50 protein-coding genes, 1 tRNA gene and 1 pseudogene are annotated in these 57135 nt (G+C 66.5%); 34 read left to right on the top strand and 18 right to left on the bottom strand.

Annotated elements, in window-relative coordinates; translation table 11 throughout:
- The first annotated feature begins 555 nt into the window (after positions 1 to 555).
- From J2T23_RS16940 to J2T23_RS16990, 11 genes and pseudogenes are all read left to right on the top strand, one after another.
- Positions 556 to 1245: a hypothetical protein gene (locus J2T23_RS16940; RefSeq protein ID WP_307361880.1), complete on the top strand. Its 690-nt coding sequence runs from the start codon at positions 556 to 558 to the stop codon at positions 1243 to 1245.
- Positions 1245 to 2123 (top strand): hypothetical protein, encoded by an 879-nt coding sequence (locus J2T23_RS16945; RefSeq protein WP_307362016.1) that lies wholly within the window; start codon positions 1245 to 1247, stop codon positions 2121 to 2123. The genes J2T23_RS16940 and J2T23_RS16945 overlap by 1 nt, the downstream gene beginning before the upstream one ends.
- A gap of 6 nt (positions 2124 to 2129) precedes the next feature.
- A complete protein-coding gene (locus J2T23_RS16950; RefSeq protein ID WP_141160922.1) occupies positions 2130 to 3119 on the top strand; it encodes an HAD-IIA family hydrolase in 990 nt (329 codons plus the stop codon).
- Positions 3120 to 3128: 9 nt separating this feature from the next.
- Positions 3129 to 3380 carry a hypothetical protein gene (locus J2T23_RS16955; protein ID WP_307361884.1) on the top strand — a complete coding sequence of 84 codons (252 nt, stop codon included), beginning with the start codon at positions 3129 to 3131 and terminating at the stop codon, positions 3378 to 3380.
- A complete protein-coding gene (locus J2T23_RS16960; RefSeq protein WP_307361886.1) occupies positions 3380 to 4195 on the top strand; it encodes a TlyA family RNA methyltransferase in 816 nt (271 codons plus the stop codon). The genes J2T23_RS16955 and J2T23_RS16960 overlap by 1 nt, the downstream gene beginning before the upstream one ends.
- Before the next feature lie 13 nt (positions 4196 to 4208).
- The gene (locus tag J2T23_RS16965; protein ID WP_141160919.1) at positions 4209 to 5234 is read left to right on the top strand and encodes an NAD kinase; all 1026 of its coding nucleotides are present in this window, start codon (positions 4209 to 4211) and stop codon (positions 5232 to 5234) included.
- A gap of 4 nt (positions 5235 to 5238) precedes the next feature.
- Positions 5239 to 6978 carry a DNA repair protein RecN gene (gene recN, locus J2T23_RS16970; protein WP_141181210.1) on the top strand — a complete coding sequence of 580 codons (1740 nt, stop codon included), beginning with the start codon at positions 5239 to 5241 and terminating at the stop codon, positions 6976 to 6978.
- Between the two features lie 28 nt (positions 6979 to 7006).
- A complete protein-coding gene (pyrG, locus tag J2T23_RS16975) occupies positions 7007 to 8782 on the top strand; it encodes a CTP synthase (RefSeq protein ID WP_307361891.1) in 1776 nt (591 codons plus the stop codon).
- 25 nt (positions 8783 to 8807) lie between these two features.
- Positions 8808 to 9467, top strand: coding sequence for an NUDIX domain-containing protein (locus J2T23_RS16980; RefSeq protein WP_141160917.1), 660 nt, complete (start codon positions 8808 to 8810; stop codon positions 9465 to 9467).
- Positions 9467 to 10504: a site-specific tyrosine recombinase XerD gene (gene xerD, locus J2T23_RS16985; RefSeq protein ID WP_307361896.1), complete on the top strand. Its 1038-nt coding sequence runs from the start codon at positions 9467 to 9469 to the stop codon at positions 10502 to 10504. The genes J2T23_RS16980 and xerD overlap by 1 nt, the downstream gene beginning before the upstream one ends.
- 62 nt (positions 10505 to 10566) lie before the next feature.
- Positions 10567 to 11043 (top strand): annotated as a pseudogene (locus J2T23_RS16990) (8-oxo-dGTP diphosphatase); the annotation flags it as partial.
- A gap of 92 nt (positions 11044 to 11135) precedes the next feature.
- Here the strand turns inward: J2T23_RS16990 and J2T23_RS16995 are convergent.
- From J2T23_RS16995 to J2T23_RS17010, 4 genes are all read right to left on the bottom strand, one after another.
- The gene (locus J2T23_RS16995) at positions 11136 to 12275 is read right to left on the bottom strand and encodes a bifunctional 2-methylcitrate synthase/citrate synthase (RefSeq protein ID WP_141160915.1); all 1140 of its coding nucleotides are present in this window, start codon (positions 12273 to 12275) and stop codon (positions 11136 to 11138) included.
- Between the two features lie 74 nt (positions 12276 to 12349).
- Positions 12350 to 13252 carry a methylisocitrate lyase gene (prpB, locus tag J2T23_RS17000; protein WP_141160914.1) on the bottom strand — a complete coding sequence of 301 codons (903 nt, stop codon included), beginning with the start codon at positions 13250 to 13252 and terminating at the stop codon, positions 12350 to 12352.
- Positions 13252 to 14772 carry an MmgE/PrpD family protein gene (locus tag J2T23_RS17005; RefSeq protein ID WP_307361901.1) on the bottom strand — a complete coding sequence of 507 codons (1521 nt, stop codon included), beginning with the start codon at positions 14770 to 14772 and terminating at the stop codon, positions 13252 to 13254. Before J2T23_RS17005 ends, prpB begins: the two co-directional genes overlap by 1 nt.
- Entirely contained in the window at positions 14765 to 15421 is a 657-nt protein-coding gene (locus J2T23_RS17010; RefSeq protein ID WP_141181213.1) for a GntR family transcriptional regulator, read from the bottom strand. The genes J2T23_RS17005 and J2T23_RS17010 overlap by 8 nt, the downstream gene beginning before the upstream one ends.
- A 172-nt stretch (positions 15422 to 15593) precedes the next feature.
- Between J2T23_RS17010 and J2T23_RS17015 the strand changes: the two genes are divergently transcribed.
- On the top strand, positions 15594 to 17495 hold the full coding sequence (locus tag J2T23_RS17015) for a propionyl-CoA synthetase (protein WP_307361904.1): 1902 nt from the start codon (positions 15594 to 15596) through the stop codon (positions 17493 to 17495).
- Positions 17496 to 17528: 33 nt separating this feature from the next.
- On the opposite strand, the gene J2T23_RS17020 is transcribed toward J2T23_RS17015, so the two are convergent.
- Together J2T23_RS17020 and J2T23_RS17025 are read right to left on the bottom strand one after the other, a co-directional pair.
- Positions 17529 to 18242, bottom strand: a complete 714-nt coding sequence (locus J2T23_RS17020) for a response regulator (protein ID WP_307361907.1) — start codon at positions 18240 to 18242, stop codon at positions 17529 to 17531.
- The gene (locus tag J2T23_RS17025) at positions 18239 to 19873 is read right to left on the bottom strand and encodes a sensor histidine kinase (RefSeq protein ID WP_307361910.1); all 1635 of its coding nucleotides are present in this window, start codon (positions 19871 to 19873) and stop codon (positions 18239 to 18241) included. Before J2T23_RS17025 ends, J2T23_RS17020 begins: the two co-directional genes overlap by 4 nt.
- 158 nt (positions 19874 to 20031) lie before the next feature.
- Between J2T23_RS17025 and J2T23_RS17030 the strand changes: the two genes are divergently transcribed.
- The 10 genes from J2T23_RS17030 (at position 20032) to J2T23_RS17075 (ending at position 29638) form a co-directional block, all read left to right on the top strand.
- Entirely contained in the window at positions 20032 to 21375 is a 1344-nt protein-coding gene (locus tag J2T23_RS17030) for a cation:dicarboxylate symporter family transporter (protein WP_141160908.1), read from the top strand.
- 230 nt (positions 21376 to 21605) lie between these two features.
- A complete protein-coding gene (locus J2T23_RS17035) occupies positions 21606 to 22505 on the top strand; it encodes a ParA family protein (RefSeq protein ID WP_307361914.1) in 900 nt (299 codons plus the stop codon).
- A gap of 7 nt (positions 22506 to 22512) precedes the next feature.
- On the top strand, positions 22513 to 23328 hold the full coding sequence (locus J2T23_RS17040) for a segregation and condensation protein A (protein WP_307361917.1): 816 nt from the start codon (positions 22513 to 22515) through the stop codon (positions 23326 to 23328).
- Complete coding sequence (scpB, locus tag J2T23_RS17045) at positions 23325 to 23996, top strand: SMC-Scp complex subunit ScpB (RefSeq protein ID WP_141181216.1); 672 nt, start codon at positions 23325 to 23327, stop codon at positions 23994 to 23996. The genes J2T23_RS17040 and scpB overlap by 4 nt, the downstream gene beginning before the upstream one ends.
- Before the next feature lie 126 nt (positions 23997 to 24122).
- Positions 24123 to 25331 carry a pseudouridine synthase gene (locus tag J2T23_RS17050; protein WP_307361921.1) on the top strand — a complete coding sequence of 403 codons (1209 nt, stop codon included), beginning with the start codon at positions 24123 to 24125 and terminating at the stop codon, positions 25329 to 25331.
- Between the two features lie 3 nt (positions 25332 to 25334).
- The gene (locus tag J2T23_RS17055) at positions 25335 to 26444 is read left to right on the top strand and encodes a prephenate dehydrogenase (RefSeq protein WP_141181218.1); all 1110 of its coding nucleotides are present in this window, start codon (positions 25335 to 25337) and stop codon (positions 26442 to 26444) included.
- Positions 26444 to 27157: a (d)CMP kinase gene (gene cmk, locus J2T23_RS17060; RefSeq protein WP_141160903.1), complete on the top strand. Its 714-nt coding sequence runs from the start codon at positions 26444 to 26446 to the stop codon at positions 27155 to 27157. Before J2T23_RS17055 ends, cmk begins: the two co-directional genes overlap by 1 nt.
- A gap of 49 nt (positions 27158 to 27206) precedes the next feature.
- Positions 27207 to 27860 (top strand): lysophospholipid acyltransferase family protein, encoded by a 654-nt coding sequence (locus J2T23_RS17065; RefSeq protein WP_141183328.1) that lies wholly within the window; start codon positions 27207 to 27209, stop codon positions 27858 to 27860.
- 17 nt (positions 27861 to 27877) lie between these two features.
- Positions 27878 to 29425 (top strand): ribosome biogenesis GTPase Der, encoded by a 1548-nt coding sequence (der, locus tag J2T23_RS17070; protein ID WP_141160902.1) that lies wholly within the window; start codon positions 27878 to 27880, stop codon positions 29423 to 29425.
- Positions 29426 to 29561: 136 nt separating this feature from the next.
- Positions 29562 to 29638 (top strand) — tRNA-Pro (locus J2T23_RS17075).
- Positions 29639 to 29687: 49 nt separating this feature from the next.
- Here the strand turns inward: J2T23_RS17075 and J2T23_RS17080 are convergent.
- Both J2T23_RS17080 and J2T23_RS17085 read right to left on the bottom strand, forming a co-directional pair.
- Entirely contained in the window at positions 29688 to 31295 is a 1608-nt protein-coding gene (locus J2T23_RS17080) for a polysaccharide deacetylase family protein (protein WP_307361926.1), read from the bottom strand.
- A 95-nt stretch (positions 31296 to 31390) separates the two neighbouring features.
- Positions 31391 to 32260: an Fpg/Nei family DNA glycosylase gene (locus J2T23_RS17085; protein WP_141160877.1), complete on the bottom strand. Its 870-nt coding sequence runs from the start codon at positions 32258 to 32260 to the stop codon at positions 31391 to 31393.
- Positions 32261 to 32427: 167 nt separating this feature from the next.
- Here J2T23_RS17085 and gcvH point away from each other — a divergent pair, with 167 nt between their 5' ends.
- From gcvH to J2T23_RS17110, 5 genes are all read left to right on the top strand, one after another.
- On the top strand, positions 32428 to 32814 hold the full coding sequence (gene gcvH / locus J2T23_RS17090; RefSeq protein ID WP_141160876.1) for a glycine cleavage system protein GcvH: 387 nt from the start codon (positions 32428 to 32430) through the stop codon (positions 32812 to 32814).
- 157 nt (positions 32815 to 32971) lie between these two features.
- Positions 32972 to 33448, top strand: a complete 477-nt coding sequence (locus J2T23_RS17095; protein WP_141181219.1) for an FHA domain-containing protein — start codon at positions 32972 to 32974, stop codon at positions 33446 to 33448.
- Between the two features lie 23 nt (positions 33449 to 33471).
- Positions 33472 to 34188 (top strand): transcriptional regulator FtsR, encoded by a 717-nt coding sequence (ftsR, locus tag J2T23_RS17100; protein ID WP_141160874.1) that lies wholly within the window; start codon positions 33472 to 33474, stop codon positions 34186 to 34188.
- On the top strand, positions 34188 to 34691 hold the full coding sequence (locus J2T23_RS17105) for a bifunctional nuclease family protein (RefSeq protein WP_056331728.1): 504 nt from the start codon (positions 34188 to 34190) through the stop codon (positions 34689 to 34691). Before ftsR ends, J2T23_RS17105 begins: the two co-directional genes overlap by 1 nt.
- A gap of 232 nt (positions 34692 to 34923) precedes the next feature.
- Positions 34924 to 35517, top strand: coding sequence for a MerR family transcriptional regulator (locus J2T23_RS17110; protein ID WP_018763528.1), 594 nt, complete (start codon positions 34924 to 34926; stop codon positions 35515 to 35517).
- A 66-nt stretch (positions 35518 to 35583) separates the two neighbouring features.
- Here the strand turns inward: J2T23_RS17110 and J2T23_RS17115 are convergent, their stop codons facing one another.
- A complete protein-coding gene (locus tag J2T23_RS17115; protein ID WP_307361931.1) occupies positions 35584 to 36402 on the bottom strand; it encodes a ParA family protein in 819 nt (272 codons plus the stop codon).
- Between the two features lie 301 nt (positions 36403 to 36703).
- Between J2T23_RS17115 and J2T23_RS17120 the strand changes: the two genes are divergently transcribed.
- Entirely contained in the window at positions 36704 to 40102 is a 3399-nt protein-coding gene (locus J2T23_RS17120) for a pyruvate carboxylase (RefSeq protein WP_307361933.1), read from the top strand.
- 150 nt (positions 40103 to 40252) lie between these two features.
- Here the strand turns inward: J2T23_RS17120 and J2T23_RS17125 are convergent, their stop codons facing one another.
- A complete protein-coding gene (locus J2T23_RS17125; protein WP_307361935.1) occupies positions 40253 to 41293 on the bottom strand; it encodes an AAA family ATPase in 1041 nt (346 codons plus the stop codon).
- Positions 41294 to 41387: 94 nt separating this feature from the next.
- Positions 41388 to 43196: an AMP-dependent synthetase/ligase gene (locus J2T23_RS17130; RefSeq protein WP_307361937.1), complete on the bottom strand. Its 1809-nt coding sequence runs from the start codon at positions 43194 to 43196 to the stop codon at positions 41388 to 41390.
- A gap of 171 nt (positions 43197 to 43367) precedes the next feature.
- Between J2T23_RS17130 and J2T23_RS17135 the strand changes: the two genes are divergently transcribed.
- A complete protein-coding gene (locus J2T23_RS17135; RefSeq protein WP_307361939.1) occupies positions 43368 to 44456 on the top strand; it encodes an ROK family glucokinase in 1089 nt (362 codons plus the stop codon).
- Positions 44457 to 44484: 28 nt separating this feature from the next.
- On the opposite strand, the gene J2T23_RS17140 is transcribed toward J2T23_RS17135, so the two are convergent.
- From J2T23_RS17140 to J2T23_RS17150, 3 genes are read right to left on the bottom strand one after another with little or no spacing between them, the layout of a single operon-like run.
- Positions 44485 to 45045, bottom strand: coding sequence for a hypothetical protein (locus tag J2T23_RS17140; protein ID WP_141181223.1), 561 nt, complete (start codon positions 45043 to 45045; stop codon positions 44485 to 44487).
- Positions 45032 to 45838, bottom strand: a complete 807-nt coding sequence (locus J2T23_RS17145; RefSeq protein ID WP_307361944.1) for an alpha/beta hydrolase — start codon at positions 45836 to 45838, stop codon at positions 45032 to 45034. The genes J2T23_RS17140 and J2T23_RS17145 overlap by 14 nt, the downstream gene beginning before the upstream one ends.
- The gene (locus J2T23_RS17150; protein ID WP_307361947.1) at positions 45835 to 46623 is read right to left on the bottom strand and encodes an alpha/beta hydrolase; all 789 of its coding nucleotides are present in this window, start codon (positions 46621 to 46623) and stop codon (positions 45835 to 45837) included. Before J2T23_RS17150 ends, J2T23_RS17145 begins: the two co-directional genes overlap by 4 nt.
- Positions 46624 to 46733: 110 nt before the next feature.
- Between J2T23_RS17150 and J2T23_RS17155 the strand changes: the two genes are divergently transcribed.
- Complete coding sequence (locus J2T23_RS17155; protein WP_307361951.1) at positions 46734 to 47552, top strand: lysophospholipid acyltransferase family protein; 819 nt, start codon at positions 46734 to 46736, stop codon at positions 47550 to 47552.
- A 102-nt stretch (positions 47553 to 47654) separates the two neighbouring features.
- Positions 47655 to 49046 (top strand): class II 3-deoxy-7-phosphoheptulonate synthase, encoded by a 1392-nt coding sequence (locus J2T23_RS17160; protein WP_141160864.1) that lies wholly within the window; start codon positions 47655 to 47657, stop codon positions 49044 to 49046.
- A 48-nt stretch (positions 49047 to 49094) separates the two neighbouring features.
- Here the strand turns inward: J2T23_RS17160 and pknB are convergent, their stop codons facing one another.
- Positions 49095 to 51173 carry a Stk1 family PASTA domain-containing Ser/Thr kinase gene (gene pknB / locus J2T23_RS17165; protein WP_307361954.1) on the bottom strand — a complete coding sequence of 693 codons (2079 nt, stop codon included), beginning with the start codon at positions 51171 to 51173 and terminating at the stop codon, positions 49095 to 49097.
- A gap of 101 nt (positions 51174 to 51274) precedes the next feature.
- Positions 51275 to 52663 carry a lytic transglycosylase domain-containing protein gene (locus tag J2T23_RS17170; protein ID WP_307361956.1) on the bottom strand — a complete coding sequence of 463 codons (1389 nt, stop codon included), beginning with the start codon at positions 52661 to 52663 and terminating at the stop codon, positions 51275 to 51277.
- A gap of 249 nt (positions 52664 to 52912) precedes the next feature.
- On the opposite strand from J2T23_RS17170, the gene J2T23_RS17175 reads away from it, so the two are divergent.
- Entirely contained in the window at positions 52913 to 53266 is a 354-nt protein-coding gene (locus J2T23_RS17175) for an Rv2175c family DNA-binding protein (RefSeq protein ID WP_168223113.1), read from the top strand.
- A 9-nt stretch (positions 53267 to 53275) separates the two neighbouring features.
- Here the strand turns inward: J2T23_RS17175 and J2T23_RS17180 are convergent, their stop codons facing one another.
- Both J2T23_RS17180 and J2T23_RS17185 read right to left on the bottom strand, forming a co-directional pair.
- Entirely contained in the window at positions 53276 to 54370 is a 1095-nt protein-coding gene (locus J2T23_RS17180) for a polyprenyl synthetase family protein (RefSeq protein ID WP_141160862.1), read from the bottom strand.
- Positions 54367 to 54885, bottom strand: coding sequence for a RodZ family helix-turn-helix domain-containing protein (locus J2T23_RS17185; protein WP_307361959.1), 519 nt, complete (start codon positions 54883 to 54885; stop codon positions 54367 to 54369). The genes J2T23_RS17180 and J2T23_RS17185 overlap by 4 nt, the downstream gene beginning before the upstream one ends.
- Before the next feature lie 124 nt (positions 54886 to 55009).
- Between J2T23_RS17185 and dinB the strand changes: the two genes are divergently transcribed.
- Both dinB and J2T23_RS17195 read left to right on the top strand, forming a co-directional pair.
- Positions 55010 to 56242: a DNA polymerase IV gene (dinB, locus tag J2T23_RS17190; protein ID WP_307361961.1), complete on the top strand. Its 1233-nt coding sequence runs from the start codon at positions 55010 to 55012 to the stop codon at positions 56240 to 56242.
- A gap of 252 nt (positions 56243 to 56494) precedes the next feature.
- Positions 56495 to 56866 carry an SCO2097 family morphological protein gene (locus tag J2T23_RS17195; RefSeq protein ID WP_141160860.1) on the top strand — a complete coding sequence of 124 codons (372 nt, stop codon included), beginning with the start codon at positions 56495 to 56497 and terminating at the stop codon, positions 56864 to 56866.
- Positions 56867 to 57135 lie beyond the last annotated feature (269 nt).

Below are 57135 nucleotides of genomic sequence, written 5' to 3' on the forward strand. Positions count from 1 at the left end.
GCTAAGACCCACAGCGCCGATGGTACTGCACCCGGGAGGGTGTGGGAGAGTAGGTCACCGCCGGAACAACTATTCATGGTCGAGGCCCCAACCACGCGGTTGGGGCCTCCCACATTTAACCCGAAAAACACCGCGGGAGCTGCCAGCGGCGTCCGGCGGGCGGAGTTCATGCCGGCGGCTCGGTTGCAGCGGGCAACGGCCACCGCAAGGTGTCGCCGTTGTGAAGATGGCCACGATACCGCTCCCAGGGCCCGCGCTGTCCGGGGGGATTTGGTGGCTCCACTAGAATTGATGAAGATGTACGGACTTCGAAGCGCTTCATTTCGGGTTGCGTAGGAAACGAAAAGAGCGGCTGCAGTTGCGCCAGTGGTCGGCTCACAACAGGAGGAATCCAAATGGCCGAGCATAACGGTGGCAACCGAGGCAACGACCGGGGCGCGTTCCGCGGCAACAACAACTCCGGCGGCGATCCCCGCGGATTCCGGTCCCGCTCCGACCGCGATGGCAACAATTTCTCGCGCGGCGGCTCTTCCGGTGGTGGCGAGCGTAAGTCCTTTGGTGATCGTGATCGTAAGCCGTTTGGTGATCGTCCGCGCCGTGATGGTGAGGGTGACCGTCGCGGTTTTGGTGGCGGTGCCGGTGGTGGCGAGCGTAAGCCGTTCGGTGACCGTGACCGTAAGCCGTTTGGTGATCGTGATCGTAAGCCGTTTGGTGACCGTCCGCGTCGCGAGGGTGAGGGTGACCGTCGCGGTTTTGGTGGCGGTGCCGGTGGTGGCGAGCGTAAGCCGTTCGGTGATCGTGACCGTAAGCCGTTTGGTGATCGTCCGCGTCGCGATGGTGAGGGTGATCGTCGTGGTTTTGGTGGCGGTGATCGTGACCGTAAGCCGTTTGGTGACCGTCCGCGTCGCGATGGTGAGGGTGATCGTCGTGGTTTTGGTGGCGGTGATAACCGCAAGCCGTTCGGGGACCGGCAGGACCGCGCGCCCCGCAGCTTCGACCGTGGTGATTCCCGCTCCGAGTCAGGCCGTGGCTCCGGACCCCGCAGCTTTGGCCGCGACCGGCAGGAAGACCGTCCTGTCCGCGTGCCCAACGCTGCCGACCTCCGCAGCGCCAACCGTCCGGACCGGGAACGTTCCCCCGAAATTGATGAAGACGTCACGGGCAAGGAACTGGACCGCGCCACGCAGCACCAGATCAAGACCCTTGAAGCCAAAAGCTCAGAGTGGGTGGCACGCCACCTGGTGATGGCGGGCCGCCTCATTGACGACGAGCCGGAGCTGGCATTCCAGCACGCACTCGCCGCCAGCCGTCGTGGGGGCAGGCTCGCCGCTGTCCGCGAAGCCGTGGGCCTCACGGCCTACGCAGCCGGCCACTATGGTGAGGCGCTGCGCGAGTTCCGCACCTTCCGCCGTATCAGCGGCTCCAACGTTCACCTGCCCGTCATGGCCGACTGCGAACGTGGCCTGGGCCGCCCGGACCGCGCCCTCGACGTAGCCCGCTCGGAGGAAGCCCAGGACCTGGATGCTCCCGGCAAGGTAGAGCTGGCAATTGTCGCTGCCGGGGCACGCACCGACCTGGGCCAGCTTGACGCGGCAGTAGCCGAACTTGAAATCCCGCAGCTGGACATGAACCGCGCGTTCTCCTACAGCCCGCGCCTCTTCCGCGCCTATGCCGATGCGCTGGCTGCGGTGGGACGCGAAGACGAGTCGCAGAAGTGGAGCCGGCAGGCCGTCGTGGCAGAAAATGCCCTGGGCCTGGGCGCTGACGAAGAACCCGAAATCATCGACCTCGGCTGGGACGAGGAAGAGGAAGCCCGGGAAGAGGCAGAACGCCGGCGGTTGCTGGACCGGGCCTCCAAGGGCGCTGGGGCCGAAACGCCCGCAGCAGGTTCCACGGAAGCAGCTGCCAGGAGCGCCCGCGCAGCCGAGGCGAAGTCCTCGCAAGACAGCAGCATCGACGACCAGGATGCCGACTACTTCGTTTCCGACGACGCAGAATCGGACCAGGACTCGGTAGAACACGACGAGTTCCACTCCGTGCCCGCCGACGACGCCGGTGCTGACGATGCCCATGCGGAGGACAACGCAGGCGTAGGACATGACGAAGAGCGCCAGGAAGACTGAACACAGATGAGCGATGTTTCCCTGGTTTCCCGCTTCGACGCACTCCTCGCCGACCTGGACGGCGTGGTCTACGCCGGTCCCCACGCCATTCCCGGAGCTGTTGAGTCGCTGAAGCAGCTTTCGGGGCTGGGCATCGGACTGGGCTATGTCACCAACAACGCATCCCGGTCACCTGCGGACGTGGCAGCGCATCTCCGTGAGCTTGGTGCACCCGCAGAGGACAACCAGGTGGTGAGTTCGTCCCAGGCGGCGGCCGAGCTGCTTGCCTCGATGCTCGCGCCTGGGTCCAGGATCCTTATCACAGGCAGCCCGGCCCTGGCCCGGGAAATTGAGCTGGTGGGCCTGGTACCGGTAGCCGGGCAGGATGAGGACCCGGTCGCCGTGGTCCAGGGGTTCAGCCCCGCCATCGGATGGAAGGACCTGGCCGAAGCCACCTATGTGGTCAATGCCGGTGCCCTATGGGTGGCCACCAACACGGACATGTCCATCCCGCAGGCGCGGGGCATAGCGCCGGGAAACGGCACCCTGGTCGCCGCAGTCGCCGCAGCCACCGGCCAGCAGCCCCGGGTTGCGGGCAAGCCGGAGGCGCCGCTGTTCCATTCGGCAGCCAAGCGCCTCGGGGCCGAGCGTCCCCTGGTGGTGGGCGACCGGCTGGACACGGACATCCTGGGCGGCAATAACGCCGGTTTCGCCACGGTGGCGGTCCTTACCGGGGTCGACACGCGCGAGACCATCCTGGCGGCCAGGGCGGCGGAACGCCCCGAATACATCATTGCGAACCTTGCCGACCTGCACCGTCCATATCCGGACGTGACGCACGACGACGGCACCTACACCTGCGGGCAGTCAACGGCGCGCGTGGCCAACGGAGCCGTGGGCATCATTGGCGGCCAGGACAACCTGGACTCGTGGCGGGCGGCGTGTGCCGCCTGGTGGGCCGCGACGCCTGACGCCGCAGCCCCGCAGGCGCCCAAGCTGGTGTGGCTGGATCACTAGACTGGTTCCATGACCGAGCTGACTGAACCGGAAGACCCGACAATCCAGCCGGCACCGGAATGGCCGCAGGCCGACCGGCAGGACCTAACGGATCCGCAGGTGGCGCAGTCCGTCGCCCGGCTCCTGGACCTGCCCGGGCTTCCCGCAGCGGACCACGAGTCCGTCTACAACCTGCTTCACGATGACCTGCTCGCCGCGCTCAACAGCGATCCCGCAGACGTTGCTTTCCCAGGCACTGGGCCGGATGGCGGGGCTGCCTGATGCCGGTACGCCTCGACCAGGCCCTGGTGGCCCGCGGGCTGGCCAGGTCGCGAACGCATGCAGCCTCGTTGATCGCCGAAGGCAAAGTGAGTTCCGGTGGCCAGGTCCTTGGCAAGGCATCCCTGCAGGTCGACGAGAGCAGGGACCTGGCCGTCGAGCACGATGACCAGGACACCTACGCCAGCCGTGCCGGGCACAAGCTGGCCGGCGCCCTGGACGCATTCCCGGACGTTTCGGCCCAAGGCAAAAGGTGCCTCGACGCCGGTGCCTCCACCGGCGGCTTCACGGACGTCCTGCTGAGGCGCGGGGCCGCACACGTGGTGGCGGTCGACGTCGGGCACGGCCAGCTGGTGCCGCACCTGCGCGACGATCCCCGCGTGGAGGTCCACGAGGGCATGAACGTGCGCTACATGGCGACCGAAGACATCGGCGGCCCGGCCGCACTGACCGTCGCCGACCTGTCCTTCATCTCCCTGACCCTCGTGGTGCGGCCGCTGGCGGACTGCACGGAGCCCGGCGGCGACCTGGTCCTCATGGTCAAGCCGCAGTTCGAAATCGGCAAGGACCGCCTGGGACGCACCGGCGTGGTCACGTCGGAACGCGAGCGGCGGCTGGCCGTGGAGAAGGTGGCCAGGGCAGCGCTCGACGCCGGACTGGACCTGTGCGGGCTGGCGGCCAGTCCGCTGCCCGGCCAGGACGGAAACGTCGAATACTTCCTGTGGATAAAACGCAGGATCACCCAAGACTTGCCTAAGATCGAAGAGCGTGAGGCAGCAGCTGCTGCTTTGCTCCGACAAATCTGGCCGAACCACTAGAGAGCGGAACCTGATGAGCAGGCGTGTACTGGTCCTTGCCCACACCGGCCGCGAGGAGTCACTGAAAGCCGCCTGGGAGGCCTGCGCCCTGCTGCATGCTTCAGGCATGGTCCCCGTGATGCAGGAGTCCGAACTGGGCGACATGGAACGGTTCTTCGGGCACTTGGCCCAGCCGGTGGAGGTGCTCCACGACCACGTCCAGCTGCCCGATGTGGAACTGGTCATGGTCCTTGGCGGCGATGGAACCATCCTCCGGGCCGCGGAGCTGGTGCGCGAGGTGGATGTGCCGTTGCTGGGCGTGAACCTGGGCCACGTGGGCTTCCTGGCGGAAAGTGAGCGGGCGGACCTTGCCCAGACCGTCGAATGGATTGCCAGCCGGGAGTACACCGTCGAAGAGCGCATGACCATCGATGTCCAGGTCTGGGTCCGCGGCCAGAAGATTTGGCACACCTGGGCTTTAAACGAAGCCGCCATCGAAAAAGCCAACCGGGAACGCATGCTGGAAGTCGTCACGGAAGTGGACGAGCGCCCGCTGACGTCCTTTGGCTCCGACGGCATTGTGCTGGCCACCCCCACGGGCTCCACGGCTTACGCGTTCTCCGCCGGTGGACCCGTGGTCTGGCCGGAGGTGGAGGCTCTGGTGATCGTGCCGATCAGTGCCCACGCGCTCTTCGCCAAGCCCCTTGTCGTGTCGCCCAGGTCCAGGCTCGCCGTCGAGGTGCTGGGCCGCACCGACGCCCAGGGGGTGCTGTGGTGCGACGGCCGGCGCTCCGTGGACCTGCCGCCGGGCGCGCGGGTGGAAGTGACCAAGTCGGCCACCCCGGTCCGCCTGGCCCGCACCCACCAGACGCCCTTTTCGGCACGGCTGGTCCGCAAGTTCGAGCTGCCCATCCACGGCTGGCGCGGCCCGGTCCCCAAGTCCGATGCCGTGCACACCGGCCCTATCCCCATTGTGCGGACGCCCCGGCCCATGCCGCCGCTGCCGGTCCCGAATGCGGAGAACCCCGGCAGCGATCCCGATCCGTCGACTGCGAAGTGAATCCATGCTTGAAGAACTGAGAATCCGCGACCTCGGCGTCATCACCGATGCAACGCTCCCGCTCGGCCCGGGACTGAGCGTGGTGACCGGTGAAACCGGCGCGGGCAAGACGATGGTGGTCACCGCCGTCGGACTGTTGCTGGGGGCGCGCTCTGACGCCGGAGCCGTTCGGAGCGGCGCGAAAAGTGCCACCGCGGAAGCGGTGCTCAAGCTCGACGCCGGGCACCCGGCCATTGCCCGGGCCCTTGACGCCGGCGCCGACACGGAAGAGTTCGACGGCGGCGCCGAGCTGATCCTGGCCCGCCGCCTGGGTGCCGACGGGCGCAGCCGCGCCTTCCTCGGTGGGCGGGCTGCCCCGGTGGGCGTCCTGGCCGAAATCGGCGAATCATTGGTGGTGGTGCACGGCCAGTCGGACCAGATCCGGCTCAAAAGCGCCACAGCCCAGCGGGAAGCCCTGGACAAGTTCGCCGGCGACCACCTCGCCGGCCCCCTGGCCGCGTACCAGGAGCTGTACAGCCGGTGGAAGGCCAACCAGGCAGAACTGGACAGCCTGCGGAGCGCCGCGCGGGACAGGCTGCGCGAGGCAGAATCCCTGGAGGCAGCCCTCGCCGAAATAGACGAGGTGGATCCGCAGCCGGGGGAGGACGAGCTCCTGAAGGCGGAGGCCGTCAAGCTGGCCAACGTGGAGGAGCTCCGGATCGCGGCCAGCACGGCCCACCAGGCCCTCATCGCCGAGGACTTCGGCGAAACCGGTGACGCCACCACCCTGGTGGACTCCGCCAAACGCACCCTGGAGCATGTGGCCGAGCACGACGCCGAACTCGGCTCGGCGGCAGCCCGGCTGGCGGAAGTTGGCTTCCTGCTCAACGACATCGCCACCGAACTGGCCAGTTACCAGGCCGGCCTGGACACCGAGGGGCCGGAACGGCTCGCCGAAATCGAGGACCGCCGGGCAGCATTGGCCAAGCTGGTCCGCAAGTATGCCCCCACCATCGATGAGGTGCTGGCGTGGGCCGAAACCGCGCGCGTCCGGTACGACGAACTGCAGGACGACTCCTCCCGCATCGAGGCCCTGGACGCGGACGTGGTCCGCGCCGAAGCGGAACTGACCAAGCAGTCCGCAGCCATCAGCAAGATCCGCACCAAGGCGGCCAAGGACCTTTCTTCCCGGGTCAGCGCCGAGCTGAAGGCGCTGGCCATGGCAGACGCCACCCTGGTGATCAACCTCGAGCCCGCCGGGCAGCTGGGTCCGCACGGTGCGGACGACATCAGCTTCCTGCTGCAGCCGCACTCCGGTGCCCCGGCCCGTCCGCTGGGCAAGGGCGCGTCCGGCGGTGAGTTGTCCCGCGTGATGCTGGCCATCGAAGTGGTGCTGGCGGCCGTCGACCCCGTTCCCACGTTTGTGTTCGACGAGGTGGATGCCGGTGTGGGCGGACGCGCCGCCGTCGAGATCGGGCGCCGCCTGGCCATGCTGGCGCAGCACGTGCAGGTTCTGGTGGTCACCCACCTTCCCCAGGTTGCTGCCTTTGCGGACCAGCACATCACCGTGACCAAGACGTCCACCAGGGGAGCCGACGGGGGCACCGCCACCGGATTCACCTCCAGTGACGTCCGCCTCCTTGACGGCCCGGAACGCGTGCGTGAACTCGCCCGCATGCTGGCCGGCCAGGAGGACTCCGAGTCCGCCCGGGCGCACGCCCAGGAATTGCTGGACGACGCCAAGCTCCTGCCGCAGCGGGCCTGACGGGAACAGCCACGGGACGGCGCAATTGATGATAGGCTCGAATTCCGTGGTGCAGCGATCAAATTCCCGTGTAAATTCCCGGTTCCCGGGCTCCTCCAAGATGACTAAGCACATCTTCGTCACCGGCGGTGTGGCGTCCTCCCTCGGCAAGGGACTGACGGCATCCAGCCTCGGTCACCTGCTCCGGGCCCGCGGCCTGTCCGTCACGATGCAGAAGCTCGATCCCTACCTGAACGTGGATCCGGGCACGATGAACCCCTTCCAGCACGGTGAGGTCTTCGTCACGGACGACGGCGCCGAGACGGACCTGGACATCGGGCACTACGAGCGCTTCCTTGACGAAAACCTCGAAGGTTCGGCCAACGTGACCACCGGGCAGGTCTACTCCACTGTGATCGCCAAGGAACGGCGCGGCGAATACCTCGGCGACACCGTCCAGGTCATTCCGCACATCACGGACGAGATCAAGCGCCGCATGCGGCTGCCCGCCGAGGGCAAGAACGCCCCGGACGTGATCATTACCGAAATCGGCGGCACCGTTGGCGACATCGAGTCCCAGCCGTTCCTCGAGTCGGCCCGCCAGGTCCGCCAGGATGTTGGCCGCGGCAACGTCTTCTTCGTGCACGTCTCGCTGGTCCCGTACATCGGACCGTCGCAGGAACTGAAGACCAAGCCCACGCAGCACTCGGTGGCAGCGCTGCGCTCCATCGGCATCCAGCCCGAAGCCATCGTGATCCGGTCCGACCGCGAGATCCCCGAGGCCATGCGCGCCAAGATCGGCCGCATGTGCGACGTCGACCTCGAAGCAGTCATCGGCTGCCCGGACGCTCCCAGCATCTACGACATCCCCAAGACGCTGCACTCCCAGGGCCTGGACTCCTACATCGTCCGTGCCCTGGACCTGCCGTTCAAGGACGTGGACTGGACCAGCTGGGACCGCCTCCTGGAGGCCGTCCACAACCCCAAGCACCAGGTGGAAATCGCGCTGGTGGGCAAGTACATCGACCTTCCGGATGCCTATCTCTCGGTCACGGAGGCCCTCCGCGCCGGCGGCTTCGCCAACGAGGCCAAGGTCAAGATCCGGTGGGTTCCCTCAGACGAGTGCGAAACCCGGGAGGGTGCCATCAAGGCGCTCGACGGCGTGGACGCCATCTGCGTGCCGGGCGGCTTCGGCATCCGCGGCCTCGAAGGCAAGCTCGGTGCCCTGAAGTTCGCCCGCGAAACCAAGCTGCCTGTGCTGGGCCTGTGCCTTGGCCTGCAGTGCATGGTCATCGAGTATGCCCGCAACGTGGTGGGCCTGGAAGGTGCCTCCTCAAGCGAGTTCGAGCCGGATTCCAAGTACCCGGTCATCGCCACCATGGAAGAGCAGCTGGAGTTCGTCGAAGGCCGCGGCGACCTCGGCGGCACCATGCGCCTCGGACTCTACGAAGCCAAGCTGGCCGAGGGCTCGGTCATCGCCGGCACCTACGGCAAGACCACGGTCAGCGAACGCCACCGGCACCGCTACGAGGTCAACAACAAGTACCGCGAGCAGATTGCCGGGAAGGGCCTGGTCTTCTCCGGCACCTCCCCGGACGGCAAGCTCGTCGAATTCGTTGAGCTGCCTGCCGACGTCCACCCGTACTACGTCGCAACGCAGGCGCACCCCGAGCTGAGCTCGCGGCCTACCCGCCCGCACCCGCTGTTCACCGGCCTGATCAAGGCTGCCCTGGACCATCAGGGCGCGGGCCAGCAGGCCACTGCCGACACGGCTGCCCCCGCGGCGGAGGAGCCTGCAGTATCGGGTAGCGTTACCGCTAAGTAGTCAACAGAGCAAAAAGGACGGCGCGATGCCTGGTACACCTGAAGCCACCCCTGCCAAACAGGTTTCGGATGCACCAAGCCCGCGCCGTCTTTTGTCCACGGAGAAGGTCTACCAGGGCAGGATCTGGGACGTCGTCAGTGACACCTTCCAGCTCTCCGAGTCCGGCGACGCCCTCACCCGCGACTACATCGACCACCCGGGCGCCGTCGCTGTCCTGCCCATGAATGACGAAGGCCAGGTCCTGCTGCTGAAGCAGTACCGGCATCCCGTTGGCATGGACCTTTGGGAAGTCCCCGCGGGCCTGCTGGACGTCGAAGGCGAGGACTTCGTGGTGGGGGCGGCGCGGGAACTCGCCGAAGAAGCGGACCTGGCGGCGGGCACCTGGAACGTCCTGGCCGACGTCTTCAATTCCCCCGGATCGTCCAGCGAGGCCATCCGCATCTACCTGGCCCGCGACCTCACCGAGGTGCCGCACCACGAGCGCCACGAGCGGACGGACGAGGAAGCGGAGATCGAATTCCACTGGATCAGCCTGGACGATGCCGTGGCCTCCGTCCTGGCCGGCCGCCTGCATAACCCTTCCGCCGTCGTCGGGATCCTTGCCGCTGCCGCTGCCCGTTCTTCCAGCTATGAGGGACTCCGCCCCGCCGACGCCCCCTGGCCCGCCCACCCCAGCCAGCGCTGATGGTGCCTGGTCCATCGGCTGAAGCGGTCCCGGAGGCCGAGCGGGCCCCGGACGCCGCCTCAGCGGACGGGGCAACAGCAGGCGGCGCCCCGGAACCCGTCCCGGCCGCGATCGACCGTGGAATCACCGACTATCTCCAGCACCTCGGCGTCGAACGCGGGCTGGCCGCGAACACGCTCGCAGCCTACCGGCGGGACCTGGCCAGGTACGCCCGCTACCTCGCCGGAGCCGGCTGCACACGCCCCGGTGACATCACCCGGCACCATGTGACGGGGTACGTCCGTGCCCTCTCGGACGGGTCCGACGGCGGCTCGGCCCTGGGCGTGCGTTCCGCCGCCCGGACCGTCGTGGCCGTCCGGGGCCTGCACAAGTTCTGGGCCCTGGAGGGCCACACCACGGCGGATCCAGCCAGCGAGGTACACCCGCCCATGGCCGGCAAGCGGCTCCCCAAAGCCATCAGCGTCGCTGAAGTGACCCGCATCCTCGAAGCGGCAGGAACTGACACCGCCACCGGGCTGAGGGACCGCGCCCTGCTCGAATTCCTATACTCCACCGGGGCCAGGATCAGCGAAGCGGTGGGACTGGACGTTGACGACATCTCCCTCGCCGAACCGGGATCCGGGCCCGCGATCGTCCGCCTGTTCGGCAAGGGGTCAAAGGAACGCCTGGTGCCGCTGGGCTCCTACGGGGCCCGGGCACTCGATGCCTACCTGGTCCGCGGGCGTCCGCTGCTTGCCGCCAAAGGCAAAGGCACGCCCGCGCTGTTCCTCAATGCCCGCGGCGGGCGGATCAGCCGCCAGAGTGCCTGGACCATCCTGAAGGCGGCGGCGGAGAAAGCCAACATCACCCGCGACGTGTCACCGCACACGCTGCGCCACTCCTTCGCCACCCACCTTCTGGAAGGCGGCGCGGACGTCCGCGTGGTGCAGGAACTGCTGGGCCACGCATCCGTGACCACTACCCAGGTGTACACCCTGGTCACCGCCGATACGCTGCGCGAGATTTACGCCGCGGCCCACCCACGGGCACTGGGCTAGGACCCGCGGACGCGAACGGCCGGAGCGCTCACGGGCGCACGCCCTGACATTAAGCTGGAGCCATGACCGCAGCCGCTGTGACCCTATGCTTCCTTCTCCGTGATGGGGAGAACGGTTCCGAGGTCCTTCTGGGGCTCAAGCAGACAGGGTTTGGCAAAGGCAAAATCGTGGGCATTGGCGGCCATGTGGAACCGGGGGAGTCGCACGCGCAGGCCGTGGTGCGGGAAGTCCTGGAAGAAACCGGTGTGGTCCTGCGGCAGGAAGACCTCCGTGATGCCGGCAGCGTGCACTTTGTCTTCCCGTCCCGGCCTGAGTGGGACATGGAAACCAGCCTGTTCACTGCCCGCACCTGGGAGGGCGAACCGGAACCCAGCGACGAAATCCTCCCCGGCTGGTTCCGCGTGGACACCCTTCCCGTGGACCGGATGTGGCAGGACGCGGACCACTGGCTTCCGGTGGTGCTGGAAGGCCGGAAGGTCAACGTGGTGGTCACCATGGCCACAGACAATGAGTCGGTCGCCTCATCGCGCAGCCTCCTGGGCCAGGCGGGCCGCCCACTGGACAGCGAAACCGCCGACGGCGGGGCAGGCACCAAAGTGCCCGCCCCGCCGTCGGGCGTTCCACGCCAGCGCTAGGGAAGGTGCCGTTCCTCCACGCCGTTGTATTCGCTCAGCGGCCGGATCAGGGAGTTGGCGTCCAGCTGCTCCATGATGTGCGCGGTCCAGCCGGTGATCCGGCTGGCCACGAACAGGGGAGTGAAGGTTGGGGTGTCGAAGCCCATCAGGTGGTAGGTGGGCCCGGCCGGGTAGTCCAGGTTCGGCTTGATGGCCTTGGCCTCGTCCATCGCAGTTTCCAGGCCGTTGTACAGGCCCAGCAGTTCGGGGCGGCCGTAGTGGGCAATCATCTTGTCCAGGGCGGCCTTCATGGTGGGAACCCGGGAATCGCCGTGCTTGTAGACGCGGTGGCCGAAGCCCATGACCTTCTTCTTTTGCGCCAGGGCGTCCTCCATCCAGGCCTTCGCCCGCGCCGCAGCCTCCTCGAGGGACTCCTCCTGCCGGATGCCGATCTCGTCGAACGTGTGCATCACAGCTTCGTTCGCTCCGCCGTGCAGCGGTCCCTTGAGTGCACCAATGGCTCCGGTCACTGCCGAATGCAGGTCCGAAAGCGTCGAGGTGATGACGCGGGCGGTGAACGTGGATGCGTTGAAGGAGTGCTCGGCGTAGAGGATCATCGAGACGTTGAAGGCCTCCACCACCTCCGGAACCTGCTCCTCGCCGAAGGCCATCCACAGGAAGTTGGCCGAATAGCCCAGGTCATCGCGCGGCTCCACGAGCTCCTGGCCGTGGCGGCGGCGCTGGTCATAGGCCACCACGGCCGGCATGGCGGCGAACAGGTCAACGGCCTTGGCCATGTTGGCCTCGCGCGAGGAGTCCTCTGCCTGCGGATGCCTGGCACCCATCACGGAGGCCGCGGTCCGGCAGACGTCCATCGGGTGCGAGGTCACCGGCAAGGCGTCGATAACCTGCTTGACCACCGGGTCAAGGGCGCGGCCCGCGCGTTCCCTCGCGGTGAACTCCGCCAACTGCTCCGTGGTGGGCAATTCGCCGTTCCAGAGCAGGTAGGCCACTTCCTCGAAGCTGCACCGGGCGGCCAGCTCCTGGACCGGGTACCCGCGGTAGAGCAGGGAGTTGGTGTCAGGGTTGACCTTGGAGACGGCGGTGTAATCCACCACGACGCCGGCGAGGCCCTTTTTGATCTCATTTTCAGCCATTGCTGAAACTCCTTTGTTCCTAAAGCCAGGTGTCCGGCAGGTGCCGGCGTTCCGGTGTGGTGCCAGGGCGGATGTCAGGTTCCGGGGATCCGGAAGTTGAAGACCCCGGTGTCAAAGTGGTTGTAGGCCTCGTAGTCAACAAGGTCGTAGAGCCGGGCACGGGTCAGCATGCTTGGAACCTGTGCCTCCTGGGTGCCGTCGGATTTGATCGATTCCAGAGTACGCTCAGCAGCGCCCATGGCACTACGGAGCAGGGTGACCGGATAAATGACCATGTTGACGCCCACGCCGGCCAATTCGTCCACGGTAAACAGTGCGCTCTTGCCGAACTCGGTCATGTTGGCCAGGATCGGCACATCCACCGCGTCCCTGATGGCCTTGAACTCGCTGAGGTCCTTCATGGCCTCGGGAAAGATCGCGTCTGCGCCGGCTTCAACCAGGGCTTTGGCCCGCTGCTGCGCCGCCTCCAGCCCATCGGTGGCGCGGATGTCGGTGCGGGCCATGATGAGGAAGTTCGGATCGCGGCGGGCATCCGCTGCGGCCCGGATCCGCTTGGTGGCGGTATCCAGGTCCACCACGTTCTTGCCGTCCAGGTGGCCGCAGCGCTTCGGGTTGAACTGGTCCTCGATGTGCAGGCCGGCCAGGCCGGCGTTTTCCAGCTCCTGCACCGTGCGGGCCACGTTCATCGGCTCACCGAAGCCGGTGTCGGCGTCGACGATCGAAGGCAGGTCGGTCATGCGGGCGATCTGCCCGGCCCGGGTGGCTACCTCGGTCAGGGTGGTCAGGCCGATGTCCGGCAGGCCAAGGTCGTTGGCAAGTACCGCGCCGGAAATGTAGACCCCGGCGAAGCCCTTTTCCTCGATGAGCCGGGCGGAGAGTGGGTTGAACGCGCCCGGAAACTGCTGGATGGTGCCGGAGGACAGCAGTTCCCGGAACCGGATCCGCTTCTGCTCGGGGGTGGTCTTCGAATACAGCATCAGAAGAGTCCCTTCGGTGCCGCCGCCAGGTCGATGACCCCGGGCGCTGCAGTGATGTTCAGCTGGTCCAGCTCGCCGGCGGCCAGTTCGGGGAGGCGTTCGACGGCGGCGAGGAACCTTTCGATTTCAGCCTCCTCCACCAGCCCGGCGGCGAGGGTGCGGAACTTGTTGACGTACTGTTCGCGGGCGAACGGCCGGGCGCCCAGCGGGTGGGCGTCGGCGACGGCGATCTGGTCGGTGATGACCGTACCGTCCTTCAGCGTGATCTCCACGGAACCACCGAAGGCCTTCTCTGCGATGTCCAGGGAGTGGTAGCGCCGGGTCCACTCCGCGTCCTCCTCCGTGGTCACCTTGTGCCACAGTTCCACGGTGTCCGGCCGTGCGGCGCGTTCCGGTGCGTAGGAGTCCACGTGGTGCCACGCGCCGTCCTGCAGGGCAACGGTGAAGATGTACGGGATGGAGTGGTCCAAGGTTTCCCGGCTGGCGGTGGGGCTGTACTTCTGGGGGTCGTTGGCGCCGGAGCCGATCACGTAGTGGGTGTGGTGGCTGGTCTTGATCAGGACTGATTCGACGTTGGCCGGGTCAGTCACCTCAGGATGTTCACGGTGCAGCTTGCGTGCCAGGTCGATCCAGGCCTGCGCCTGGTACTCGGCGGAGTGTTCCTTGGTGTAGGTGTCCAGGATGGCACGCTTGGCTTCGCCCGGGGTGGGGAGCGGGACCATGTAGGACGCGTCCGGACCGTCGAGCATCCAGGCGATGACGCCGTCTTCGCCTTCGTAGATCGGCACCGGTGAAGTCTGGCCGCGCATGGCCCGGTCGGCTGATTCGATGGCCATCTTGCCGGCGAACGCCGGGGCGTGGGCCTTCCAGGTGGAGATCTCGCCCTTGCGTGACTGCCGGGTCGCCGTGGTGGTGTGCAGTGCCTGGCCCACCGACTGGAAGATGGTTTCCACGTCGAGGCCCAGCAGTGTGCCGATACCTGCGGCAGCCGAGGGGCCGAGGTGCGCGACGTGGTCGATCTTGTGCTTGTGCAGGCAGATCGCCTTGACCAGGTTGACCTGGATCTCGTAGCCGGTGGTGATGCCGCGGACCAGGTCGTGGCCGCTGGCGCCAACGTGCTGGGCAACGGCAAGGATCGGGGGAATGTTGTCACCGGGGTGGGAGTACTCGGCTGCCAGGAAAGTGTCGTGGTAGTCGAGTTCGCGGACGGCCACCCCGTTTGCCCAGGCAGCCCATTCCGGTGCAACCCGTTCCTCGATGCCGAAGACCTTGGAGCCCTTGCCGCCGGTGCTGGGACCGTGGGTAAGGGCCTGGGCCCGGGCCGCGACGATCGGAGCACGGTTCAGTGAGGCGATGGCCACCGAGGCGTTGTCGATGATGCGGTTGATCACCATGTCCGTCACTTCGTCCGTGACGGCGACGGGATCTGCCGCCACCTGGGCGATCTTGTAGGCAAGCTGGTCCTCGCGGGGGAGGTTTTCTTCGCTCTTGTAGACGCGGACGTGGTGTTCCTTAACCATGGTGCTCCTTCGGGTGGGATGCGTGGGTCGCTTTGACGTGGGAGAGGCTGCGGTGCAGGTGGACGATCGTTGCCGCCTCGGCGAGTGCCGGGTTGCCGGCGGCGATGGCCTCCGCGATGGCGGCGTGCTCGGCTGCCGCGGCGGTCAGGCGGTTGGCGTCGTCGGCGGCCAGCCGGCGGATCCGGACCAGGTGCACGCGCAGGCTGCGCATGGCCTGGGCCAGGTAGGAGTTTGAGATGGCGGCGTCGATGGCTGTGTCCAGCCTGCCCACCAGTTCGTAGTAATCATGCAGGGCGGGGTCCCCGCCGTTGATCAGCGCGGGGGCATTGAGCAGTTCGCACTGCAGGCGCTCAAAGGTGGCGGTATCCCCGCGCCGGGCAGCCAGTGCCGCGGCCTTGCCCTCCAGGGTTTGGCGCAGTTCGAACAGTTCGTCGATGTCCTCCAGGGAGATGTCGGTGACGACGACGCCGCGGCCGCCCGCCGTCGTGAGCCCTTCCGCCGTGAGGCGGCCCAGCGCCTCCCGCAGCGGTGTGCGCGAGACGCCAAGGCGTTCGGACTGTTCCACCTCGGCCAGGACGGTGCCGGGCGCAAGGCGCCATTCGATGATGTCGTCCCGCAGCGCCGCGTAGGCCTTGTCGCTGGCTCGCATGGTGTCCTCCTTCCTCGGTGACACCATCAGTGTATACACAGCCGAAGAAAAGAGACCAGCATTTTTCAGAAATAGCGGAGTTAGGCACAACTCTGTATACAAAACTCTTGTCGGCTGCCCCTGCCGGCGTCTACCATGGGCAGCATCACAACGTCGTGGACGGGATAACCTCATGGTCACCAACAGCTACCGGGACAGCTACCGCCGCAGTGTCGAACAGCCGGAAGAATTTTGGCTGGAGGCAGCGCAAAAAATCTCCTGGACGTCTCCGCCGGGCAGGGCCCTGGACGCCAGCCGGGCGCCGCTGTACAGCTGGTTCCCTGACGGGGCCCTGAATACCTGCTATAACGCCCTGGACCGGCACGTGGCAGAAGGCCGCGGAGGGCAGGACGCCCTGATCCATGACTCCGCCATGCTGGGAACGCAGCAGCGCTACACGTATGCGGAACTGACGGACCTCGTGGCACGCTTTGCCGGCGTGCTGCGGAGCCACGGGGTCGGCAAGGGAGACCGTGTGGTGATTTACATGCCCATGATCCCGGAAGCTGCCATCGCCATGCTGGCCACCGCCCGGCTTGGTGCGGTGCACTCAGTGGTTTTTGGCGGCTTCGCACCGAAGGAGCTTGCCGCGCGCATCCGCGATGCCGCGCCCGCTGCGGTGGTCACCGCGTCCGGCGGCATCGAACCGTCCCGGCGCATCGAGTACCTCCCGGCGGTCGCCGAGGCCCTTGGGCTGGCCGGCGCGCCGGACATCCCAGTCCTGGTCAAGGCACGCGCCGGCTTCGTGTCGGCCGCTGCGGACCACGCCGGCTGGCTGGACTGGGACACGGCCATGGACTCGGCCGAGCCTGTGGCCCCTGTCGCCGTGCAGGCCACGGACCCGCTCTACATCCTGTACACCTCCGGGACCACCGGCGCGCCCAAGGGGGTGGTTCGCGACAACGGCGGCCACGCCGTCGCCCTGCGCTGGACCATGGAAAATATCTACGACATCGGCCCCGGTGACGTCATGTGGACTGCGTCGGACGTCGGCTGGGTGGTGGGGCATTCCTACATCGTCTATGGGCCGCTGCTGGCCGGGGCCACCACCGTGATGTACGAAGGAAAGCCGGTTGGCACGCCCGACGCCGGGGCGTTCTGGCGCGTGGTGCAGGACCACCGGGTCAACGTGCTGTTCACCGCACCAACGGCACTGCGGGCCATCCGCAAGGCCGATCCTGAAGCATCGCTGCTGCGAAACTACGATGTCTCCAGCCTGCGGACGCTGTTCGCCGCCGGCGAGCGGCTGGACACGGACACGTTCCACTGGGCCTCCCGGGTCCTGGGCGTGCCCGTGGTGGACCATTGGTGGCAAACCGAGACCGGCTGGGCCATTTGCGCCAACCCGCGTGGACTGGAGCCGCTGCCCATCAAGGCTGGTTCCCCGACCGTTCCGATGCCAGGGTTCCGGCTGCAGGTCCTTGACGGCGGGGGCGGGGAAGTCGAACCGGGGATCGAAGGCAACATCGTGCTGGGGCTGCCCCTTCCGCCGGGCACCCTGACCACCCTGTGGGGAAACGACGAACGTTTCATCTCGTCCTACCTCCAGGCTTTCGACGGCTGCTACGCCACAGGCGATTCCGGCTACCGCGATGAGGACGGGTACCTGTTCGTCATGGGCCGCACCGACGACATCATCAACGTTGCCGGCCACCGGCTGTCCACCGGCGCCATGGAACAGGTGATCGGCCAGCACCCTGCCGTCGCCGAGTGCGCCGTGATCGGGCTCGCCGACCCCCTCAAGGGCCAGCGCCCCAGCGGCTACGTGGTGCTCAAATCCGGGGTCGACATCCCCGAAGACGTCCTGGCCAAGGACCTGGTGGCACTGGTTCGGCGGGACATCGGTGCCGTGGCGGACTTCAAGCATGTGACGGTGGTGGACGCGCTGCCTAAGACCCGGTCCGGAAAGATCCTGCGCAAGACCATGCGCCAGATCGCCGACGGCGACGAATATACGGTGCCCTCCACCATCGAGGATCCGGGCGTCATTGACCAGCTGATCGGCGCCCTCCGGGGCGGGACGGACGCCGGCTGACGGCACCGCCGGGAAATCCAGCCCTGCAATTCGTCAGCGGGCGTTCCAGCGGTACTCGTTTTCCGGCCGTCCCGGGGTTCCGTAGCGGGCGGTCCGGGAAACCGTGCCGGCGTCGGCCAGATACTCCAGGTAGCGCCGCGCCGTCACCCGGGACATGCCCAGCGAATCCATGACCTCGGTGGCGGACACTGCGTCGGGCTGGCCCCGGAGGAACTCCTGGACCGAGCCGAGGGTCGAGGTGGAAAGGCCCTTCGGGAGCGGAAGTTCCGACGGCGCCCGCAGGCTGGCGAACGCCTGGTCCACTTCGCTTTGCGAGGCGCCGCCCTTGCCGGGACCGCTGCCCGGATCCGCCAGTTGCTGCCGGAACTGGCGGTAGTTCTCCAGCTTGTCGGAGAACGTGGCGAACGTGAACGGCTTGATCAGGTACTGGACCACACCGATGGCAACGGCGCTGCGGACAATTGCCAGCTCACGCACGGCGGTGATGGCGATGATGTCCGCCAGGATCCCCGCCGACCGCATCCGCCGGGCGATGTCCAGGCCATGCAGGTCGGGCAGGTTCATGTCCAGCAGGACCAGTTCCACCGGCTTGCCCGCCGCGACGAATTCGTTCAGGAGCCGCAGTGCGGACTGGCCGTCCGGGGCGGTGCCCGCCAGCTCAAAACCGTCCAGCCGGCCCACGTAGGCGGCGTGGGCCGCCGAAGCGATGGCCTCGTCTTCGACGACGAGGACCCGGATGCTGCTCACTGTTTGTGCTCCTTCTCCGCGGACACCGCTGCAGGCAGGAATACTTCGAACTTGGCGCCGCGCCGGCCGTTAGTGGCCAGCGTACCGCCCAAACGCTGTACCGCCTGCCGGACCAGTGCCAGGCCAATGCCGCGGCCGCCAGCCCCTGCAGGCTTGGTGCTGAATCCGTGCCGGAAGATCTTTTCCGAATCCCCGGGGTCGATGGGAGCCCCGGAATCGTTCACGGCGATGTCCAGCCCCTCGTCGTCCGCCTCCAGCGTCAGCACCACGCGCCGCGGCGGCGGCGCATCCGCGGCCGCATCGATGGCGTTGTCCAGCAGGTTTCCCAGGATCGTCACCAGGTCCTGCACTGCAATCCCGGGTGCCGCGCCGGAGCCGAGGGTGGAGACATCCAGCTGGACGCCCCGCTCGTGGGCCTCGGCCACCTTGCCCATGACCAGTGCGCCCACCACCGGTTCATCAATCGAGCTCACCATGTCGTCCGTCAGCTGCTGGCTCAAGGCCAGGTCCCGGGTGGCAAAATCGAGGGCTTCCCCGGTCCGGCCAAGTTCCAGGAGCGAGACCATGGTGTGAAGCCGGTTGGCGTGTTCGTGGGTCTGGGCCCGCAGCGCGTCGGACAGCGTGCGCATGGTCTGCAGTTCGTTCCCGAGGGCTTCGATCTCCGTCCGGTCCCTGAGGGTGGCCACCGTCCCGTAGACCGGAACCTTCCCGCGCGCAACGGGGGATTCGGGGCCGCGGGCAGGCCCCTGGTTCACCACCAGCACGCGCGAACCGGTCAGCACCATCTCGTCCTTGGTGGTGCGCCCGGAATCAAACAGGGCGCGCAGTTCGCTGTCCAGCGGGAGGTCCGCCAGCGACGGGGGCCGGGTGGGATCGTTACTGCCGGTGTCGGCCAGGCCAAGGAGTTCGGCAGCCTGGTCGTTGTACATCACCACGCGCTTCCTGGCATCGATAAGGATCAGCCCTTCGCGGACCGAGTGCAGGACCGATTCGTAATAGGTGAAAAGCTGCGCCAGCTGCTCCGGCCCCCAGCCGCGCGTCACCCGGCGGAGGTACCTGCCCAGCAGCCAGGACGCAAGGGATCCGCCCACCAGCAAGGCAATGCCGACGGCGAGCAGGACCGGCAGGCGGCCGGTGAACGCAACATCGACGCTGCGGACGGTCACCCCGGCCGCCACCAGGGCCTTAACCGTTCCCGCCGCGTCCTTGACCGGAACAATGGTCCGGACCGAAGGGCCAAGGGTGCCGGCGGTGACTTCGGTGTAGGTGTGGCCGCGCAGTGCTTCATCAATGGAGCCGATGTAGGGCCGGCCCAGCTCCTCGTCCCGGGGGTGCGTCCAGCGGGTCCGGTCCGGAGCCATGATGGTGATGAAATCTATGTGGGCAGCGCTGGTGACGTCCTTGGCGTAAGGCTGCAGCAGGGCGGACGGGTCCGGCGTGGCAGCGGCCTGGAGCACCAGGGGATTGGCTGCGATCGAGGCAGCCACTCCTTCCATGCGGCGCCCCGCTTCGTCATACGTACGGTCCCGTGCATCCACGTAGGCCGCAGTCCCCACAATGGCAATGAAGGATACGACGATCAGCAGGTTCGCCAGGAAGAGCCGGCGGGCGATACTCCAGCGGTGGATCATGCTGCCTCCATCTGAATCCCTGGACTACTGCGACCAATATGAACGCAACGGTGAGCTGGATCACGGGGTGCCCAATGATGGATATCACATTGTACGGACGTGTTGAGCCCAGAGACTGCGCCGCAGCGTCTATCAGAATATCCACAAGGAGACACATCATGGCTTCTCAACGAGGAGAGTCGCTCGAGACCGCGACGCCGCGGCGCAAGGGACTGGACAAGTCCCACTACCTCTACATTGCCGTCATCGCCGCCGTCGTCCTTGGCGCGGTGGTGGGCCTGCTCTTCCCGGAGGTTGGCAAGTCGCTCAAGCCCCTGGGTGACGGCTTCGTCAAGCTCATCAAGATGATGATCGCGCCGGTCATCTTCTGCACCATCGTCCTGGGCATCGGCTCCATCGCCAAGGCGGCCACCGTCGGCAAGGTGGGCGGCCTCGCCCTGGGCTACTTCATCATCATGTCCACCTTCGCGCTGGCCATCGGCCTGGTGGTGGGCAACCTGATCCATCCGGGTGAAGGCCTGAAGCTGACGCCCTACGATCCCAACAAGAAGGCCGCCACGGACAGCACCGTGGACTTCCTGATGGGCATCATTCCCAGCGACATTCCGGTGCTGCCCACCCTGCTGGCCGCAATCCTGGTGGGCTTCGCACTGCAGAAGATGGGCGCCCAGGGCACCCCCATCCTCAAGGCCATCGGCCACGCCCAGGCCCTTGTCTTCCGCATCCTGATCATGATCATGTGGCTCGCCCCGGTTGGCGCCTTCGGCGCCATCGCCGCCGTCGTCGGAGCCACCGGCGTCCAGGCCATCGTGAGCATGTTCACCCTGATGATCGCCTTCTACATCACCTGTGCGCTGTTTATCGTCGTCATCCTGGGCGGCCTGCTGCAGGTTGTTGCCGGCGTGAACATCTTCAAGCTGATGAAGTACCTGGCCCGCGAATACCTCATCATCTTCTCCACCTCGTCTTCCGAAGCGGCGTTGCCCCGCCTGATTGCCAAGATGGAACACCTCGGCGTCTCCAAGCCCGTCGTCGGCGTCACCGTTCCCACGGGCTACTCCTTCAACCTGGACGGCACCGCCATCTACCTGACCATGGCGTCCCTTTTCGTGGCCAACGCCATGGGCACCCCGCTGGACCTCGGTGCCCAGATCTCCCTGCTGGTCTTCATGATCATCGCCTCCAAGGGGGCTGCAGGCGTCACCGGCGCCGGCCTGGCCACCCTCGCAGCCGGCCTGCAGGCACACCGCCCCGAACTGCTCGGGGGAGTGGGCATCATCGTCGGCATCGACCGCTTTATGTCCGAGGCACGGGCACTGACCAACTTCACCGGCAACGCCGTGGCCACCGTCCTGGTGGGCACCTGGGTCAAGGAGATCGACGGCGGCCAGGTTGCCCGCGTCCTCTCTGGCGAGGTTCCCTTCGACGAGCAGACCATGATCGCCGGCCACGGCGGGATGGCACCCAAGGAAGAGGGCGCACGGGAAGCCGCCAAGGCGTAGCCCCAGCCGCTCAACGACACGGAACCGCCCCCGCAGCCACGCTGCGGGGGCGGTTTTACGTTGTCCCCGCGACGAACCTTCGACCTCAGCTAGAGGGTCAAGGCTCAACATTCGCGGAAAGTCAAGCTCCGTCAAATACCGTGTCGGGCGCTGTAGCCTAGGGAGCAGAACGAACGGCGCTGGTACGCCAGCGGCAGGAAATCACCGTCATCGAAAGTGTGGACAGATACGTGAGCAGCGAACAGGGTTCAGTAACTCTGGAGGGCACGGAATTCGACCTGGAAAACGCAGTGATGGGCCCCACTGGACGCCCATACCGCGAGTTCCCGGAACCTGCGCCGCTGCCCTCCCACGGTCCGGCCCGCGTCATCGCCATGGTTAACCAGAAGGGCGGCGTCGGGAAGACGACCTCCACCATCAACCTGGCCGCCGCGCTCGCCGAGTACGGCCGCCGTGTCCTGCTGGTGGACTTCGACCCCCAGGGCGCGTTGTCCGCGGGCCTCGGCGTCAACCCGCATGAGCTTGACCTCACCGTTTACAACGTCCTGATGGACCGCAAGGTGGATATCCGCGACGCCATCCACCAGACCGGTGTCGAAAACGTCGACCTGCTGCCGGCCAACATCGACCTTTCCGCGGCAGAGGTGCAGCTGGTCAATGAGGTGGCGCGCGAACAGGTCCTGGACCGTGCGCTGAAGAAGGTCGAAGACGACTACGACGTCGTGCTTATCGACTGCCAGCCTTCCCTGGGGCTCCTGACCGTCAACGCGCTCACGGCGGCCCACGGCGTCATCATTCCGCTCATCTGCGAGTTCTTCGCACTGCGTGCCGTTGCACTCCTCGTGGAAACGATCGACAAGGTGCAGGACCGGCTGAACCCCCGGCTTCAGGTGGACGGCGTGCTGGCCACCATGTACGACGCCCGGACCCTGCACAGCCGCGAAGTGATCACCCGGCTGGTGGAGGCGTTCGGCGACAAGGTCTTCGAAACCGTGATCAAGCGCTCCATCAAGTTTGCCGATGCCACCGTGGCTGCCGAGCCCATCACCAGCTATGCCGGAAACCACGTGGGTGCCGACGCCTACCGCCGGCTCGCCAAGGAGCTGATCTCCCGCGGCGGCGCACCCTAAGCACGCCGTGGCCGAATCCAAGCCCGGCTTCGAGGTCCGGCTGGCCAACTTCACGGGTCCGTTCGACCTCCTCCTGGGACTGATTGCCAAGCACCAGCTGGACATCACCGAAGTAGCCATCGCCACGGTTACGGACGAGTTCATCAAGTACATCCGCAAGCTGCAGCAGCTCCGTGAAGAATGGGCCCTGGACGAGGCAAGCGAGTTCCTGGTGATAGCCGCTACCCTCCTCGACCTCAAGGCGGCTCGGCTTCTCCCGGCAGGTGAAGTCGAGGACGACGAGGACATCGCCCTGCTGGAGGCCAGGGACCTGCTCTTTGCCCGGTTGCTCCAGTACAAGGCCTTCAAGCAGGTGGCGGGAATCCTGGGCGAAACCCTGGACCAGGAAGGGCGCCGTTTTCCACGCCAGGTGGCCCTCGAAGAGCATTTTGCGGCCATGCTTCCCGAACTCGTCTGGAAGCACACACCCCACCAATTCGCTGCCCTGGCCGAGGCGGCCCTGAGGCCCAAGTCGCCTGCGCAGCCACCGCAGGTAGCGCTCGGCCACCTCCACGGCAGCAACGTCAGCGTCAAAGAACAGGCCGAAGTGCTGGGCCGCAGGCTGCGGGAGGAGTCGCCGCTGACCTTCCGCTCGCTGATTGCCGATGCCGGTTCTACCCTGGTGGTCGTGGCCAGGTTCCTGGCACTCCTGGAACTGTTCCGGGACCGGGCCGTCTCATTCGACCAGCTGTCCCCGCTGGCGGACCTCGCCGTCCACTGGACGGCCGACCGCCCGGACTGGTCGGCGGAAAACCTAAGCGAAGAATTCGAGGAGCAACTGTGAACCCGTCACAGGACACGCCGCAGCAGGACGCCACCGGCCACGGGCCGGACTTCGCCCACCTTCCCGGCGGGGCCAAGGCTGCCCTGGAAGCGGTCCTCATGGTTCTGGACGAGCCGGCCACTGAGGAGGAGCTGGCGGCGGGAGTAGGGCTGACGGTCCACGCGGTCCGCTCCCTGCTGGCAGAACTGGAACGCGAGTATAACGGCTATACTGTTAAAGCCCCGGAGGTGGAGAGTGCCAGCAGCGCTGGTATCGGATCCAGTCCCCGGGGTTTTGAATTGCGGAACATCGCCGGTGGCTGGCGCATCTACTCCCGCGCGGAATTTGCCGACATTGTGGGCAAGTACGTGCTTGAGGGGCAGACTGCCAGGCTTACCCAGGCGGCATTGGAAACACTGGCAGTCATCGCGTACCGCCAGCCCGTTTCCCGGGCGCGCGTGTCTGCAATTCGCGGGGTCAATGTTGACTCTGTCGTACGAACGCTGGCCCAACGGGGGCTGGTCGAGGACGCGGGAACGGATCCCGAGTCCGGCGCAATCCTCTACCGGACTACCTCGTATTTCCTCGAACGGATGGGGATCAGTTCAGTGGAGGACCTGCCCAACCTGTCGCCGCACCTTCCGGGGCTCGACGGGATCGCAGAGTTCTACGACGCCGGGACGATGTAGGCAGGACACCCCTGCCCGCACCATCCATCCAGCAAGGGTTATTTATCAGGGCAGACGAAGTCTGCGCGGCTGGCTAAGGTTGTTTTTGGACATCTCAGCCGGCCAAAACATATTGAAGGACGGGTCATGACACAGGCGGGACGCCAGGGTTCACCACGTAACAGTTCGGGACGCGGCGGGAACGAACGCAACAGTTCCCAGCGCAACCCGGCACAGGGCGGCAGCTTCAGCGGGGGCTCCCGCGGCGGAGCAGGCAAACGTGCCGCAGGATTCGGTGGGGACCGCTCACACCGTGCGCCCAAGCCGCGCGAAGAGCGATTCATCGATCCCGACCTGGCAGGGGACCAGCAGGGACGCGGAGCTGAGGCTGCCCGGGGCGCCAAGCCGTCGTCGCGCAAGCCGGCTGCCCGCAAGCCCGGTGCCAAGAAGGCTCCCGGCACGCCGGGTGCCCCCAAGCCCAAGCCACGTACCGGCGCACCCGGTGCAGCCGCCTCACGTGCCTTCGGCAGCGAACGCTTCGGCCAGAACCTGGGTCCGGTCCGAAAGCCCGTCCGGAAGAAAGGCCCCCGGGGCAACGTTCCCCAGTCTGAACTCCACGATGCCGACGGCGTCCGCCTCCAGAAGGTGATGGCCTCCGCAGGGGTTGCCTCCCGGCGCGTCTGCGAGGAGATGATCGCCGAGGGCCGGGTCGAAGTCGACGGCCAGGTAGTCACCGAACTCGGTGTCCGCGTGGACCCCAAGACTGCCGTCATCCACGTTGACGGGCTGCGGATCCAGCTGGACGAAAACCTGGTCTACATGGTGTTCAACAAGCCCAAGGGCGTGGTGTCCACCATGGAGGACCCCGAAGGCCGGCCCTGCATCAGCGACTTCCTGAAGAACAACAAGAATACCGGCGAACGCCTCTTCCACGTTGGCCGGCTCGACGTCGCCACCGAAGGCCTGCTGCTGCTGACCAACGACGGCGAACTCGCCAACCGGCTGACCCACCCTTCCTATGAGGTACCCAAGACCTATCTGGTACAGGTGCGTGGGCCGTTCCCGCAGGGCGTCGGCGCCCAGCTGAAGGCCGGCGTCGAACTGGAGGACGGGTTCGCTTCCGTTGACTCCTTCCGCCTGGTGGACTCCACCCCGGGCCACGTGCTGATTGAGGTTGTGCTCCACTCCGGCAAGAACCGCATTGTCCGGCGCCTGTTCGACGCTGTTGGCTTCCCGGTCCAGCGGCTGGTCCGCGTCAAGGTGGGCCCCATCGGGCTCGGCGACCAGCGACAGGGCAGCATCCGCAACCTTGGCAAGCAGGAAGTCGGCCACCTGCTGGCATCCGTAGGGCTCTAAGGCATGTCCGCGTTCAAAAGCCAGGGCCGCGGCCATCTGGATGGCCCGGTGGTGGTCATCGGCACCGGGCTGCTGGGCACCAGCATTGGGCTGGGCCTGCGGGGGCGTGGCGTACCCGTGTTCCTGTCGGACCCGTCGCCCACCAACCAGGCGGTGGCCGTGGACATCGGTGCCGGCCGCCCGCTGCCGGAACTGGGCGACGCGTCGCCGCAGCTGGTGGTGGTGGCCGCTCCGCCGGACGTCACGGCCGGCGTCGTCCTTGCCGCGCTGTCCAGCTACCCGGATGCCGTGGTCATCGATATCGCCAGTGTGAAGGCGGACATCCTGGCCCGGCTGCGGGAATCCGGCGTCGACCTGTCCCGCTACGTAGGGACGCATCCCATGGCAGGACGCGAAAAGTCCGGCCCGGTAGCTGCACGCGGCGAGCTGTTCACGTCCATGCCGTGGGTGCTCTGCCCCTCGGAAGAAACCTCCGGCCACGCGTTGCAGGTGGCCCGATCGCTCGCCTCCGACCTCGGGGCTGTCGTCTCGCAGTTCACCGCCGACGAGCACGATGAAGCTGTGGCGCTGGTCTCGCACCTGCCCCAGGTCATGTCCTCGCTGCTGGCCAGCCGGCTGCAGGGAACTCCGCTGCACGCACTGTCCCTGGCGGGCAACGGCCTGCGCGACGTCACGAGGATCGCAGCCAGCGACCCCACCTTGTGGGTCCAGATCCTCGGCGGCAACGCGGCCAAGGTGGTGGAGATCCTCTACGATGTCCGGGACGACCTGAACCGGCTGATCGGCACGTTGGAGAATCCTGCCGCGCCCGGCGCCAGGCTGGACCTCGCCCAGCTCATCAGCGAGGGGAACGCCGGACAGGCGCGGATCCCCGGGAAACACGGCGGGCCCCCGCAGGCCTACGCGTGGCTCACCGTCCTGGTGGATGACAAGCCCGGCCAGATCGCACAGCTGCTTACCGAAATCGGCGAGATCGGCGTCAACCTGGAGGACATGCGGCTGGACCACTCGTCGGGCCAAAACGTAGGTATGGTGGAAATCTCCGTGTTGCCGAACAAGCACGACCATTTGATCGAAGCCCTTAACGACCGCGGATGGCGGGTACTTCAGTAATGACACAGGAACTCCTCGAATCCATGCGCGCCCTGCGCATCGGCCGCCCGCTGGTGGTGGCCATCGACGGGCCGTCCGGCTCCGGAAAATCGAGCGTGAGCAAGGAAGTTGCCCGCAGGCTCCGGCTGGCCTACCTGGACACCGGTGCGATGTACCGGGCCCTGACCTGGTACTGCGTCACTGAAGGCATCGACCTCGAGGACGGTGCTGCCGTGGAGCAGGCATCCAGGGACTTTGTGCTTGAACTGAGCACCAGCCCGCTGGAGGAATATGTCCGGGTGGGGGGCGTAGACGTCACGGACGCCATCCGGGAGCCGGCCATCTCGGCCGCCGTCAGTGCGGTCGCCACCACCCTCGGCGCACGGACAGAACTGATCCGGCGGCAGCGGGACCTGATCGAAAAGCACCACCGCCGGATGGTGGTGGAAGGCAGGGACATCACCACCGTCGTCGCGCCCGGGGCCGAGGTGCGCATGCTCCTCACCGCCAGCGAGGAAGCCCGGCTTCGCCGGCGCGGCCTCCAGCTGGGCGGGACGCAGGACGCCGAGCAGCTGGCTGCCCAGGTCACGCACCGGGACGCCAAGGACTCCACCGTAGTGAACTTCACCCAGGCTGCCTCCGGCGTCGTGACTCTGGACTCCTCGGACCTGGACTTCGAACAGACCGTGGATGCAGCCCTCGTGATTGTCACCAAGGTCCTCAACCGTGACTGACGCCGGCACCGGCCTGCCGTCCGGGCTGACCATGGCGTGGAGCAGGCCGGTGGGATGGATCCTGGATCATCTGGTCTACCGGACCACGGTGACCGGCAGGACCAACGTGCCCACGGGCGGGCCGGTGATCTTCGCGGGCAACCACATCAGCTTCCTTGACGGGCCGGTGATGTTCGGCGCCGCGCCGCGGCCCATGCACATCCTCGTGAAGCAGGAGATGTTCAAGGGTTTGCTCGGCCGGGTGCTCACCGCTTCCGGGCAGCTGCCCGTGGACCGCCGCGGCGACCGTGCCGCGCTGCAGCGCTGCAAGGACGTGCTCGACGCCGGGCGTTGCGTTGGGATTCTCCCGGAAGGTACGCGGGGGAGCGGCGCAGCCTCGGACATCAACGGTGGAGTGGCGTGGCTGGCCTTGAATTCCGGGGCCCCCGTGGTGCCGGTCGCCATCCTGGGCACCCGGCAGGGCGATGAGCACCTTGACTTCGTTCCACGGCCCGGGCGCCGCTTCCACGTCAGCTTCGGAGCGGCCCTTACCCTGGCCCGCCGCGCCGGCGAAACCGGCCGTGCTTCAATGGACAGGGCCGCGCAGGACATCCGTGCAGCGCTGGCTGGGCACGTCCAGGACACCATTCAACTCAGCGGGCAGCCCTTGCCGTCCGCTGGAGACCAAGACTTGACAGCAGTAGCCGGGGACGCCGGCAGATGACCCCTAAGGACAGTGCAATGAGCGACACCACCCAGGCTACCGGGCACTCCGGCGCCGACGACGAATACACGCCCACCGGAACCGACCAGGTTGCAGAGCGCCTGGCGGCGATTGGAGACGACGAGGCCGAGCTCCGCGCCGCCTCCCTCCGGGCCGGGCTGGAGGACTACGAGCTGGACGAGGACGACGCCGCCCTGCTGAGCGGTGAGTACGGCGACGAGGACCTCGAAGGCCCCCTCAAGCTGGACCCTGTCCTCGCCATCATCGGCCGTCCCAACGTGGGCAAGTCCACGCTGGTGAACCGCATCCTGGGCCGCCGCGAAGCAGTGGTTGAGGATACCCCCGGCGTCACCCGCGACCGCGTGATGTACTCCGCGAACTGGAACGGACGCAACTTCACCCTGGTGGACACCGGGGGATGGGAACACGACGCCCGCGGCATTCACGCCAGGGTCGCGGAGCAGGCCGAGATGGCAGTGGAACTCGCTGACGCCGTGCTGTTCGTGGTGGACTCCGCTGTCGGCGCCACCGCCACGGACGAAGGCGTCATGAAGATGCTGCGCCGGAGCAAGAAGCCGGTCATCATGGTGGCCAACAAAGTGGACGACTTTGCCCAGGAAGCCGACAGCGCAGCACTCTGGGGCCTTGGCTTCGGCGAGCCCTACCCGGTGTCCGCCCTGCACGGCCGCGGCGTGGCCGACCTCCTGGACCACGTTATGGATGTCCTGCCCGAGTTCTCCACCGTTGAAGGCGTGGAACGCTCCGGCGGTCCGCGGCGTATCGCACTGATCGGCCGCCCGAACGTGGGCAAGTCCTCGCTGCTGAACAAGCTCGCCGGATCCGAACGCGTGGTGGTGGACAACACCGCCGGCACCACCCGCGACCCCGTGGACGAATTCATCGAGCTCGGCGGCCGCACCTGGCGCTTCGTGGACACCGCCGGAATCCGCCGCCGCCAGCACATGGCGCAGGGCGCGGACTACTACGCCTCCCTCCGGACGCAGGCCGCGCTCGAGAAGGCGGAAGTCGCCGTCGTGCTCCTTGCCGTCGACGAGGTCCTCAGTGAACAGGACGTCCGCATCCTCCAGCTGGCTATCGAATCCGGCCGCGCCCTCGTCCTGGCCTTCAACAAGTGGGACCTCCTGGACGACGAACGCCGCCGCTACCTGGAACGCGAGATCGAACAGGACCTGGCACATGTTGACTGGGCGCCGCGGGTCAACATCTCCGCAAAGACGGGGTGGCACAAGGACCGCTTGGTCCCGGCCCTGGACCTTGCCCTGGAGAACTGGGACCGGCGCATTCCCACCGGCCGCCTCAACGCCTTCCTGGGTGAGCTCGTTGCCGCCCACCCCCACCCGGTCCGCGGCGGCAAGCAGCCCCGCATCCTCTTCGGCACCCAGGCCTCCAGCCGCCCGCCGAAGTTCGTGCTCTTCACCACCGGATTCCTGGACCCGGGCTACCGCCGCTTCATCACCCGCCGCCTGCGGGAGACCTTCGGTTTCGAGGGCACGCCGATCGAGGTAAGCATGCGCGTCCGCGAGAAGCGTGGCCGCAAGCGTTAATTGCGACACACCTTGGGGCTGATCACCGGAAAGTGTCACTGGCACCCCTTCGGATCGTGTAAGCTCTTCTAGGTGGTTCGGCCGGACTGCTGATGAAAACCTTCGGGTTGGGTTCAGCGGAGAACGGCGGAACCAGCGGGCTGTAGCGCAGCTTGGTAGCGCACTTGACTGGGGGTCAAGGGGTCGCAGGTTCAAATCCTGTCAGCCCGACCAGAAAGCGGAAAGCGCCGGAGAATTTCTCCGGCGCTTTCCGCTTTTTTGGTCAGCCGAGGGCGGCGTCCAGGGTGACGAAGCCGTAGCCTGCAGCCCGGAGTTGGGAGATCAGCTGGGGGAGGGCCGCGGCGTCGAGCGTTGAGCCGTCATCCGGGTTGGAGCCGAGGTGCATCAGGACGATCTCACCGGGCTGCGCTGAAGCCATGACGCGCTGGACGATAAAGTCCGGGCCGCGCGTTCCGTTCATCGTGCCTTGCCAGCCGAGGGTGTCAACTGTCCATCGGATCGCTGCGTAGCCGTCGGCGTTAACGGCCGCGATCGTGCCGGAATTGCGGGCACCGAACGGGAAGCGGAAGAACGGAAGCGGGTCACCTCCAGCGGCTTCGATGGTCCCCTGCGCGCTGCTGATCTGGGCTGCGATCCGGGCGTCGGTCAAGGTGGTGAAGTCCGGATGGGTCATGGAGTGGTTGCCGATCCTGTTTCCCGCGTTGTAGATAAGCGCCGGGTCGGAGGGGAACTGGCTGACCCAGTCTCCCGTGAGGAAGAACGTGCCGGGGACGCCGTTGGCTGCGAGGGTGGCAAGGATCGATCGGAGGCCGGCGTCGTTGGCGCCGGCGTCGAAGGTGAGCGCGACAACCTTCTGCGTAGTCGGAATGCGCTCGAGGTCCACGCCCAGGAGTGCCGCAGGGATAGTGGCATGGATGACCTCAATCCTGCTGCTGGCCTGGTGCCACAGGATCGAACCGTGCTGGAAGTCGCTGCGGCGTCCGCCCGTGATGCCGTACTCGTCGCTGGTCGGGTAGCCGAGCCTGCTGTGCTCCCAACCCAGGGCCGCCCACTGCCCCCGGATGGCTCCATGCACCTCATGGGCTCCGGTGGCGGGGCTCCAGAAGATCGAGCCCCCGGCGAAGTGATTGAACCTGCCAACGCCGTCGGGGGTTCCGGTCTCGTCCGTGACGGGGAAGCCGAGGAAGCCGGCTGGGCCGCCGAGTTCTGCGTAGTGTCCGCCGATTGAGCCGTGTATTTCGTGGGCTCCGGTGGCGGGGCTCCAGTAGATGGACCCGCCGGCGAAGTTGTTGTAGCGGCCGGCGGCGCCGGGGGTTCCGGTCTCGTCCGTGACGGGGAAGCCGAGGAAGCCGGCTGGGCCGCCGAGTTCTGCGTAGTGTCCGCCGATTGAGCCGTGTATTTCGTGGGCTCCGGTGGCGGGGCTCCAGTAGATGGACCCGCCGGCGAAGTTGTTGTAGCGGCCGGCGGCGCCGGGGGTTCCGGTTTCGTCGGTGCGGGGGAAGCCGAGGAAGCCGGCTGGGCCGCCGAGTTCTGCGTAGTGTCCGCCGATTGAGCCGTGTATTTCGTGGGCTCCGGTGCCGGGGCTCCAGTAGATCGTGCCGCCTGTATATCTCTGGGCGCGGCCCCCAGCGATATCGTACGGGCTGCCGACAGGCGTGCCGAGGAACGATGCGCCCCCGCCGAGCTGCTCATAGTGCTGGATGATGGCGTCGTCGCCAACCTGCAGGACCGCCATAGACGCCGGAACGCCTGGTTGCGAGGCTGCCGCTGACGCACTGGCCGCCGGCTGGCCCAGGGCCGCATCCCCGAGGGCACCGCCGAGGGCGATGGCCAAGGCCATTCCGAGGACGGCGGGTCGAGACCTGCGCATGGTTGCCCCTTCGTGTTGACCGAGACTTGCGAGCCTTGATCAAGACGCTACGCCCGGGGGGCGTGCCCGGGCAGGACCGGAAGTCCCGAATCTTCCTACTTCAGGAACTTCGACGTCCTCCGGTCAGCCAGGATCTTCCCCTTGGTCTGGCAGGTGGGGCAGTACTGCAGTGCGGTGTCCGCGAACGACACCTCCCGGACAGTGTCGCCGCACACGGGGCAGGGCTGGCCGGCCCTGGCGTGCACCCGCATGTGGCTTCGTTTGACGTCCTTGAGATCCTTGGGCGGCTTGCCCGCAGCCTCCTTGAGGGCTTCGCCCAGGACGCTGTGGATGGCTTCGTACAGCACCTGCACGCTCTCCCGGTCGAGTGACTTCGCGATGGCGAACGGTGAGATCCGGGCGGCGTGAAGGATCTCGTCGCTGTAGGCGTTGCCAATTCCCGCAATCACGCTCTGGCTGCGCAGGAGTCCCTTGATCTGCTGGGAACTGCCGCCCAGGATCTCTGCCAGCATGTCGGCGTCGAACGCTTCCGTAAAAGGATCGGGACCCAGCGAGGCGATACCCGGTACCTCCTGCGGATCACGCACCACGTAGACGGCCAGGCTCTTCTTGGTCCCCGCCTCCGTCAGATCCAGGCCGCGCGGTCCGTTGGGCCCTGAGAACGCGCACCGGACTGCGATGAGGCCCTTGCCCATTCGGAGCTGGCTGTCGGCGGGGGAGTCGGTGAAGCGCACCCAGCCCGCGCGCGCCAGGTGGAACACCAGGGAAATGCCGCCGGTATCGATGCTGATGAACTTCCCAAAGCGCCGGACGCCGGAGACCGTGCGCCCTTCAAGGGCGTCGAAGGGCGGATCCGCCGTCTTGAGCACGGCGAAGGAGACGACCTGCAGTTTGGTGACCACGCAGCCCCGCAGCTGTTCGTCAAGGAACCCGGCGAGGCCGGCGACTTCAGGCAGTTCCGGCATGGCCTACCTGCACTGTCCCAAGGATGCTGCACCGGTGCTTGCGCTCATGGCTCCCATCTTGTCAGAAACGCCGGTGCCGGCCCTGGCAGATGTGCCTATACTTTCAGCGGCGGCCCGATTTCCGGGCCCCTTGTGACATAGGCGCGTACACCGATGAAAGGCCTCCCATGAGCAACATTCCCGAAGACCTGTCCTACACCGCCGAACACGAGTGGGTCACCTCCCCGAATGCCGACGGCGTGGTCCGCGTGGGAATCACCGATTTTGCCCAGGACGCCCTTGGGGATGTCGTCTACGCCCAGATGCCAGAGGTTGGCACGAAGATTACGGCAAACGAAGTGGTGGGCGAGGTCGAGTCCACCAAGAGCGTCAGCGACATCTACGCCCCGGTTTCCGGTGAAGTTGTGGCCCGCAACGAGTCCCTGGACAGCGATTCGGCCCTGATCAACAGCGATCCCTACGGTGATGGCTGGCTCATCGAGATCAAACTGGCCGAAGCTGACGCCGTTGAGTCCCTGCTCAGTGCATCCGAGTACGAACAACAGGTAGGCTAAAGCTAACCGGTATTTCCGGTCCGGCCCCGCGTCGCGGGCACGGCGTCTCCGCACGTCAGAGCCCGGATCGGGAGCCGGTGCCGGACCTGCCGGGCAGGGCCGGAGACTAACCGTTAGTTGCAGGTTCCATGCCCGCAACGTCTAAGAGGAGGAATCCATGGCTGGCCACAGACACAACCCTGCCGATGGGGATTACGGCACGGGTGCGGCTAGGGCGTCGGAGACCACCTCGATCCACCTCACCCCCGTCACTGACGAACCCACCATCACCCCGAGGCTCTCCTCTGACGAGCGCAACTCGGTGGAGGCCCTGCCTGCCGGCTCGGCGCTGCTGGTGGCCCACAGCGGCCCCAACGCCGGTGCCCGGTTCCTGCTGGATTCGGATGTCACTACTGCGGGCCGCCACCCGGATGCGGACATCTTCCTGGATGACGTCACGGTATCGCGGCGCCACGTGGAGTTCCGGCGCACCGCCCGCAGCTTCGAAGTGGTGGACAAGAACAGCCTCAACGGCACCTACGTCAACCACGACCGCGTGGACAGCGTGGAACTGAAGTCCGGCAGCGAAGTCCAGATCGGCAAGTTCCGCCTCACCTTCTATCTGAGCCCTGCCACGGCTGCAGGCCGCAGCTGAACCGGGGACCGCTGCCTGTGGCAATGGCACAACCGGAACGCCGGGGCCCCCAGGTCCTGAACATTGGTGAGGTCCTCGCCCAGTTGAGCGCCGACTTCCCCGGCATGACCGCGTCGAAGATCAGGTTCCTTGAGGAAAAGGGACTGATCAACCCCCGCCGCACCCCTGCGGGCTACCGTCAGTACTCCGACGGCGATGTGGAGCGGCTGCGCTTCGTGCTGGCCCTGCAGCGGGACCAGTACCTGCCCCTGAAGGTCATCAAGGACTACCTTGACGCCATCGACAGGGGCGAGCGGCCGGAGAACCTCCCGCCCGGCGTCGTGGTTTCCCCCCGCATTGTTTCCGATGAACTGGCTGCCGAACTGCAGAACCGGGGCCGCAAACTGAGCGAGGAGCAGCTTCGCGCCGAGTCCGGTGCCAGCGTCCCCCTGCTGCAGTCGCTCCTGAGCTTCGGCCTCATCAGCCACAGCAACGGCCAGTTTGACGAGCATGCCCTGCAGGTTGCCCGCGCCTGCGTCCAGCTGGAAAGCCACGGACTGGAACCCCGTCACCTCAGGCCCTTCCAGGCGGCAGCCGAACGGGAATTCGGCCTGGTGGAGCGTGCTGTCGCACCCCTAGCCTCCCGCAAGGACTCGGCATCACAGGCACGCGCGGCTGAGGCGGCGCGCGAGATCAGCGATCTTTGCCTCACCTTGCACCGGGCCCTGGTGCAGGACCATATCTCACGCATGGACATCTGATGATCGAAGTCGAGATTGTTGGCGTTCGCATTGAACTGCCTTCCAACCAGCCCCTGGTCCTGCTCAAGGAGATGCATGGCGAACGCCACGTCCCGATCTGGATTGGCACACCGGAAGCCAGTGCCATCGCCCTGGCCCAGCAGGGCGTGGTGCCGCCCAGGCCCATGACCCATGACCTCCTCGTGGACGTCGTGGAGTCGCTGGGCCACTCCGTGGTCAGCGTCAACATCGTCGCCGTGGAGGACAACATCTTCTATGGCCAGCTGCAGTTTGAAAATGGCACCACGGTGAGTTCCCGCGCCTCGGATGCGCTGGCGGTTGCCTTGCGGGCCAAGTGCCGGATCTGGTGCGCCGATTCCGTGATGGACGAGGCCGGGGTGCGCATTACGGAGCACGATGAGGGCGAAGACGCCGAGCCGGGTCCCACCGTCGATGAGGAGCGTGAACTGCGGCGTTTCCGGGAATTCCTGGATGACGTCGAACCCGAGGATTTCGACGGCTAAGGTCACGTTAAGGTTTAAGTTGAGGCTGAAAGTTTCGACACGCCTCTTCTAAGCGCCGAGGTCTTTGACCTCGGGGCCCGCCGGGCATAACGTCGACGTATCAAGTTCCCTTGCTTACGGCAGCCGCGCAAGTCACACTGGAAAGTGCGCCCCGCGGAGAAATTACACCCATGGCCTTACTGCCACGGCTGCTGTGCCAGTTCCGGGGGAGCGTACGACAAGGAGGATCCAGGTGAGTCCCAAAGGCGAAGCAGGCGGGCTTAAACAGCCCACGGCCGGTGTTGCTGTGCCCGTGAGCGGTGCACAGGGCCTCCTGTTCACCGAAGACCTGCCGGTACTGGATGAGGACGCCGGCTACCGGGGTCCCACCGCCTGCAAGGCCGCCGGTATCACCTACCGCCAGCTCGACTACTGGGCGCGCACCGGCCTGGTCGAGCCTGCTGTCCGCGGCGCAGCAGGATCGGGGTCCCAGCGGCTTTACGGGTTCCGCGACATCCTGGTGCTCAAGGTGGTCAAACGGCTCCTGGACACCGGTGTCTCCCTGCAGCAGATCCGCACCGCCGTGGAACACCTGCGGGAACGTGGAGTTGAGGACCTGGCCCAGATCACGCTCATGAGCGACGGTGCCAGCGTCTACGAATGCACCTCAGCTGACGAGGTCATTGACCTGGTTCAAGGCGGCCAGGGCGTCTTCGGCATCGCCGTAGGACGTGTATGGCGCGAGGTCGAAGGAAGCCTTGCCTCGCTGCCCAGTGAGCACGCCGCCGAGCAGTCCTTTCCGGACGACGAACTGAGCAAGCGGCGGGCAGCGCGGAAAATCAGCTGACACAGAGTACAGGAAGTAAGGGCCACCCTCCTGATGGAGGGTGGCCCTTACTCGTTGGACGTGTTCCTAGCGGGCGCGGCTGCGCAGCCCGGATCCTGCAGCCATCAGGTTGGACAGCAGGTCATCGAACAGGGCGGCTGCGGACTTGGCCGAATCGCCGGGCCAGTTGTGCACGGGGTGGGCGGCGCCCTGGATCTGCTGCCAGTTGGCCTGCTCGGGAATTCGCGGGCTGAGCAGGAGTTCGCCGAACATCGACTCCATCTCCGCCAGCCGGTAGGTGTGTTCCGAGGAACCGCTCCGGACCCTGTTGGCCACGATTCCTGCGGGTGAAAGGTTGGGCGCGAACTCCTGTTTGAACAGCTGGATGGCTCGCATGGTCCGTTCGGTACCGGCCACCGAGAACAGGCCGGGCTCGGCGACCAGGGCAACCTTGTCACTCGCTGCCCAAGCCATGCGGGTCAGGCCGTTGAGCGAGGGAGGGCAGTCCACCAGGACAAGCTGGTAATCGTTTGCGCCGGCGAGTACGGAGGACAGCCGGCGGAGATCGCGGCGGCCCAGGTCCGGACGGTCATAGATTCCGGTGTAGGCAGAGCCGACGGCGACGTCGAGGACGGCAGGTCCGGAACCGTTGGACGTGGCACGGTCGGCCCAGCTGCTGCGCACTACATTCTCGGCCAGCCTGGCCCGGCGCGGGCTCTTCAGCATTCTGCCGATATCCAGCTGGTCGCCTGGCTGGACGCCGAGGGCCGTGGTGGCATCGGCGTGCGGATCGAGGTCCACCACCAGCGTGCGGACTCCTGCGGCCAGCGCCGCAGACGCCAATCCTGTGGTGACGGAAGTCTTGCCGACTCCACCCTTGAGGCTGCTGATGCTGACTACTTGCACTTGAGAGACCAAAACCTAACGCCGGATGCCGTGTTGGGGGTAATGTTTGCCTCGGCAGAGCCGAAGCCGGACGGTCCTGCCGCCCTACTCATCATATGTTGATGCGTCGGCGAATCCTGCTTTATCGGGCGTCGGCATGGCACCGACTGTGCTGCCGGGGCGGTTTCCGCCAGCCAGGCTCAAAGCGTTCGGTCCATGACGGGAAAATCTGTGACCGTGGCCACAAAGATTTGTGTTTGTCCTTGCAGGTCCTAGACACTGTGACCACTCATCGATCCACCCGCAATGATGCAGGAGAAGTATGTTTTCCAAAGTTCTGGTGGCCAACCGCGGCGAGATCGCGATCAGGGCCTTCCGCGCCGGCTATGAGCTGGGCGCAAAGACCGTTGCCGTTTTTCCCCAGGAGGACCGTAACTCGATCCATCGGCAGAAGGCGGACGAAGCCTACCTGATTGGCGAGGAAGGTCACCCCGTCCGGGCGTACCTGGACGTGGCAGAGGTGGTGCGGGTCGCGAAAGAGGCCGGCGCAGACGCCATCTACCCGGGTTACGGTTTCCTCTCGGAAAACCCGGAACTGGCACGTGCGGCGAAGGCGGCCGGCATTACTTTCGTGGGTCCGCCCGCCGAGGTGCTGGAGCTTGCCGGCAACAAGGTGGCGGCGCTGAAGGCCGCCCGCGAGGCAGGCGTGCCGGTCCTTAAGTCCAGCGAGCCGTCCAAGGACCTGGACGAACTCCTGGCTGCGGCCGATGAGATCGGGTTCCCCATTTTCGCCAAGGCCGTTGCAGGCGGCGGTGGCCGCGGCATGCGCCGCGTTGATACCCGTGAGGCACTCCCCGAAGCCCTTAAGTCGGCCATGCGCGAAGCCGATGCTGCCTTCGGCGATCCCACCATGTTCCTGGAGCAGGCGGTCCTGCGGCCGCGGCACATCGAAGTGCAGATCCTCGCGGACGCAGAGGGCAACGTCATGCACCTCTTTGAGCGTGACTGTTCCATCCAGCGGCGGCACCAAAAGGTCATTGAGATCGCGCCTGCCCCCAACCTGGACGAGAACATCCGCCAGGCCCTGTACCGGGACGCGGTGAAATTTGCACAGGCGCTCAATTACGTCAACGCCGGTACCGTCGAGTTCCTGGTTGACACCGAAGGCGAGCGGGCGGGCCAGCACGTCTTCATCGAAATGAACCCGCGTATCCAGGTGGAACACACGGTCACCGAGGAAGTCACGGACGTGGACCTGGTCCAGGCCCAGATGCGGATCGCCGCCGGCGAGACCCTTGCCGATCTTGGCCTGTCCCAGGACACGGTCCGGCTTCGCGGCGCTGCCCTCCAGAGCCGCATCACCACCGAGGACCCCGCCAACGGGTTCCGCCCGGACGTTGGAAAGATCACCGGTTACCGCTCGGCCGGTGGAGCCGGTGTCCGCCTGGACGGCGGCACGGTCTACTCCGGCGCCGAGATCAGCCCGCACTTCGACTCCATGCTGGTCAAGCTCACCTGCCGCGGCCGGGATTATCCTGCCGCGGTTGCCCGCGCCCGCCGCGCCCTGGCGGAGTTCCGCATCCGCGGCGTCTCCACGAACATCCCCTTCCTCCAGGCTGTCCTTGATGACCCTGACTTCATCGCCGGGGATGTGGCCACCAACTTCATCGACCAGCGCCCGGAACTGCTCAAGGCCCGGGTCTCGGCCGACCGCGGAACCAAGCTCCTGACCTGGCTTGCCGACGTCACTGTCAACAAGCCAAACGGCGACCTGGCGGTGCACTCGGACCCCGCCCGAAAGCTGCCCGACGTCAAGGACCTGCAAGCAGGACCCGGTTCACGCCAGAAGCTCCTTGAGCTGGGCCCGGAAGGCTTCGCGAAGGCACTGCGCGAACAGAATGCCGTTGCCGTCACCGACACCACCTTCCGGGACGCGCACCAGTCCCTGCTGGCAACGCGTGTCCGCACCCGCGACCTCGTCGCCGCCGGCCCCGCCGTGACGGCGCTCATGCCGCAGCTGCTGTCCGTCGAGGCCTGGGGCGGCGCCACCTACGACGTCGCGCTGCGCTTCCTGGGCGAGGACCCCTGGGACCGGCTCGCGGCCCTGCGCAAGGCGATGCCGAACGTCTGCATCCAGATGCTGCTGCGCGGCCGCAACACTGTCGGCTACACGCCCTACCCGGAAGAAGTCACCGAAGCCTTCGTCAACGAGGCGGCCGCCACCGGCATCGACATCTTCCGCATCTTTGACGCCCTGAACGATGTCAGCCAGATGGCTCCGGCCATCCGCGCCGTCCGGGCCACCGGCACCGCCGTGGCAGAGGTGGCCCTCTGCTACACCGGCGACATGCTGGACCCGGAAGAGAAGCTGTACACCCTGGATTACTACCTCGGGCTGGCACAGAAGATCGTCGACGCCGGAGCCCACATCCTTGCCATCAAGGACATGGCCGGGCTGCTCCGGCCCGCTGCCGCCGCCAAGCTGGTCGCCGCGCTGCGTGAGCGCTTCGACCTGCCCGTCCACCTGCACACCCACGACACCGCAGGTGGCCAGCTGGCTACGCTCCTGTCCGCTGTCGACGCCGGCGTGGACGCGGTAGACGTGGCCTCCGCATCCCTCGCGGGAACCACCAGCCAGGTGTCGGCGTCGGCCCTTGTTGCTGCCTTGGCCCACACGCCGCGGGACACCGGCCTCAGCCTGGATGCCGTCAGCTCGCTCGAGCCCTACTGGGAAGCGGTCCGCCGCGTCTATGCCCCGTTCGAGTCCGGCCTGCCAGGCCCCACCGGCCGCGTGTACAAACACGAGATCCCGGGTGGCCAGCTTTCCAACCTGCGCCAGCAGGCCATGGCCCTTGGCTTGGGGGAGCAGTTCGAGGCGATCGAGGACATGTACACCGCAGCGGACCGGATCCTGGGGCACCTGGTGAAGGTCACGCCGTCCTCCAAGGTGGTTGGCGATCTCGCCCTGCACCTGGTGGGCCTCAACGCCGATCCCGCCGACTTCGAAGCGAACCCGCAGAACTACGACATCCCGGACTCCGTCATCGGCTTCCTTTCGGGCGAACTCGGCGACCCTCCCGGGGGCTGGCCGGAGCCGTTCCGCACCAAGGCCCTGCAGGGCAGGAGCGTGAAGGTCCGCGACGTGGAGCTCAGCGCCGAGGACAGCGCAGCGCTCAAGTCCGACTCCAAGACACGGCAGCACACGCTGAACCGGCTGCTCTTCGAGGGCCCCACCAAGGACTACCTCAAGAGCGTGGAGACGTACGGCAACATCTCGGTCCTGGATACCCGTGATTATCTTTACGGGCTGCAGCGCGGCACCGAGCACGAGATCCAGCTGGAGCGTGGCGTGCGCTTGATAGCCTCCCTCGAGGCGGTGTCGGAGCCGGACGAGAAGGGCATGCGCACCGTCATGTGCACCCTCAACGGCCAGTCCCGCCCCGTGGTGGTCCGCGACCGTTCCGTGGTCAGCAACGTCAAGGCCGCCGAGAAAGCCGATCCCGCCCAGCCGGGCCAGGTGGCCGCTCCCTTCGCCGGAGCCGTCACTGTCACCGTCAAGCCGGGGGAGACGGTCAAGGCAGGAGATACCGTGGCCACCATCGAGGCAATGAAGATGGAAGCATCCATTACGACGCCGGTGGCCGGCAAGGTGTCCCGCCTCGCCATCTCCGCGGTAGAGCAGGTCCAGGGCGGGGACCTGCTGCTGGTCATCGAACAGTAGGAGGGGCCCGAAGGCGCCGAAGGGATCATCCCCTTCGTTGGCTGCTCCCCGAAGACTGCACCGGGTAATCCAGTGCAGTCTTCGGGGAGCAGTTCCATGACGGGCTCTATCCGCGAATCCAGGGCTGCGTGCAACCGGGGCGGGGGCCGGTCAGGCCAGCCAGCGCCACCACTTTGACTGCCCCGGTTCCGGTACCGGATCAGCTTCCAGCTCCGGCTCCTCACCCAGGGCCATTGCGGCTCCGGCAATGTCGTCGGCCGTAAGGGTCATGACAGCTTCCCGGTCAAGCGACTCGAGGCTTTGGTCCTCGTCGAGCGAGAGCCGCAGGGCCTGGCGGTTCAGGGCCTGCTCAAACAACGTGCGCGCGAACCGTGCGTTGCCGGAGTCCTCGCCCGCGTGCAGCCCGGTGAAGATGCGGCGCAGCATTTGGTCCGCCCCCGGCTCCAGCATGTACTCGTGCTGGGCCAGCATCTGGTGGAAGATCGTCTGGAGTGCTTCAACAGAGTAGTCGGGGAATGTGATCTCGCGGGCGAAGCGGGAGCGCAGCCCGGGGTTCGAGAGCAGGAACGACTCCATCAGCCGCGGGTACCCGGCAACGATCACCACCAGGCGGTGGCGGTGGTCCTCCATCCGCTTCAGCAGGACCTCGATCGCTTCGGGGCCGAAGTCCATCCTGCCGTCTTCCGGGGCCAGCGCGTAGGCTTCGTCGATGAACAGGACTCCGTCCAGGGCACGCCTGATCACCCGGTCGGTCTTGATGGCAGTCTGCCCGACGTATTGCCCCACCAGGCCCGAACGGTCCACCTCCACCAGGTGGCCCTTCTGCAGCAGGCCCACCGCCCGGTACATCTCGGCCAGGAGCCGCGCCACGGTGGTCTTGCCGGTGCCCGGGTTTCCGAGGAACACCAGATGCTGGGAGGTGGCCACCTCCGGCAGGCCGTGCGCTTTGCGGCGCGCCTGGACCTGCAGCAGTGCGACGAGGGCGCGCACCTGTTCCTTCACAGTCTCCAGCCCAACCAGCGCGTCGAGCTCCGCCTGCAGCTCGGACAGCGGCCGGGCCGGCCCGGGCCTGGCACCCATGAGGTCGCCCACAAGATCGTCCACGCGCTCCGATCCGGGCAGCTTGAGCTGATCGGCCAGGTGGCCGAGCGTTTCACGCAGGTCTTCGAGCGGTTTGCGGCTGGCAGCCATGCCACCACTGTAGTCCCCGATCCCCGGCCAGGGGCGGACAGTTAAAGGAGAAAGGGCCCTCCCTTGCGGAAAGACCCTTTCATCGCTGCCGGCGTCAGGGGCGCGGGGCCGAGTACATCTCCTCGATGACCGTTTCGAAGTCCTTCATCACCTGCGCCCGCTTCACCTTCATGGACGGGGTGAGGTGGCCGGAGGCTTCCGTGAAGTCGGCCGGGACGATGCGGAAGGACTTGATGGCCTCGGCCTGGGAGACCGAGGCGTTTGCTGCGGTAACCAAATCCTGGACTGCCGCCTTCACTACCGGGTTGGCCGCTGCCTGCTCGAGGGTGGTGTCCGCGGGGAGGCCGTGGCGCTGGAGCCAGCCGGGCAGGGCTTCCTGGTCGAGGGTCACCAGGGCGCCGATGAAAGGCCTGTTGTCGCCCACCACGAGGACCTGCGACACAAGGGCGTCGGCGCGGATCTGGTCCTCAAGCAGGGCCGGGATGACGTTCTTGCCGCCCGCGGTGACGATGATTTCCTTCTTGCGGCCGGTGATCCAGACGAACCCCTCGTCATCGAGCTGTCCAATGTCCCCGGTATGGAACCAGCCGTCGGTGAAGGCTTCCGCGGTCAGGTCGTCACGCCTGTAGTACCCCCGCATCACGCACACTCCCTTGGCCAGGATCTCGCCGTCGTCGGCAATCCTGACGGAGTTGCCCGGGAGGGGCTTGCCCACGGAGCCGATCTTGATCCGCGACGGGGTGTTCACGGTGATGGGCGCGGTGGTTTCAGTAAGCCCGTATCCCTCCAGCACCTGCAGGCCGATGCCCTGGAAGAAGTGCCCCAGCCGCTCGCCCAGGGGACCGCCACCGGACACGGCGTGGGCAACGTGCCCACCCATGGCCGCCCGCAGCTTGCCGTAGACCAGCTTGTCGAACAACGCGTGCCGCAGCTTCAGGCCCAGCCCCACGCGTCCGTCCTGCCTGGCCTTCGAGTAGGCGATGGCAGTCTCGGCGGCCCGGTGGAAGATGGCGCCCTTGCCGCCGTCTTCGGCCTTGGTGAGGGCCGAGTTGTAGACCTTCTCGAACACCCTGGGCACCGCCAGGATGAACGTCGGTTCGTAGCTTTGCAGGTCAGCCAGGAGGTTCTTGATGTCCGGGGTGTGGGCCACCGTGGTTCCGGCAGCCATGGCCAGCACCGAGATGTACCGGGCAAACACGTGCGCCAGCGGCAGGAACATGATGGTCTTGGCCTTCTCATGGACGATCTCGCCGATGATGGCCAGGGCATTGTCCGAGAGTTCCACGAAGTTGCCGTGCGTGAGTTCGCACCCCTTGGGGCGTCCCGTGGTTCCGGAGGTGTAGATGATGGTGGCCACGTCCTCCAGCCCGGCTGCGCTGCGGCGTGCCTCGAGGTCTTCGTCACTGACGCCGCGCCCCGCCTCCCGGAGGCTGTCCAGTCCCTGGCCCTCCAGCTGCCAGACATGCTGCACGTCGGTAAGCCCCTCGGCTGTCACCGCCTGCCGGATGACATTTTCATGGTGGGCGGATTCGCCGAAGGCTGCAACGGCACCGGAGTCACCGAGGTTCCAGGCCACCTGGGAAGGGGAGGAGGTTTCGTAAATGGGAACCGAGACGGCACCCGCGAACCAGATGGAGAAGTCCACCAGCGACCATTCGTAGCGGGTACGGGACATGATGCCGACCCGGTCGCCGGCGCCCACTCCGCTGGCAATGAGCCCCTTGGCCAGGGCCTTGACGTCCGCGAGGAACTCGGTGGCGGGAACGTCGCGCCAAGTGCCCGCAGCATCCAGGCGCGAAAACAGTGCCGGGTTGCTGGGCTTGACCGCCTGGCGCAACACCAGATCCGTGATGTTGGTTTCGGGTGGGACAACAACCAGGGGCGGAACACTGAATTCGCGCACTATAGCTCCTTTGATATCTGAAGTCCCGCGCAGGGGTTGCCTAAAGACTAGTACCCCGGCCGGAACAGTGCAGTACACAAACCTACTGGCCAGTAACTTATGCGTCAATGGACACCGCGAAGCACGGCTTTTGTCAAGGCAATCCTGCCTCCCGGCCTAGAATGGTGGACTATGTACGGACCGTTGCCCGGCGATCAGGCCGGCCCCCTGAAAAGACCGGCACCCTGGCGCCGACGTCCCGCGAGCCACCGTGCCGGGCAACTGCATGGGGGCGTCGGCGGGCACCTCCGACTGGGCCGCAAGGGACTGGCCATCGGGATCGACATCGGCGGAACCAAGGTGGCCGCAGGCGTGGTGGACGCCGAAGGCCGGATCCTCAGCGAGGCCCGCCGCTCCACCCCCGGGACCGATCCACGGGCGGTGGAGCAGGTCATCGTTGAACTCGTGGAGGAACTGGGCCGGGGGCACCGCATCTGGTCTGTAGGCATCGGTGCTGCCGGCTGGATGGACCTGGCCGGCGGCACCGTCCTCTTCAGCCCCCACCTGGCCTGGCGCAACGAGCCGCTGCGTGAAAACCTCCAACGGCTCCTCCGGCGCCCGGTGCTCCTGACCAACGACGCCGACGCGGCAGCCTGGGCGGAATGGCGTTTCGGCGCCGGCCGGGGGGAGGACCGCCTGGTCTGCATCACTCTGGGAACCGGCATCGGCGGGGCCATGGTGATGGACGGCAGGGTGGAACGGGGCCGGTTCGGCGTCGCAGGGGAGTTCGGCCACCAAATCATCATGCCGGGCGGCCACCGCTGTGAATGCGGCAACCGCGGCTGCTGGGAACAGTACGCCTCCGGCAACGCCCTGGGACGGGAAGCCCGGCTACTGGCCCGGTCCAATTCGCCGGTAGCCCAGGACCTGCTGGCGGCCGTGGACGGACATCCCGAAGCAATCACCGGAGCCATCGTGACCGAGCTGGCCCTGGCGGGGGACCCTGCCTCCCGGGAGCTGATTGAAGAGGTCGGTGAATGGCTCGGGCTCGGGCTGGCCAATCTGGCCGCGGCCCTGGACCCTGGCCTGTTCGTCATCGGCGGCGGGCTGTGCTCTGCCGGTGACCTGCTGGTGGGGCCGGCCCGCAAGGCGTTCGCGCGGAACCTGACAGGGCGGGGATTCCGCCCGGCGGCAGGGATCGAACTGGCGGCCCTGGGCCCCAATGCGGGCCTCATCGGAGCGGCCGACCTGTCCCGCGTCAACAGCCGCGTCCACGGCTGACGACGACGGCTGGCTGGCTGCAGGGGCGCTAAACCCTTGCGCCGTCGTCGTCGCCGTTCTTTTCCTGTGGCAGCTTCATGATCAGGTACACCGTTGCCAGCACGAAGACGGCCACGATGCCGACGATGGCCAGCAGGGGTGCCGACCGCCAGAACATGGCCGAGAGCAGCAGTGCCACTGGTCCGCCCACGGCCCCGAGCCAGGCGAGCATGGTCAGGGGATCCGTGCCGGCCAGGCTGGGCGGCTCCTCCGGAACGAACTCCCCGCCGTCGTCGTCCACGTCATAGTCCCTGGGGCCCGCTGCGGGCACATCCGGCTCAGGGCCGGCCTGCGGCCCCGCCCCGCGTTCAGCTGCAGGCTTTTCGGCAGGCGGAGTCCCCGCCAGCCCGAGGGGGTCAAAGTCGCGGAAGGAGGGCTGTGCCGGCGCATCGGGCGCAGCCGCCGCCGTGCCGGTGGGGGCTTGTTCCCGCGGGGCGGCATCGGGCCGGATGGCCACGGTGTCCGATTCGAGGCGGGCCACGAGGTCCAGCCACACGGCGTCGTCCTGGTTGGCGCCCTGGTCCGGCTGGTCGGAGTCAGGCCTGTTCACTGCGGACCTCCTGGCCCGGTCCCGCCGGGCGGCCGGCTGAGTCGCGCAGGACCCGCTTGATGAAGTCCACGGACCCTTCGAAGATGCGGTCGGCGTCGTTGTCGAGGGTGGCCACGTGGTAGCTGTTCTCCAGCCGCACCACTTCCAGCGGAGCGTGGGTGAGCCCCCGCCGAAGGACGTTCATGCTGGCGTCCGACACCACGTGGTCCACGGTGGAGCGGTAGACCTGCACGGGCGCGGTAACCCTGGGAAGGAGCCGGGCCGTATCCCGGACCATCTTGTTCAGTTCGTGGGCAGCCGCCACAGGCGTGCGCGCATACGCGCCCTCCTCCATCCCGGCCTTGAGGATGTCATTGCCGATGGATGGGGTGCTTTTGAGCACCAGCTTCAGGATTCCTGCCAGCGGCGCGCGGGGGTCGTCGATCATCAGGCACGGGTTCACCAGGAGCACTCCGGCCACGGACCGCGTGGCGGCGATGCGCAGTGCCAGGGCTCCGCCCATGCTCAGGCCGGCCGCGAACACCTGGTCGCATTCGGCATCCAGTTCCAGGAAGGCGTCATCCAGGGCGCCGTGCCATTGCTGCCAGCGGGTGCGTGCCAGGTCCTGCCACGTGGTGCCATGGCCCGGAAGCAGCGGCATCCGGACAGCGAAGCCCGCATCAGCGAACGCCGACGCCCAGGCGCGCAGGCCATGGGGGCTTCCCGTAAACCCATGGGACAGCACCACCCCGGCGCGGGGTCCTTCGCCGCTGAAGGCGCTGGAAAACGGGCTGTGGTCCGGTCCGGAGGTCATGGCGTCTCCAAGGTACTGGTGCGGCGGGCATGGGCGGCGACGAATTCGCCCGACTTGGCGAAGATCGAGGGCGCGTCCACGTCCAGAGTAGCCACATGTCCGCTGCTGGCAAGGTCCACCACCTCGGCGAGGTTTCCGCCCAGCCCTTTCCGCAGCAAGGCCAGCGACGTCGGCGGGACCACAGCGTCCGTGCGCGACTTGAAGACCTGGACGGGGACGTCCACGGCTGGCAGGGAGCGTACGGCAGCGCCAAACAGTTTTTTGAGCTCATGCACGGCGGCCAGCGGGGTCAGCGAATAGTCGCCGTCGTCGGTGGCGGGGGCGCCGGTCTGGTCTTCCTGGAGGGGGACGGTGGTGCGCTGGACATACTTAAGGAGTCCGATGATCCGGACCCGCCGGTCGTAGAAGCTCAGGCCAGGGTTGACCACGCTGACCCCGGCCACCGGATGGCGGGACGCCGCAAGCAGCGCGATGGCGCCGCCCATTGACAGGCCCGCGGCGAAACAGGAATCGGTCCGGTCCGCCAAATCCTGCAGGGCCTCCTCGTAGCTGCGGTACCAGTCCCGCCAGCCTGTCCGCGCGAGCTGGCGCCAGTCCGTGCCGTGCCCCGGCAGGAGGGGGACGGAGACTGCATATCCCAGGTCCGCCAGGTGCTCTGCCCACGGCATGACACTCAGAGGACTGCCGGTAAAACCGTGGCAAATGGCGACCCCGGTGCGCGCATTGGCGCCATGGCCCGGGTAACTGAAAGCGGCCGGACGGGACGGGGTGCTGCTTTCAGTCATGAGTCCATCGTGTCACTGTTCCAGCCAAATCTCACTAGAGTAGGGTTGCATTGAATCGCTGGCCAGGCCCGACGCAGGGCCTGGGGCTGCCTTCCGGAGAGGTTCACCACGTGTTCTATTGGGTCATGAAACGGATCTTCCTCGGTCCAGTGATCAAGTTGCTTTTCAGGCCGTGGGTCAAGGGCCTGGACAACATCCCGGCGCAGGGGGCCGCCATCATCGCCTCCAACCACCTGTCGTTCTCGGATTCGATCTTCATGCCGCTCATGGTGCGGCGCCCGGTGGTCTTCCTTGCCAAGTCGGAATACTTCACCGGAACCGGTATTAAGGGCCGGCTTACGGCAGCGTTCTTCCGCCTGACCAACCAGTTGCCCATGGACCGCTCAGGGGGCGCCGCTTCCGCAGCGTCCCTGAATGCCGGGATGGACGTGCTGGAGGCCGGCGGCCTGCTGGGCATTTACCCGGAGGGCACGCGAAGCCCGGACGGGCGGTTGTACCGCGGAAAGGTTGGGGTTGCCAGGCTGGCGCTGCAGGCGGGGGTCCCCGTGATCCCGGTTGCCATGATCGGCACTGACAAGGTCCAGCCCATTGGCAAGCGGCTGCCCAATATCCGCAGGATTGGCATGATCTTTGGCGAACCGCTGGATTTCACCCAGTACCGGGACCAGGCTGAGGACCGGGCAGTGCAGCGCCAGGTAACGGACCAGATCATGTCCAGGCTACTGCGGCTCTCCGGCCAGGAGTACGTGGATGAATATGCGGCCGTGGTGAAGCTGCGGCTTGCCGGCAAGCCCGTGGAACCCCAGGCGGCGGCCGAGCCCCTTGCCGCCCCTGCGGCCTCCGGCGCAGGGTTCGTCCAGGAGGCCGGTGCCGGCGAAGCGGCTCCACAGCCGGCGGTCAAGGACGACGACGGCACCAAGGCCAGGTGATAGCGGAACCCTTTGGCAGGCCCGGCGGCAGTTGTGACGGGGACAGTGGGCAGCGTGACGGTCCGGTGCCCGCCGCTGCCGCGCTGCCGCTAGTCTTAGAGGGTGACTGAGCTATCTGCAAAACCAGCCTTTTCTCTGTCCAGCACCGCCCAGAGCGGAGCGGCCAACTATCCCGGACTGGACCACTGGCGGGACCTCCCCATCTCCCAGCAACCCAGCTGGCAGGACCGGGATGTGTTCGAGGCTTCCGTGAAGGAATTGTCGATCCTTCCGCCCCTGGTGTTTGCAGGTGAAGTGGATGTCCTGCGCGAGCGGCTGGCCGCCGCCGCCCAGGGCAAGGCGTTCCTGCTGCAGGGCGGCGACTGCGCGGAGACCTTCGATGCCGCTACGGCGGACAAGATCAGCGCCCGCGTCAAGACCATCCTCCAGATGGCAGTGGTGCTCACCTACGGCGCCGCGATGCCGGTCATCAAGATGGGCCGGATGGCCGGCCAGTTCGCCAAGCCGCGTTCATCCAATGACGAAACCCGCAACGGAGTGACCCTGCCGGCGTACCGCGGGGACATTGTGAACGGCTATGAGTTCACTCCCGAGTCCCGCGGCCATGACGCCTCCCGGATGCTCCGGGCCTACCACACCTCCGCTTCCACGCTGAACCTGATCAGGGCCTTCACCCAGGGCGGCTTCGCGGACCTGCGCTCGGTTCACCAGTGGAACAAGGGTTTCACCGAAAACCCGGCGCATGCCCGTTACGAATCCCTGGCCCGGGACATTGACCGTGCCATCAAGTTCATGGCCTCCTGCGGTGCGGACTTCGAAGCCCTCAAGCGCGTGGAGTTCTTCGCAAGCCATGAAGCCCTGCTGCTGGACTACGAGCGGGCACTGACCCGCATCGATTCCCGCACCGGCTTCCCCTACGACACCTCCGCCCACTTCCTGTGGATCGGGGAGCGGACCCGCGGACTCGAGGACGCCCACGTCGACTTCCTCTCCCGTGTCCGCAACCCGATCGGTGTGAAGCTGGGGCCCTCCACCACCGGGGACGACGCCCTGCGCCTCATCGACAAACTGGACCCGGAACGCGAACCCGGCCGCCTGACCTTCATCACGCGCATGGGCGCGGGCAACATCCGCGGGAAGCTGCCCGCCGTCGTCGAGAAAGTCACCGCCTCCGGGGCACAGGTCCTGTGGGTCACCGACCCCATGCACGGCAACACGGTCACCTCGCCCAACGGCTACAAGACGCGCAACTTCGACGACGTCATCGACGAAGTGCGAGGCTTCTTCGAAGTGCACCACGGACTGGGCACGGTACCGGGGGGCCTGCATGTGGAGATGACGGGAGACGACGTGGCAGAGTGCCTGGGCGGCGCCGACCCGATCGACCAGGATGCTTTCCTGGACCGTTACGAATCTGTCTGCGATCCACGTTTGAACCACATGCAGTCACTCGAGATGGCCTTCCTGGTGGCCGGCGCCCTGGCCAAGCACTAGGGACGGAGCCCGCGCGTCCCGGTGGGCAGGCATGGCCGGCCCACCGGACTACACCACGGTGATGGTGACCACGGAGCCCTCCGGGACTTCCCGGTTCACCGGCGACTGGTCCCGGACTGTGCCGAAGAAGCCGCCCAGGATGTTGTTCCGGCGGACTTCGAATCCCAGCTTCTTCAGGGCCTGTTCCGCCTCGGCGGCCTGCTTGCCGATAAAGCTGGGGACCGCCACCATTTTGGGCCCCTTGGAAAGGGTCAGGGTAACGCTTCCGCCCCGGGTGAGTGTCCCGTCAGCCGGGGTTTGGCTGACGACGGCGCCCTCCGGAACATTCCGGTCGAACACCCGGTCCGGTGCCACCTTTGCCGTTAGGCCTGCTGCCTCAATGGCCGCAACGGCATCGTCCCCCTTCTTTCCCACTACCGACGGCACCGGAAGTGGCTGCGGACCTTTGGAAACGGTGATCCCCACCGGTGTCCCGTGGCGGGCGGGAGTGCCGGCGGCTGGATCCTGGGACAGGACGCTTCCGGCCGCTGCCTGGTCGTCGAACTTTTCCGTGACCGTCCCCAGCGCCATCCCCGCCCCGTTGAGGGCCATCTTCGCGTCGTCCAGGTTCCCGTGGGTGAGGTCCGGCAGGGGGAAAAGCTGCGGACCTTTGGACACCAGCAGGGAGACCGGCTGGAACTTCCGTATTTCCGTTCCCGCCGCCGGCTCGCTGCCCACGACGAGTCCCGTGGGCACGTCGTCGTCGAAGACGTCGCTCGTGGTGGAGTGGAAGCCCACCGTGTCCAGGAGCTGCTGGGCCTGGGCCACGGTCTTGTTGGCCACCGCGGGAACCGCGGCGGCTGCACCGGGACCCATGCCGAAAAACCATCCCGCACCCGTTGCCAGGAGGGCCGCGAGGATAAGGATCACGACCCACACGAGGCCGCGCCGGTGCGGATTTCCCTCCCGCAGCGTTCGCACCGGTGTGGCGGCCGCTGCGGCGCGGAGTTTCTCGCTTTCCCGGTCCACTTTCCGTTGTGCCCGCTTGCCCAGCCGCGGCGGCGGGGGAGACCAGCCGCTGCCGGCATCGTCGTCGTCGGGCAGCGTAAGTCCCGGACGCTGGTGGTAGGCCACCTGCTCCGTCGGGTTGGCCTCCGCCTGCCGGTACTGCCGCGGCGGGTAGGCGGGTGCAGCCGGCCGGGAGGGGGGCATCAGGGTTGTCGGGTTGCCGGCGCGGCCAAGGACCTCGGTCTGGTGCAAACCGGCAGCCGCCGCGGCTGCCGGCGGCTGCAGGTCCAGTTCCGCGTCGGTGAGGTTGGTGCGGATGTGGCGCAGTTCCTGGAGCAGCGCATTGCCGTCCACGGGCCGGTTCTCCGGATCGTTGGCGGTGCACCACTGCACCAGTTCATCCACCTCACCGGCCAACCGCGGGACCAGGTCCGACGGCGGTCCCACCACGTCGTTGACGTGCTGGTACGCCACCTGGATGGGTACTTCACCCTCGAAGGGCTGCCGCCCGGTCAACATTTCGTACAGCATGATGCCTACGGCATAGACATCACTGCGGGCATCCGCCGGCTTGCCCAGGACCAGTTCAGGCGAGATGTACGCCACTGTTCCAATCAAGGCGCCGGTGCTGGTTGAGCTGGTGACGGCACGGGCCAGGCCAAAGTCACCGATCTTGATCCGGCCGTCGTCGGCGATCAGGACGTTTTCCGGTTTAACGTCGCGGTGGATGAAGCCGGCCGCGTGGGCGGCAGCCAGGCCCTCCACCACCGGATCGATCAGGGCCAGCGCCAGGCGGGGTGTCAGGGCGACCCTCTCCCTGAGGAGGTCCCTGAGGGTATGGCCTTTGATGTATTCCATGACCAGGTAGGCGGTATTGCCGTCGTTGCCCTGGTCGAGGACTCCCACCACGTGCGGGTGGGACAGCCGGGCAGCAGCTTTGGCTTCACGGCCCAGCCTGCCCAAAAAGTTTTCGTCGGCAGCGAGGTGGGGATGGAGCACCTTCAGCGCCACCTCACGGTCCAGCCTTTGGTCCACCGCCAGGTAGACGGTGGACATCCCGCCACGGGCAAGCCTGGAAGTGACTGCATAGCGGTTGTCCACCAGCGTCCCTGCAACTGGGTCTGACACGTGTTCCTGCACCTTACGATCCTAGTCCCGCAGCAAAACGCGTCCGAAATGAAAGCGAGTCCGAACCGGTAACGGTTCGGACCCGCAGACTTGCAGCTGTCAGTGGCCGAAGCTCAACTGAAGTTCTTCTGGTGTGCCTTGATGGCCGCGAGGTACGCCTTGGTGTCGTCGTACATGCCGTACTTGCTTACCGAGTACTGGCCCTGGTAGTAACCAGCTATGGCGGTGTCCTGGTCTTTGCTGGTGGCCAGCAGCTGCCGGATGATGGCCACGCCGGCCGTGGCATTGTCATACGGGTCCAGAAGGTTCAGCTTCCGTCCCACCAGGTCAGAGGCCCACTGTCCGGAGCTGGGAATGACCTGCATGGTGCCGATCGCATTGGCCGGCGAGACGGACCGCTGGTTGAAACCGGATTCCTGGTATGCGAAAGCCAGGGCCAGCGAGGTATCCACCCCCATGCGGCGTGCAGTGTCGGCAACGATGTTCTTCATTTCATCCCGGGAAGGAACGGGAGAAGCGTTCAGGAGTGCCTTGTTTTCGTTGGCTGAGCTGACAACAGCGGCCGGGTAGCTGAATCCCAGGAAGGAGCTTGGCACCAGGGGTGCGGCAGCCGGCTGGGGTGCTGCCGCGGGCTGTGCAGCCGGCTGGCTGGCGCCCCCGGGAATGACCAGCTTGCTGCCCGGGTAGATGACGGTGGTCATTCCCAGCTTGTTGGCTGCGAGGAGGTCCGACAGTTTGACGCCGTGCCGGGACGCAATGGCGGAGAGTGTATCGCCGGCCTTGATCGTGTAGGAGCCTGTTGCCGGAGCGGAGGTGTTCGCCAGCGCAGGTGCCGGCGCGGCCGGGGCTGCCGGTGCCGGGGCTGCGGGGGCAGGAGCGGCGTCGCCGCCGCCCACCTTGACCTTCTGTCCCGGATAGATGATGGAGCGCATGGACAGGTTGTTCCAGGCAAAGACGTCCGAAAGGGACACGTTGTGCTTTGCGGCGATGGCCCCCAGGGTATCCCCGGCCTTAACCGTGTAGGTTGCCCCGCCCGCGGGTGCCGGCGCTGCAGGGGCCGCGGCCGATGCGGGAGCGGCAGGCTCCGCCGAGCCGGACAGCTTGAGCTTCTGGCCCGGGTAAATGATGGTGTTGGCCTGCAGGTTGTTCAGCTTCAGGATGTCCCCGGTAGCCAGCCCGAAACGGCCGGCGATCCCGCTGACGGTATCCCCGCGGACGATCGTGTACTCCGCGGGTGCTGCCGGCTGCGCGGGCTGGAACGCTGCGGGAATGGTGGTGGAGACAACGGCGGCAGGAATGATGGCACCGGCCGCTTTCGCTTCGGCCTGGGCCTGCATTGCCGCCGCGAGGCTGCTGGGAATGTTCCTCACGGGCTGCTGGGCCGTGGCCGGCTCGGCGAGGGCCAATGATGACAGGACGACCGCTGGCAGCGCCGCTGTGGTAGCGGCAATCATGGGCAGACTCGGCTTGGGGGGCTGCTTGCGCGAGCGGGACATCGTCATCGGAAAGAATCCTCTTCTCAACTGCGGGTGCGGATGCGGACGGGGATGCCGCTGTCAATCTTGATACTACTGTGACTTAAGTTAATAGTGTTACAACTGTGATGTGTGTGAATCTCTCATGAATTTGCGGATAGCACAAGAAGTTTCAGAATTCGGGTAAAGGCTTCTTTTCGGGAGTGTCCGCAGGCCAAGGGCGCATTCCATTGCCCCGACTAGGCGCCGGGGCGGCCGGCGTGGCAACCTTGATCCGTGAGCAATGTAGAAAACCTGGTGGGCCAATGGCTGCCGCTGCCCGACGTCGCCCGTTTGCTGGATGTTTCAGTCACCAAGGTGCACAGCCTGATTGACGAGCGTTCCCTGGCGGCCCTGCGCGTGGGCGAGCGGAAAATCCGGTCGGTGCCCGCGGAGTTCATCCAGGACGGCCAGGTGGTGGACAGCTTAAAGGGAACCATCGTGGTGCTGGCCGATGCCGGCTACTCGGATGAAGACCTTATCGTGTGGCTGTTCACCGAGGACGAATCCCTCCGCGGCCGTCCCATCGACGCCCTGCGGGAAGGCCGCAAGACGGAAATCCGGCGCCGGGCCCAAACCCTGGCCTGGTAACAGCCTCCTTCAGGAGGCTCGGCTGACCGTTGCCTCAGCCAGCCGCCGGAGGGCGGTTTTAGGCAAGTCTTCCAATTCAAGCCCGTCGAGAGCCTCGAAAGCTGCCGCGCCGAATTCGCTGATGAGGACTTCGGTGGCCTGCAGTGCACCGGAATCCTCGATGATCCGCCGGATTTCCAGGATGTCAGCGTCAGACAAATCGGGGCTGCCGAGGCTTGCATCAATAAAGGCCGACTCCTCCGGGGACGCCTGGTCCAGGGCCAGTGCCACCAGGACCGTCCGCTTCCCCTCGCGCAGGTCATCGCCCGCGGGCTTGCCGGTGGTCAACGGATCGCCGAACACACCCAGGACGTCGTCCCGCAGCTGGAATGCCTCGCCCAGCGGCAGGGCAAACGCTGAGTAGCCCCGGAGCAGATCGTTGGTGGCGCCCGCCAGGGCCCCGCCCAGGGCCAGGGGGTGTTCCGTGGAGTACTTTGCGCTCTTGAACCGGATGATCGACTGTGCCCTTCCAACGGCACCGGCCCGGTCCCGGACCGGACCAGCCACCTCCTCCAGGATGTCCAGGTACTGGCCCGCCATGACCTCGGCCCGCATGAGGTTGAAGATCAGCCGCGCCCTGCTTCCGGATGCGGCCCGCTCGCCGATGTCAGTGAACGCCTCCTCACTGAAGGACAGGCAAAGGTCGCCCGCGAGGATGGCAGCCGCCTGGCCAAACCGTTCGCTGTCCAGGGCCCAGCCCTGCGAGGTGTGCAGCTGGCTGAAACGGCGGTGCACGCTGGGGCCGCCCCGCCGGGTGTCTGAACGGTCGATAATGTCGTCGTGGATCAGGGCGGCCGCCTGGAACAGCTCCAGCGCTGCGCCGGCCGTCACCACCTGCCCCGCACCCGCCTCGCCGCCGGCGCCCCGCCAGCCCCAGTAGCACATGAGGGCGCGGAGGCGCTTCCCGCCGGTCACCAGGTTGGAGATCGAGCCCATGATGGGTTCGATGTCGGGGGAGATGCCGGACATCACGGATTGCCGTGCCGTCAGGAAGCCGGTGAGTTCACCGGCCACCCCCGCCACAAAGTCGGCCTGTTCGTTCCTCAGCTGCTCGGCGGCCGTCACTTGGCTGACTCAGCTGCCACGTTGGCACCGATGGTGAAAGTGGACACGCCCGCGGCTTCAACCACGGAGAGGTTGACAGTCTCGTTGTCACCGCGGACGAAATCCTTGGAGGCCACGCCGCCCACCTTGTCTCCGGGGACGGCCTTGAAGCCCTGGCCTTCCAGAGCCTTGGTGTAGAAGTCGATAACGGCTGCGGTGGGAGCCGTCACAGTGCCCACAAGTGCCGCCGTTGCTGGAGTGGAACCCTTGTCAAAGCTGCTGGATACCACCGTCGCCCCCGTCATGAGCGGGAGCAGCTGCTGCGGGAAGCCCGCCACCACGGCGCCCACGGTGGCGGACGTATTGGGCGACGCCGAGGGGCTGGGTGAAGCCGTAAGGGCGGATTGGGAGGCGGAGACGGACGGGGACGGCTGGGCTTGTCCGGACGGTGTCTGGCTGCATCCGGCCAGGACCAGCGCCCCAACAGCGGCAAGCGCGGCCAGGCCAGCTGGCTTCAAGTATCCAATAGCCGTCACGAAGACTTTCCTCCTGGTGTTGTTGGCGGAACCAGCCTCCAGTTTAGCCAGCATGCAATGCGCTCCCGACAAACCGGTCCCGCCCTGACAAACGGATAGGATTGCAGCCGTGGGGCCAGCAGGTATGAACCAGGTATCCGCCGAGCGCCTTCAGGGCCGCCGGCGTACCTGCATCATGCACGTCGACATGGATGCCTTCTTCGTTTCGGTGGAGCTGCGGACGCGGCCCGAACTGCGTGGCAAGCCGGTGATCGTCGGCTTCCCTGGTGAGCGTTCAGTAGTCCTCTCCGGCTCCTACGAGGCCCGGGACTTCGGCGTTAAATCTGCGATGCCCATGGCTGTGGCGCTGCGGATGTGCCCTCAGGCCGTGGTGATCGAGCCGCGGCACAAGCTCTATTACGAAGTCTCCGGGCAGCTGATGGCCATCTTTGAATCCATCACCGGATTGGTCGAGCCGCTCAGCGTTGACGAGGCCTTCCTTGACGTCACAGGTGCGCTCCGCAGGCTGGGACCGCCCCGCGGCATCGGGGAGCTGATCCGACGCCGGGTGGCAGCCGAGCTCGGCATCACCGCCTCGGTGGGCATTGCGGAGACCAAGTTCGTGGCCAAGATCGCGTCCACCCGGTGCAAGCCGGACGGGTTGCTGCTCATCGGCCCTGACCAGACGGTGCCGTACCTGCACAGCCTGCCCGTGGGTGCCCTCTGGGGGGTGGGCGCCAAGACCAAGGAGGTGCTGGCGAAGATGGGAATCAGTACCGTGGCTGACGTTGCCGCAACTCCAGTGTCATCGTTGAAGAAGGTCCTCGGCGCAACGGGGGAGCACGTCCACCAGCTCGCCTGGGGCATCGATCCCCGACCGGTGACGCCGGTGCGGGTTGAAAAGAGCATCGGCGCGGAAGAGACCTTTGCCACAGATACCGACGACGATGCGCTCCTTCGACGGGAGCTGCTTCGCCTTTCCCACCGCACCGCCGGCCGCCTGCGGAGTTCCGGAATGGTGGCCCGCACTGTGGCCCTGAAACTGCGCTTCGCCGATTTCTCCACCATCACCCGCAGCCGGACGGTCCAGACCCCGGTGGACAGCGCCCAACTGCTCTACGCCGTGGCACTCCAGCTCCTCGAGTCCGTCGGAACCAGGGCCACGGCCGTGCGGCTGGTGGGAGTCAGGGCTGAACAGCTTGAGGAAGCAGCACGGACCTCGCTTCAGCTGAGCATCGACCGCAGGGATGACAACTGGCGCATGGCCGAGCAGGTACTCGACCAAGTGGCGCTTAAATTCGGCGACAAATCGGTCCTTCCCGCCCGTCTGATGGAGCCCGGAAACCGGCCGGACGGCAGTACCGAACGGCCCGCCTGACGGGGTCCGCCGAAGTCATTGCCGTCTTTCAGATCAGCCCTCGACAATCTATCCTTATAGATACATAGTTTCGAGTGAATGGACTTACTGCCGGACCCTCTTGGACATGCTCCCGCTCCCGCGACCGCATGCTGGGTTCCCCTGTTGGCCAAGGCCGGCCAGGCGGGAACTTTCCAGCAATGGCAGGCGTTCTACGGAGTAGAAGTAGTGGCTGGGATCAGCCCGGACGTTGGCCTACAAAAGGAGGTCGTGATGCCGCTGTCGGAGCACGAACAGAAGCTGCTTGAGCAGCTTGAGAAGCAGCTTCACGAGGACGACCCGAAATTCGCGAACTCCATGGGTTCGGATCCCGGGCGTTCATGGTCAACCAGGCATGTGGTCATCGGCGTCCTCGCTGCGCTGGCCGGCGTGTTCCTGCTGCTGGTGGGCGTCACGCTGCAGAGCATCCTTGTGGGTGTGCTGGGATTTGTGGTGATGGGCGGCGGGGTTTACTTCGCCACTATGCGCAGCTCCCGCGGCAAACCCGGATCCAAGGCGGGGGGCGGAAAGACCGGCAAGCAGCGCAGTTCTTTCATGAGCAGCCTGGAAGAGCGCTGGGATGAACGTCGCAGGGGTGAACCCTAACCCCCGGCACGGGGCTGGCCGCGTTCCGGCTCCAGGCTCCTCCATTTCGCTCCCCTGACCATGGGGATTGATGCGAAAAGACCCGCTCCGGCGGGTCTTTTCGCATTTAAGTGGCAATTTCCTGCGAATACCGCCTGCCCCTCAGTCCCGCCGCAATCCGCGGGCGCCGCTGGCGGGAAATTCCTCCACTTCCCACCACCGCCTCGAATCCGCGGCATTTCGCGGGATGATTCCCAATATTTGCCCTCGTCGGGGGCGGTTTTGCGTTG

The sequence above is a fragment of the Pseudarthrobacter niigatensis genome, assembly GCF_030812615.1.
Lineage (GTDB): Bacteria > Actinomycetota > Actinomycetes > Actinomycetales > Micrococcaceae > Arthrobacter > Arthrobacter niigatensis.

Excerpts from the sequence above, each read along its gene's own strand:
- gcvH (WP_141160876.1), top strand. The coding sequence starts at position 32,428 with ATGAGCAACATTCCCGAAGACCTGTCCTACACCGCCGAACACGAGTGG.
- J2T23_RS17120 (WP_307361933.1), top strand. The coding sequence starts at position 36,704 with ATGTTTTCCAAAGTTCTGGTGGCCAACCGCGGCGAGATCGCGATCAGG.
- J2T23_RS17085 (WP_141160877.1), bottom strand. The coding sequence starts at position 32,260 with ATGCCGGAACTGCCTGAAGTCGCCGGCCTCGCCGGGTTCCTTGACGAA.
- J2T23_RS17025 (WP_307361910.1), bottom strand. The coding sequence starts at position 19,873 with ATGATCCACCGCTGGAGTATCGCCCGCCGGCTCTTCCTGGCGAACCTG.
- der (WP_141160902.1), top strand. The coding sequence starts at position 27,878 with ATGAGCGACACCACCCAGGCTACCGGGCACTCCGGCGCCGACGACGAA.
- J2T23_RS17135 (WP_307361939.1), top strand. The coding sequence starts at position 43,368 with ATGTACGGACCGTTGCCCGGCGATCAGGCCGGCCCCCTGAAAAGACCG.
- J2T23_RS16955 (WP_307361884.1), top strand. The coding sequence starts at position 3,129 with ATGACCGAGCTGACTGAACCGGAAGACCCGACAATCCAGCCGGCACCG.
- J2T23_RS16960 (WP_307361886.1), top strand. The coding sequence starts at position 3,380 with ATGCCGGTACGCCTCGACCAGGCCCTGGTGGCCCGCGGGCTGGCCAGG.
- J2T23_RS16945 (WP_307362016.1), top strand. The coding sequence starts at position 1,245 with ATGGCGGGCCGCCTCATTGACGACGAGCCGGAGCTGGCATTCCAGCAC.
- J2T23_RS16965 (WP_141160919.1), top strand. The coding sequence starts at position 4,209 with ATGAGCAGGCGTGTACTGGTCCTTGCCCACACCGGCCGCGAGGAGTCA.
- pyrG (WP_307361891.1), top strand. The coding sequence starts at position 7,007 with ATGATAGGCTCGAATTCCGTGGTGCAGCGATCAAATTCCCGTGTAAAT.
- J2T23_RS17145 (WP_307361944.1), bottom strand. The coding sequence starts at position 45,838 with ATGACCTCCGGACCGGACCACAGCCCGTTTTCCAGCGCCTTCAGCGGC.
- J2T23_RS17095 (WP_141181219.1), top strand. The coding sequence starts at position 32,972 with ATGGCTGGCCACAGACACAACCCTGCCGATGGGGATTACGGCACGGGT.
- cmk (WP_141160903.1), top strand. The coding sequence starts at position 26,444 with ATGACACAGGAACTCCTCGAATCCATGCGCGCCCTGCGCATCGGCCGC.
- J2T23_RS17015 (WP_307361904.1), top strand. The coding sequence starts at position 15,594 with ATGGTCACCAACAGCTACCGGGACAGCTACCGCCGCAGTGTCGAACAG.
- J2T23_RS17030 (WP_141160908.1), top strand. The coding sequence starts at position 20,032 with ATGGCTTCTCAACGAGGAGAGTCGCTCGAGACCGCGACGCCGCGGCGC.
- J2T23_RS16980 (WP_141160917.1), top strand. The coding sequence starts at position 8,808 with ATGCCTGGTACACCTGAAGCCACCCCTGCCAAACAGGTTTCGGATGCA.
- J2T23_RS17125 (WP_307361935.1), bottom strand. The coding sequence starts at position 41,293 with ATGGCTGCCAGCCGCAAACCGCTCGAAGACCTGCGTGAAACGCTCGGC.
- J2T23_RS17150 (WP_307361947.1), bottom strand. The coding sequence starts at position 46,623 with ATGACTGAAAGCAGCACCCCGTCCCGTCCGGCCGCTTTCAGTTACCCG.
- dinB (WP_307361961.1), top strand. The coding sequence starts at position 55,010 with ATGAACCAGGTATCCGCCGAGCGCCTTCAGGGCCGCCGGCGTACCTGC.
- recN (WP_141181210.1), top strand. The coding sequence starts at position 5,239 with ATGCTTGAAGAACTGAGAATCCGCGACCTCGGCGTCATCACCGATGCA.
- J2T23_RS17080 (WP_307361926.1), bottom strand. The coding sequence starts at position 31,295 with ATGCGCAGGTCTCGACCCGCCGTCCTCGGAATGGCCTTGGCCATCGCC.
- J2T23_RS17005 (WP_307361901.1), bottom strand. The coding sequence starts at position 14,772 with ATGGTTAAGGAACACCACGTCCGCGTCTACAAGAGCGAAGAAAACCTC.
- J2T23_RS16995 (WP_141160915.1), bottom strand. The coding sequence starts at position 12,275 with ATGGCTGAAAATGAGATCAAAAAGGGCCTCGCCGGCGTCGTGGTGGAT.
- prpB (WP_141160914.1), bottom strand. The coding sequence starts at position 13,252 with ATGCTGTATTCGAAGACCACCCCCGAGCAGAAGCGGATCCGGTTCCGG.
- J2T23_RS17010 (WP_141181213.1), bottom strand. The coding sequence starts at position 15,421 with ATGCGAGCCAGCGACAAGGCCTACGCGGCGCTGCGGGACGACATCATC.
- xerD (WP_307361896.1), top strand. The coding sequence starts at position 9,467 with ATGGTGCCTGGTCCATCGGCTGAAGCGGTCCCGGAGGCCGAGCGGGCC.
- J2T23_RS17055 (WP_141181218.1), top strand. The coding sequence starts at position 25,335 with ATGTCCGCGTTCAAAAGCCAGGGCCGCGGCCATCTGGATGGCCCGGTG.
- J2T23_RS17170 (WP_307361956.1), bottom strand. The coding sequence starts at position 52,663 with ATGACGATGTCCCGCTCGCGCAAGCAGCCCCCCAAGCCGAGTCTGCCC.
- J2T23_RS17105 (WP_056331728.1), top strand. The coding sequence starts at position 34,188 with ATGATCGAAGTCGAGATTGTTGGCGTTCGCATTGAACTGCCTTCCAAC.
- J2T23_RS16950 (WP_141160922.1), top strand. The coding sequence starts at position 2,130 with ATGAGCGATGTTTCCCTGGTTTCCCGCTTCGACGCACTCCTCGCCGAC.
- J2T23_RS17050 (WP_307361921.1), top strand. The coding sequence starts at position 24,123 with ATGACACAGGCGGGACGCCAGGGTTCACCACGTAACAGTTCGGGACGC.
- ftsR (WP_141160874.1), top strand. The coding sequence starts at position 33,472 with ATGGCACAACCGGAACGCCGGGGCCCCCAGGTCCTGAACATTGGTGAG.
- J2T23_RS17195 (WP_141160860.1), top strand. The coding sequence starts at position 56,495 with ATGCCGCTGTCGGAGCACGAACAGAAGCTGCTTGAGCAGCTTGAGAAG.